This is a genomic window from Agaribacterium haliotis, from assembly GCF_002312815.1.
GTDB lineage: Bacteria > Pseudomonadota > Gammaproteobacteria > Pseudomonadales > Cellvibrionaceae > Agaribacterium > Agaribacterium haliotis.
In genome coordinates this window covers 346,028-403,698 of the sequence record NZ_NKQJ01000001.1, presented here as the reverse complement: position 1 = coordinate 403,698, position 57,671 = coordinate 346,028, and the positions used below count along the sequence as shown (strand labels likewise).

General features: G+C 51.7%; 41 protein-coding genes (2 of these 41 running past the window's edge). 24 read left to right on the top strand and 17 right to left on the bottom strand.

Annotated elements, in window-relative coordinates; translation table 11 throughout:
- Positions 1-1,103, top strand: the 3' portion of a protein-coding gene (locus CFK45_RS01790) for a lipase family protein (RefSeq protein WP_096084675.1). Its footprint begins 61 nt before the window's first position; the window shows 1,103 of its 1,164 coding nt (coding positions 62-1,164); the start codon falls outside the window, past its left edge; the stop codon is at positions 1,101-1,103.
- A 177-nt stretch (positions 1,104-1,280) separates the two neighbouring features.
- Here CFK45_RS01790 and CFK45_RS01785 read toward each other — a convergent pair whose 3' ends face one another.
- From CFK45_RS01785 to metG, 7 genes are all read right to left on the bottom strand, one after another.
- Positions 1,281-1,988, bottom strand: a complete 708-nt coding sequence (locus CFK45_RS01785) for an electron transport complex subunit E (protein ID WP_096084674.1) — start codon at positions 1,986-1,988, stop codon at positions 1,281-1,283.
- 4 nt (positions 1,989-1,992) lie between these two features.
- Positions 1,993-2,634, bottom strand: coding sequence for an electron transport complex subunit RsxG (rsxG, locus tag CFK45_RS01780; protein ID WP_096084673.1), 642 nt, complete (start codon positions 2,632-2,634; stop codon positions 1,993-1,995).
- Positions 2,634-3,716, bottom strand: a complete 1,083-nt coding sequence (gene rsxD / locus CFK45_RS01775) for an electron transport complex subunit RsxD (protein WP_096084672.1) — start codon at positions 3,714-3,716, stop codon at positions 2,634-2,636. Before rsxD ends, rsxG begins: the two co-directional genes overlap by 1 nt.
- Complete coding sequence (rsxC, locus tag CFK45_RS01770; RefSeq protein WP_096084671.1) at positions 3,716-6,268, bottom strand: electron transport complex subunit RsxC; 2,553 nt, start codon at positions 6,266-6,268, stop codon at positions 3,716-3,718. Before rsxC ends, rsxD begins: the two co-directional genes overlap by 1 nt.
- Positions 6,265-6,891 carry an electron transport complex subunit RsxB gene (gene rsxB / locus CFK45_RS01765; RefSeq protein ID WP_096084670.1) on the bottom strand — a complete coding sequence of 209 codons (627 nt, stop codon included), beginning with the start codon at positions 6,889-6,891 and terminating at the stop codon, positions 6,265-6,267. Before rsxB ends, rsxC begins: the two co-directional genes overlap by 4 nt.
- Positions 6,891-7,466, bottom strand: a complete 576-nt coding sequence (rsxA, locus tag CFK45_RS01760) for an electron transport complex subunit RsxA (RefSeq protein ID WP_096084669.1) — start codon at positions 7,464-7,466, stop codon at positions 6,891-6,893. The genes rsxB and rsxA overlap by 1 nt, the downstream gene beginning before the upstream one ends.
- 444 nt (positions 7,467-7,910) lie before the next feature.
- Positions 7,911-9,962 carry a methionine--tRNA ligase gene (metG, locus tag CFK45_RS01755; protein ID WP_096084668.1) on the bottom strand — a complete coding sequence of 684 codons (2,052 nt, stop codon included), beginning with the start codon at positions 9,960-9,962 and terminating at the stop codon, positions 7,911-7,913.
- A 313-nt stretch (positions 9,963-10,275) separates the two neighbouring features.
- On the opposite strand from metG, the gene apbC reads away from it, so the two are divergent.
- The 3 genes from apbC (at position 10,276) to CFK45_RS01740 (ending at position 14,303) form a co-directional block, all read left to right on the top strand.
- On the top strand, positions 10,276-11,340 hold the full coding sequence (gene apbC / locus CFK45_RS01750) for an iron-sulfur cluster carrier protein ApbC (protein WP_096084667.1): 1,065 nt from the start codon (positions 10,276-10,278) through the stop codon (positions 11,338-11,340).
- Between the two features lie 140 nt (positions 11,341-11,480).
- Positions 11,481-12,050 (top strand): dCTP deaminase, encoded by a 570-nt coding sequence (gene dcd, locus CFK45_RS01745; RefSeq protein ID WP_096084666.1) that lies wholly within the window; start codon positions 11,481-11,483, stop codon positions 12,048-12,050.
- 282 nt (positions 12,051-12,332) lie between these two features.
- Entirely contained in the window at positions 12,333-14,303 is a 1,971-nt protein-coding gene (locus CFK45_RS01740) for a hypothetical protein (RefSeq protein ID WP_096084665.1), read from the top strand.
- A gap of 102 nt (positions 14,304-14,405) precedes the next feature.
- On the opposite strand, the gene nspC is transcribed toward CFK45_RS01740, so the two are convergent.
- The 5 genes from nspC to xseA form a co-directional block, all read right to left on the bottom strand.
- Complete coding sequence (gene nspC, locus CFK45_RS01735; RefSeq protein ID WP_096084664.1) at positions 14,406-15,575, bottom strand: carboxynorspermidine decarboxylase; 1,170 nt, start codon at positions 15,573-15,575, stop codon at positions 14,406-14,408.
- Positions 15,576-15,736: 161 nt separating this feature from the next.
- Complete coding sequence (locus tag CFK45_RS01730; protein WP_096084663.1) at positions 15,737-16,933, bottom strand: saccharopine dehydrogenase family protein; 1,197 nt, start codon at positions 16,931-16,933, stop codon at positions 15,737-15,739.
- A 26-nt stretch (positions 16,934-16,959) separates the two neighbouring features.
- Entirely contained in the window at positions 16,960-18,861 is a 1,902-nt protein-coding gene (gene speA, locus CFK45_RS01725) for a biosynthetic arginine decarboxylase (protein ID WP_096084662.1), read from the bottom strand.
- Positions 18,862-19,077: 216 nt separating this feature from the next.
- Positions 19,078-20,817 (bottom strand): monovalent cation:proton antiporter-2 (CPA2) family protein, encoded by a 1,740-nt coding sequence (locus CFK45_RS01720; protein ID WP_096084661.1) that lies wholly within the window; start codon positions 20,815-20,817, stop codon positions 19,078-19,080.
- A gap of 63 nt (positions 20,818-20,880) precedes the next feature.
- Positions 20,881-22,242, bottom strand: a complete 1,362-nt coding sequence (gene xseA, locus CFK45_RS01715) for an exodeoxyribonuclease VII large subunit (RefSeq protein WP_096084660.1) — start codon at positions 22,240-22,242, stop codon at positions 20,881-20,883.
- A gap of 190 nt (positions 22,243-22,432) precedes the next feature.
- Here xseA and guaB point away from each other — a divergent pair, with 190 nt between their 5' ends.
- The 3 genes from guaB (at position 22,433) to CFK45_RS01700 (ending at position 27,150) form a co-directional block, all read left to right on the top strand.
- Complete coding sequence (gene guaB / locus CFK45_RS01710) at positions 22,433-23,908, top strand: IMP dehydrogenase (protein ID WP_096084659.1); 1,476 nt, start codon at positions 22,433-22,435, stop codon at positions 23,906-23,908.
- Between the two features lie 376 nt (positions 23,909-24,284).
- Entirely contained in the window at positions 24,285-25,862 is a 1,578-nt protein-coding gene (gene guaA / locus CFK45_RS01705; RefSeq protein ID WP_096084658.1) for a glutamine-hydrolyzing GMP synthase, read from the top strand.
- A 319-nt stretch (positions 25,863-26,181) separates the two neighbouring features.
- The gene (locus CFK45_RS01700; RefSeq protein WP_096084657.1) at positions 26,182-27,150 is read left to right on the top strand and encodes an NAD(P)-dependent oxidoreductase; all 969 of its coding nucleotides are present in this window, start codon (positions 26,182-26,184) and stop codon (positions 27,148-27,150) included.
- A gap of 40 nt (positions 27,151-27,190) precedes the next feature.
- On the opposite strand, the gene CFK45_RS01695 is transcribed toward CFK45_RS01700, so the two are convergent.
- Entirely contained in the window at positions 27,191-28,684 is a 1,494-nt protein-coding gene (locus CFK45_RS01695) for a methyl-accepting chemotaxis protein (protein ID WP_096084896.1), read from the bottom strand.
- A 270-nt stretch (positions 28,685-28,954) separates the two neighbouring features.
- On the opposite strand from CFK45_RS01695, the gene CFK45_RS01690 reads away from it, so the two are divergent.
- The gene (locus CFK45_RS01690) at positions 28,955-32,380 is read left to right on the top strand and encodes a methyl-accepting chemotaxis protein (RefSeq protein ID WP_096084656.1); all 3,426 of its coding nucleotides are present in this window, start codon (positions 28,955-28,957) and stop codon (positions 32,378-32,380) included.
- Here CFK45_RS01690 and CFK45_RS01685 read toward each other — a convergent pair.
- The gene (locus CFK45_RS01685; RefSeq protein ID WP_096084655.1) at positions 32,377-34,107 is read right to left on the bottom strand and encodes a serine/threonine-protein kinase; all 1,731 of its coding nucleotides are present in this window, start codon (positions 34,105-34,107) and stop codon (positions 32,377-32,379) included. The two genes, CFK45_RS01690 and CFK45_RS01685, sit on opposite strands and share 4 nt — an antisense overlap.
- A 186-nt stretch (positions 34,108-34,293) precedes the next feature.
- Here CFK45_RS01685 and sbcB point away from each other — a divergent pair, with 186 nt between their 5' ends.
- Positions 34,294-35,733 carry an exodeoxyribonuclease I gene (gene sbcB / locus CFK45_RS01680; protein ID WP_096084654.1) on the top strand — a complete coding sequence of 480 codons (1,440 nt, stop codon included), beginning with the start codon at positions 34,294-34,296 and terminating at the stop codon, positions 35,731-35,733.
- Between the two features lie 6 nt (positions 35,734-35,739).
- A complete protein-coding gene (locus CFK45_RS01675; protein WP_096084653.1) occupies positions 35,740-36,471 on the top strand; it encodes a glutathione S-transferase family protein in 732 nt (243 codons plus the stop codon).
- A 48-nt stretch (positions 36,472-36,519) separates the two neighbouring features.
- Here CFK45_RS01675 and CFK45_RS01670 read toward each other — a convergent pair whose 3' ends face one another.
- The gene (locus CFK45_RS01670) at positions 36,520-37,398 is read right to left on the bottom strand and encodes a hypothetical protein (RefSeq protein WP_096084652.1); all 879 of its coding nucleotides are present in this window, start codon (positions 37,396-37,398) and stop codon (positions 36,520-36,522) included.
- 193 nt (positions 37,399-37,591) lie between these two features.
- Between CFK45_RS01670 and CFK45_RS01665 the strand changes: the two genes are divergently transcribed.
- Positions 37,592-38,602, top strand: a complete 1,011-nt coding sequence (locus tag CFK45_RS01665; RefSeq protein ID WP_096084651.1) for an aspartate carbamoyltransferase — start codon at positions 37,592-37,594, stop codon at positions 38,600-38,602.
- Positions 38,603-38,897: 295 nt separating this feature from the next.
- Positions 38,898-39,335 (top strand): EF-hand domain-containing protein, encoded by a 438-nt coding sequence (locus CFK45_RS01660; RefSeq protein ID WP_239923502.1) that lies wholly within the window; start codon positions 38,898-38,900, stop codon positions 39,333-39,335.
- 119 nt (positions 39,336-39,454) lie between these two features.
- Here CFK45_RS01660 and CFK45_RS01655 read toward each other — a convergent pair whose 3' ends face one another.
- The gene (locus CFK45_RS01655; RefSeq protein WP_158224570.1) at positions 39,455-40,741 is read right to left on the bottom strand and encodes a GGDEF domain-containing response regulator; all 1,287 of its coding nucleotides are present in this window, start codon (positions 40,739-40,741) and stop codon (positions 39,455-39,457) included.
- 179 nt (positions 40,742-40,920) lie between these two features.
- Between CFK45_RS01655 and CFK45_RS01650 the strand changes: the two genes are divergently transcribed.
- From CFK45_RS01650 to greB, 6 genes are all read left to right on the top strand, one after another.
- Entirely contained in the window at positions 40,921-42,072 is a 1,152-nt protein-coding gene (locus tag CFK45_RS01650; protein WP_096084648.1) for a 1-acyl-sn-glycerol-3-phosphate acyltransferase, read from the top strand.
- A 2-nt stretch (positions 42,073-42,074) separates the two neighbouring features.
- A complete protein-coding gene (gene dinG, locus CFK45_RS01645) occupies positions 42,075-44,186 on the top strand; it encodes an ATP-dependent DNA helicase DinG (RefSeq protein ID WP_096084647.1) in 2,112 nt (703 codons plus the stop codon).
- A 266-nt stretch (positions 44,187-44,452) separates the two neighbouring features.
- Complete coding sequence (locus tag CFK45_RS01635) at positions 44,453-45,010, top strand: bactofilin family protein (RefSeq protein WP_096084645.1); 558 nt, start codon at positions 44,453-44,455, stop codon at positions 45,008-45,010.
- Positions 45,011-45,061: 51 nt separating this feature from the next.
- On the top strand, positions 45,062-46,393 hold the full coding sequence (locus CFK45_RS01630; protein WP_096084644.1) for a hypothetical protein: 1,332 nt from the start codon (positions 45,062-45,064) through the stop codon (positions 46,391-46,393).
- A 446-nt stretch (positions 46,394-46,839) separates the two neighbouring features.
- Complete coding sequence (locus CFK45_RS01620) at positions 46,840-48,000, top strand: hypothetical protein (protein ID WP_096084642.1); 1,161 nt, start codon at positions 46,840-46,842, stop codon at positions 47,998-48,000.
- Positions 48,001-48,169: 169 nt separating this feature from the next.
- A complete protein-coding gene (greB, locus tag CFK45_RS01615; RefSeq protein WP_096084895.1) occupies positions 48,170-48,643 on the top strand; it encodes a transcription elongation factor GreB in 474 nt (157 codons plus the stop codon).
- Positions 48,644-48,740: 97 nt separating this feature from the next.
- Here greB and CFK45_RS01610 read toward each other — a convergent pair whose 3' ends face one another.
- Positions 48,741-50,759, bottom strand: coding sequence for an alpha/beta hydrolase family protein (locus CFK45_RS01610; RefSeq protein WP_096084641.1), 2,019 nt, complete (start codon positions 50,757-50,759; stop codon positions 48,741-48,743).
- 62 nt (positions 50,760-50,821) lie between these two features.
- On the opposite strand from CFK45_RS01610, the gene tilS reads away from it, so the two are divergent.
- The 6 genes from tilS to truD all read left to right on the top strand — a co-directional run.
- The gene (tilS, locus tag CFK45_RS01605) at positions 50,822-52,183 is read left to right on the top strand and encodes a tRNA lysidine(34) synthetase TilS (protein WP_096084640.1); all 1,362 of its coding nucleotides are present in this window, start codon (positions 50,822-50,824) and stop codon (positions 52,181-52,183) included.
- 374 nt (positions 52,184-52,557) lie between these two features.
- Positions 52,558-54,186, top strand: coding sequence for a CTP synthase (locus tag CFK45_RS01595; RefSeq protein WP_096084894.1), 1,629 nt, complete (start codon positions 52,558-52,560; stop codon positions 54,184-54,186).
- A 20-nt stretch (positions 54,187-54,206) separates the two neighbouring features.
- Positions 54,207-55,058, top strand: a complete 852-nt coding sequence (gene kdsA, locus CFK45_RS01590) for a 3-deoxy-8-phosphooctulonate synthase (protein ID WP_096084893.1) — start codon at positions 54,207-54,209, stop codon at positions 55,056-55,058.
- Positions 55,059-55,090: 32 nt separating this feature from the next.
- Positions 55,091-56,380 (top strand): phosphopyruvate hydratase, encoded by a 1,290-nt coding sequence (eno, locus tag CFK45_RS01585; protein WP_096084638.1) that lies wholly within the window; start codon positions 55,091-55,093, stop codon positions 56,378-56,380.
- A gap of 377 nt (positions 56,381-56,757) precedes the next feature.
- Positions 56,758-57,039 (top strand): cell division protein FtsB, encoded by a 282-nt coding sequence (gene ftsB, locus CFK45_RS01580; protein ID WP_096084637.1) that lies wholly within the window; start codon positions 56,758-56,760, stop codon positions 57,037-57,039.
- Positions 57,039-57,671 carry the 5' portion of a tRNA pseudouridine(13) synthase TruD gene (gene truD / locus CFK45_RS01575; RefSeq protein WP_096084636.1) on the top strand. It continues 330 nt past the right edge of the window, so the window shows 633 of its 963 coding nt (coding positions 1-633); it begins with the start codon at positions 57,039-57,041; its stop codon lies off the right edge, out of view. The genes ftsB and truD overlap by 1 nt, the downstream gene beginning before the upstream one ends.

Here is a 57,671-nt window from a genome sequence, read left to right as displayed (position 1 = left end):
ATGAAACTAGCGAAAAGTCGGTATCCGACTTCCTTCAGCATAGGGTGTTTTCCCAGCAGTCTAGAGCTAAGGTGCTTAAAGCCCGTACCGGCGGCCGAGTTTTACTTCGTGCCCGCGATGCTTTTGGTATTTGCGCTGTTGGCGGTGGTGCCTATCAAGGTGATTTGTTTTTAGTTTTTCGCGGTTCGACGTTTCGCAATATGGGCGCGGATTGGCTGACAAATGGCCGGGTTGGTTTAAGTTTTTCACGAACAGGCCTGCCGATACATCTCGGTTTTAATCAGACCTTTAACAGCATGCTCGATCAGTTGCGCTCTTTTTTGTCCTCGGCGCCGCCGGGTACAACAGTGCACTGCATTGGCCACAGTTTGGGCGGTGCGATTGCAAGTTTGGCTGCCGACTGGTTTTCCAAACAAGGTGGGGGGAGAGCAGTCAAACTCTATAGTTTTGGTGCGCCGCGTGTTGGTACCGAGAGTTTTGCCCGCAGCACGGAGCAAAGTTTAAGGCCGGAAAATATTAATCGTGCATATCACCATACAGACCCGGTGCCAATGGTGCCGCTGTTTCCTTATACCCACGCGCCGCTCAACAGTTTTAGCGCAAATATTCCATCAACCGAGGCATTAATTTCGGGGCAGGCCCATCGCATAGGTTTGTATATTAAGCGTGTGCAAGGCAAAAGCTGGGCTGATTTAAAACACAATGTTGAAGCGCCGTATCAGCTTGAAAGTGCCATTGAAAATTGGTTGAGGTCTCGCTCACCGGTTGATCTGAACAGTCATGTTTTCTGGCGCTGGTGTGAAGCCGCACTGATTTTTGTGGTGCGAAAAATAAGTGTTGCAGCTTTGTATTCTCTGCAGTCGCTAATGATCGGTGCGTTTACGTTTGCGGATAAAATAGCGTATTTATTTTTGCAAGGCGCCAATGTGCTCAGCCGCGCTGCGCAGTGGGTACTGTTATTTGTTGCCAAACTAAGTCGAGCTTTGGGTATGAAAGAGCCCAAATCGGAAGACGAGCTGGACCGCAGCATTATTCGCAGCGTGCTTATCTCTCTTGATAACCGCGCCAATAGTAATGCCCGCCAGGCGATGCGTTTTGTTTGATTGACAAGAGGCCGTCGACGTACCAGTCGGCGTGAAGTAAATGCTGTTTAAATAAAGCCAGCCAATGCTGGCTTTATTTTTAAGCGCTTCTTTTTCAGGGGCTTTTTTTGGGGGATTGTTTTTCAGAGGCTTGGTATTAGCCTCCCAAAGCGCTTTGGCTTAGGTACAAAACACACCCTAAGCCACATTGCCGGTTGTTCGAACTCTCTTGGAGCCCTTAACCAGTACTTTGTTGGCGGCGGCCCGTTTTTCGATATACGTATCAACACCGTTTTTAATGGCGATAAGCAACCCTGTGACTAAAAAAGCACCGGGTGGCAATACTGCAACAAGAAAACCTTTGTAGTTCGCACCAAAGAGCTGCAGTTCCCAAGAGCTTGCGCTTGCGCCAAAAAGTAAGTCCATATTTGCAAACAAGCTGCCTGCGCCTAAAACTTCGCGTATTGCACCAATGGCTAATAATACCAACATAAAACCCAGGCCCATCATCAGGCCGTCAAATGCCGATGGCAAAAGTGAGTTCTTACTTGCATAGGCATCTGCGCGGCCAAGAATTGCACAGTTGGTAACAATTAGCGGAATAAAAATACCCAGTATTTGGTAGAGCTCGTAAGTGAACGCTTGCATAAGCAGCTCGGTACCGGTGGTGAAGCTTGCGATAATCATTACAAAAGCGGGCAAGCGGATCGCGTCGCTTACGGCATTTCGAATCAGGCTAACGGCGATATTGGAACCGATTAACACCGCCATTGTGGCAAGGCCGAGTCCGAGCGCGTTAACCACCGAGCCGGTGACCGCGAGCAGCGGGCAAAGGCCAAGCAGTTGCACCAGGGCCGGATTGTTTTTCCACAAGCCGTTGAGGCTGAGTTCTTTGTATTCACTCATGCTATTACTCCGTCGCCTCGAGGTTTTGGCTGGCTAAGATTTGCTCTTTGTGTTTGGCAAAAAACTCCAAGACGGCTTTGCTTTGTTTAACGACGGCTCGCGGAGTGATGGTAGCGCCGGTAAATTGATCAAAATAACCGCCATCTTTTTTTACTGACCACAGTTCGGCCTTGGGCTTTATTAAGCTTAAATTTTTGAACTTAAGTATCCAGTCGCTTTTTTTTGTTTCGACTTTATCACCGAGCCCGGGGGTTTCTTTGTGAGCGAGTACTCGCACGCCACTTAAGCTGCCATCCATTTTTACGCCAACAAGCAGTTTAATATCGCCACTGTAACCATCTGGAGCAATGGCGGGGATAATCAGTGCAACTGCTCGCCCGGCCTTGCTGGCGATATGAACTTTCTCTGCCTTGTGCAGGTTCAGTTCTTGTTGCTGTTTATGGGTTAAGGTCCAGGTTGTGGCGAGCAAGTCGTTGTCAAATTGATCGGCGCTGAGTATCTCTAACAGGGCTTTCTCCGCAGCACGTTTTTCCTGTTCGGCAATGCGTGTTTCGGTGCTTTTATGTATCCAGGCTAAGGTGCCTGCGGTAACAAAAGCAAACACGGCAAGTATTAGGCTGTTGCGGGCGATAGATTGACCGAGCATTATTTCACCCTCCCGCTTTGCGCTTTTTTATGGCCGTAGGTGCGGGGCAGGGTGTAGTAGTCAATAAACGGTGCGGCAAAATTCATCAGCAGCACGGCAAAAGCAACGGCATCGGGGTAGTTGCCCCAGGCGCGAATCACAAACACCAAAGCCCCGATGCAGGCGCCGTAAATCAGCCTGCCTTTTGTACTGACGGCCGAACTGACCGGGTCGGTTACAATAAAAAAAGCACCAAACATGGTGGCACCACTGAATAAATGAAACAGCGGTGAGCCTTTACTTGCGCTGCTGCCGCCGTCGTAAAACAGTGCCGACAATAACAGCAAGCTCACAAGCATCGCCACCGGTGCATGCCAGGTAAATACACCTTTATAGAGTAGATAAAGGCCACCTAATAAAAATGCGATATTTACCCATTCCCAGCCACCGCCGGCAAACACGGCCGAATTAAAGATCGCCTGGTTTTGATAAAGCTGATCCAGAGTCAAACCCTGGCTTTGTTTGACAACATCGAGAGGTGTGGCTGCTGTCCAGCCATCGGCTAAACTTGGTGCGTGCCCGGTAAATACAAGTTGCAGAGCTTGGCTAAGGTTTGGCAGCGCGGCATCAACACCACTTAAACTGCTAAGTGTGCCGGCGTCTAGGGCCCAGCGAGTCATTTCAACCGGGAAGCTAATTAGCAATACAACGTAGGCAACCATGGCCGGGTTAAATGGGTTGTAACCCAAACCGCCATAGAGCTGTTTGGCCACGACAATGGCAAAAAAGCAGCCGACAACTAATAACCACCACGGCGCGTACGCGGGTAGGGCGATGCCTAGTAAAAACGCCGTCACTAAGGCACTGCAATCTTTAATATAAAAAAGTGCATTGCGCCCACGCAGTTTTAAAAATGCTGCTTCAAAGCTGAGGCAAAACAGGCTGCAAAGCACGATATTAATCAGCGTGCCGGGGCCGAAGTTCCAGCTCAGCGCAACAATGCCCGGCACCGTTGCCAGCAGTACTTGCTGCATAACATTGTTGCTGGTGGCCAGTCGAGCACTGTGAGCGTGAGGCGAGCTCTGTTGTTTCATAAACGACATTAGTTGTTCTCCTGCGCGGCCGCGAGCTGGTTTTCGAGTTTGGCCTCGAGTTTTTCTACCCCGGCGCGAAACGCATCGATGTTGTCATCGTTGTCGGCCTCGGCTTTTGTTAGTCGGGCGCGGGCTTTTTCCAGGCGTTTTTTTAACGATTCAAGCTGGGCTTTGGCTTTTTCATCGTCGCTCATCGCGGCCAGTTCCTGCGCGCGGGCCTGGGCTTTGGCGATGGCTGCGTCGGCCGCGTTAGTTTCCTGGTTAAGGGCCTCTTTTGAATCTTGGCTGGTGGTAGAGCTGTTAAGTTCTGCCAGCTCTTTTTTATTCAGCTCAAGTTTCTCTTCGAGCTTTGTGACACCCAGGCGCAGCGCCTCGAGTGTGGCCGCACCAGAGGCTTCAGCGTCAGCCGCTTTTTGTTTGGCTGTGGCCAGGCGCTTTTCCAGGGTGTTGATGCTTTGCTCAATTTTTTCTTTGCTGCTGCTATTGAGTTTGTTTTTTATTTTATTGGCGCCGTTGTCTGCGGGCGCGTTTGTATCGTTCTGTGCTTGCGCTTTTGCGCTGCTTTCAAATATGTCTAGTTTTTGTTTGGCCTCAAGCGCCTTGGCTTCGGCGTCTTTGACGCGTGCGGCCAATGTGTCGAGGCGGCTTTGCTCCAGGCCTTCGCTGCTTGCATCGTTTAATGCTTTGTTGGCGCGCTCGAGCCTGCTTTCGGCACTGCTTAAGGCTCGCTCAAGTTTTTTTCGGTTTTTGCTCAACTCTTCGGCGCTTGGCATTTCGGCGCTTGGCATTGGTGAGTCAGTAGCGCTGGCCGCTTTGTTGTTATTGCTGGCAGTATTTTCCTGCAGGCGTTTTTGTGCATCCTGAACTTTGTTTTCAGCATCTTTAATGCGCGCGCTTAAACTGTCGAGGCGTGTTTGCTCCAGACCTTCGCTCTGGGCATCAGCTAGCGCTTTTTGCGCGCGCTCTAGCCTGCTTTCGGCACTGCTTAACGCGCGCTCGAGTTTTTTCTGCGTTTTGGCTAAGGCTTCATCATTATGTGCTGCAGCTTCCATCGCAGCGGGCTTTGTTGTTTTTGTAGGTGTAGCTGCAGCTGCTGGCGCCGATGCAGCTTTGGCTTTAGCTTCTTCTGCCGCCTTTTTTCGAGCCAGGCGCTTGGCTTCTTTTTCAGCTTCGGCCTTTTCGAGCCGCGCTTTGCGAAACTCAAAACGCTGGCGGCTGTGTTCGGCTTTTTGTTTTTCCTGTTCGTGGTGGCGAATAGCGCCTTTGCTGGCGCGATAGTATTGCACCAGAGGAATATTGGACGGGCACACAAACGAGCAGGCACCGCACTCAATACAATCAAACAAATTGTGGCTTTGCAGGCGCTCAAAATCTTCGCTGCGGCTATACCAATAAAGCTGTTGGGGCAGCAAGCTGGCGGGGCAAGCTTCAGCACACAAGCCACAGCGTATACAGGCCTGCTGAGGCTCGGGCTCGGGCATTTCTTCGCGGCTCGGCGCCAATACACAGTTGGTGGTCAAAATGATGGGCACTTCTTGATTTTGCATTGCAAAACCCATCATTGGCCCGCCAAAAATTAACTGGGCGCAATCTTGTTGCTGCCACTGGTGCTCGGCAAGTATGTGGCTAACGGGTGTGCCGATGCGCGCCCAGATATTTTGTTGTGTACCAAGGCTCTGGCCTACCACGGTTGTTACGCGTTCGATAAGGCTTTCGCCGTGCTCAACTGCGCGATAAACCGCGCGTGCGGTGCCAACGTTTTGCACCACGATGCCGATGTCGGCGGGAATGCCGGCACTGGGTACTTCCTTGCCGGTAAGAATTTGAATCAGCTGTTTTTCGCCGCCACTTGGGTACTTGGTGGGAAACATCACCACTTCGATATCGCTGCCTTTGGCCGCTTTTTTAACTGCGGCAAAAGCTTCGGCTTTATTGTCTTCAATGCCGATGATTTTTTTGTTGGGCTCGCCAAGCAAGTGCGCAAGTATCTTCATGCCGGCGACAATTTCGTCGGCTTTTTCGCGCATTAGCCTATCGTCGGCGGTGATATAGGGTTCGCATTCGGTGCCGTTTAAAATCAGCGTGTCGATGTGTTGATCGGCGCGCGGCTGCATTTTTACCGCCGTTGGAAAACCTGCGCCGCCCATGCCGGCAATGCCTTGATTGCGCAGAAAATCAATCAGCGCTGGTTTTTCGATGCTTTGCCAATTTTGTAGTGGCGTTAACTCTGCGCTTTGATCTTCACCATCGCATTCGATGACCACACACAGGGCTTTGAGCCCGGAAGCGTGGGGAATAGGGCGCTCTTCGATGGCAGTTACGGTGCCCGAGCTTGACGCGTGCACGGCGGCGCTGACAAAGCCGCTGGCTTTGGCCAGTTGCTGGTGTTTTAACACACGCTCACCCACTTCAACAATGGCTTCGGCAGGCGCACCAATATGTTGGTTCAGCGGGATAAGCAATTGGCTTGGCAGGGCAATAGTTGTTATTGGGCTGTGGTTGCTCTGAGTTTTATTTTCAGCCGGGTGTACGCCGCCGGGGATGTCCCAGATTTTTCTCACGCTGCGGCTCCTTCTTCATCTTTTTCGGCGCTTTTTATTTCACCGGCGACGTCGCTTGCGATCAGCTCGACGTTTTCTGGCAGCTGCCAGCGCCATGCGCTCAAACCTTCAGCCACCGGCACCATGTCGATGCAGTCAACCGGGCAGGGTTCGACACATAAATCACAGCCGGTGCACTCAGAGCCGATGACCGTGTGCATTTGCTTGGCCGCACCCAAAATGGCGTCGACCGGGCAGGCTTGAATACACTTGGTGCAACCGATGCACTCGTCTTCGCGAATAACCGCGACCTTGCGCACTTCACTTTCTTCGCCGTGTTCTTCATCGAGTTCGGGCGCGGGTACGTCGAGTAAATTGGCGATTTCTTGAATGGTGGTGTGGCCGCCGGGTGGGCATTTATTGATGTCGTCACCGTTGGCAATGGCTTCGGCATAGGGGCGGCAGCCGGGGTAACCACACTGGCCGCACTGAGTTTGCGGCAATAGCTCGTCAATTTGTTCAACGATTGGGTCGCCTTCGACTTTATATTTAACTGCGGCAAAACCGAGCACGGCGCCAAAGACTGCGGCGAGCAGGCCAAGTGCAATCAGCGCTTCAATAATTGGAAAATCTTCAATCAACATCAGACTAACCCCGCGAAACCCATAAAGGCCAGGCTCATTAAGCCGGCGGTGATCATGCCAATGGCGGCGCCTTTAAAACTGTCGGGTACATCGGCCGCAGCCAGGCGTTCGCGCATGGCTGAAAATAAAATTAATACTAAAGAGAAACCCAGGGCCGCACCAAAACCGTAGATGGCACTTTCAAAAAAGCCGTGACTTTTGCTGGTGTTTTGCAAAGCGACACCGAGTACCGCGCAGTTGGTGGTAATCAGTGGTAAAAATACGCCGAGCACGCGGTACAGAAGCGGGCTGGTTTTTTCGATAAACATTTTTGCAAACTGCACGACGGCAGCAATGACCAAAATAAAGCTAATGGTTTTTAGGTACTCAAGGCTAAGTGGTTCAAGCACCCAGTTGTACACCATGTAGCTGCATATGGAGGCGAGGGTCAGCACAAAGGTGGTTGCGCTGGCCATGCCGATGGCGGTCTCAAGTTTATTGGACACGCCCATAAATGGGCACAGCCCTAAAAACTGTACGAGTACAAAGTTGTTTACCAGCACGGTGCTAAGTAGTAGTACGGCAAATTCTGTCATTTTCTTCCCAGCATATTGTGACTGGTCTAGTTGGGTTGTTCGTTTCGGTCTGAACTGGGCACGGCCTATTCAGACTCGCCGTAAACCCATCCGTGGGGGCTCAGCCGCGCCATCCATGGCGCAGATGGTCTTCATAGGCCGTGCCCAGTTCAGACCTGAGTCCCTGCTAATTCGCAAGGAGTCGTATTTGTTCTATTGCAGTGGCCAGATAATTGCTGTACTGCGGTAATTAAACTTTGGTAGAGCTTTCTCTGAAACTGATTTCACTACCAAGTTTTAAAAAATTATCGAGTTGGCACTTTGTTAAGGAGGTGCTTGGTTGAAGCTTTTCAGAGCCTCTGCCGCATGGATGCGGCGGCGGAGCCCCCACGGATGGGTTCACGGCGTGTCTGAAAAGCTTCAACCAAGTGCCGACTGGCAAACGAAGCACCACAAGAAAACTATTTACATCACCCTCATTCCCGGTTGGGCACCTTCATTCGGCTCAAGAATATAAATGTCTTTTTTGCCAGGGCCTGCGGCTAATACCATGCCCTCACTCATGCCAAACTTCATTTTGCGCGGCTTGAGGTTGGCGACCATGACGGTGTGTTTGCCAATTAAATCTTCTGGCTGGTAAGCGCTTTTAATGCCGGCAAATACATTGCGGGTCTCGCCACCGAGATCCAGAGTCAGGCGCAGCAGCTTGTTCGCGCCTTCAACGTGTTCGGCGTTGGCAATTAAGGCTACACGCAAGTCGACTTTGGCAAAGTCGTCAAATTCAATTTCGTCGGCAACGGGCTCTTTCTCTAACCAGCCATTATTTGTGACACCAGAGTTAGTGGTTTGGGCGGGATTATTTGCTGCCTGAGCTTCGGCGGCTTCTTTGCCGGCCTCTATCATTGCTTCTACTTTTTTGCCTTCAACTCGGGTCATCAGTGGTTTGAACTTATTGATCTCGTGCTCGCTTAAGAAGCTCAGCTCTTCGTTCCAGTCGAGTTTACTATTTAAAAACTCTTCAGCGGCAACTGCAGTGTGAGGAAGCACTGGCTTCAGGTAAGTCATGATCGCGCGGAAGCAGTTGATGCCGAGCGTGCAGACGTCGAGAACTTTTTGTTCCTGACCTTCTTGTTTGGCCAGAGACCAAGGCGCTTGTTCGGCGATGTACTCGTTGGCGAGATCAGCGAGCGCCATGATTTCGCGCATGGCTTTGTTAAATTCACGCTCTTCGTAGAGTTTGGCGATGACGGCGTTGGCGTCGACAAATTTTTGCCAGAGCTCGGCGTTGTCGATATTGGTGCTCAACTTGCCACCGGCTTTTTGTACAAACTTGGCGGTGCGGCTGGCGATGTTAACGACCTTACCGACGAGGTCTGAGTTTACACGCTGAACAAAGTCTTCGAGGTTTAAGTCAATGTCGTCGACGCTGTTGCCGAGTTTGCTGGCGTAATAATAACGCAGGTACTCAGGCTGCAGGTGCTCGAGGTAGGTGCGGGCATTCACGAAAGTGCCGCGCGACTTCGACATTTTTTTGCCGTCGACGGTCAAAAAGCCGTGTACACAGACTTTAGTAGGCGTGCGGAAACCGGCGTTGCTGAGCATCGCGGGCCAGAACAGGGCGTGGAAGTTGACAATGTCTTTACCGATAAAGTGGTAAAGCTCAGCTTCTGAATCTGGCTTCCAGTAGGTCTCGAAGTCGATGCCTTCGCGCTCGCACATTTGTTTGAAGCTGGCCATGTAACCAATTGGTGCGTCGAGCCAGACGTAGAAAAACTTGTTTTCTTCGCCGGGGATTTCAAAACCAAAATACGGAGCGTCGCGGCTGATGTCCCACTCTTGCAGGCCGCTGTCGAGCCACTCTGCAAGTTTATTGGCAACTTCATCTTGCAGGTGGCCGGCGCGGGTCCACTCTTTGAGGTAGTCTTCAAAGTCCGGCAGTTTAAAGAACAGGTGTTTGCTCTCTTTGGCAACCGGGGTTGCGCCACTGACAACAGAAACTGGGTTGATCAGGTCGAGTGGGCTGTAGGTCGCACCGCAGGCTTCGCAGTTATCGCCGTACTGGTCTTCGGTTTTACACTTCGGGCAGCTGCCTTTGATGTAACGGTCGGCGAGGAACATGCCTTTTTCAGGGTCGTAGGCCTGAGTGATATTGCGCTCGGCGATATGGCCGTTGGCTTTTACGCGCTCGTAAATCAGGCTGGCGAGCTCGCGGTTTTCTTCACTGTGGGTGCTGTGATAATTATCAAAACCGATCAGGAAGTCTTCAAAGTCCGCAAGGTGTTCTTGTTTGATATTGGCAATTTGCTCTTCCGGGCTGATGCCGTTTTTTTCGGCACTCAACATAATTGCGGTGCCGTGGGCGTCGTCGGCGCAGACGTAATAACAGTTGTGGCCGCGCTGTTTCTGGAAACGCACCCAAATATCGGTCTGAATGGTTTCAACCATATGGCCCAGGTGAATGCTGCCGTTGGCGTAGGGCAGGGCGCTGGTAACGAGAATATTGCGTTTATCTGTCATATTGATAGCTGGCGAACCGCTCGGTCAAGTTGAGGCTGCGATCTGTAAGCTACTGATCTGGCAGCGAAAAAAAGGCGCGCAATAGTAGCAGAAACAGGCCTCAAAGGCACCTGTGAATCTGTTTGATCGCCGCTATTTTCGGGCTCTGCACGCAAATAACAAGCGCGTAATTTCCATATGATTAATCTGTTATGCCTGTATCAAATCGCGTATTGATCGGAATTGCAGTTTATTGTTGCCTGCGCCAGAGTTGCTTTGAGCTTGTTGGGCCGGCTGTTATGCTTGCGCGCCTACTGTTTTAACGAGGTGTACTATGGCTCTGCCCAGCGATCTGCGCGCCGTTCTGGCGACGCTCAATTTTCCCGATACAAATTGCGCTCTGGTAGATTTACTGAGCGACGAGCCGAGTTACAGCGACGCGTGTTTAAAGCTGGACTTTGCCGTACCCGTGCGCACACTTGCGGCTAGCTTGGCGACTAGCGTACAAGAGCAGTGTGAACGCCAAGGTATTGAGCTGCAGGCGGTTGAAATAGGCCAGCGCATTGCGCCTGCTTCTGCGGTGGTGCAGAGCCAGCAGTTAAGCGGTGTTAAAAATATTATTGCAGTGGCTTCGGGCAAGGGCGGGGTTGGCAAGAGTACGAGCTCGGTCAATCTGGCTTTGGCTCTGGCTGCCGATGGCGCCACCGTAGGGCTGCTCGACGCCGATATTTACGGCCCGAGCCAGCCTCAGCTGCTGGGTGTTGCCGGGCAGCGCCCAGAAGTCAGCGACGGTAAAAATATCAGCCCGATCTACGCCCACGGCATACAGATGATCAGCATGGGCAACTTAGTGACTGAAAAAACGCCGATGATATGGCGCGGGCCAATGGCCAGTGGCGCACTGGTGCAGCTGCTCGGTCACACGCGCTGGCAGGATGTCGACTACCTTGTTATCGATATGCCGCCCGGTACCGGCGATATCGCTTTGACGCTCGCCCAGAAAGTGCCGGTGACCGGGGCTGTGGTGGTTAGCACACCCCAGGATATCGCCCTGCTGGATGCTAAAAAGGGCGTGGAGATGTTCCGCAAAGTCGATGTACCGGTACTCGGCGTTATCGAAAATATGGCCGTGCATCGCTGCAGCAACTGTGGCCATGAAGAGCATATCTTTGGTGAAGGCGGTGCGGAGCGCCTGGCGCAGGAATACGGTGTCGAAGCCTTGGGTGCACTGCCGCTTTCGCTAAATATCCGCCAGCGCAGTGACAGCGGCGAGCCTGTCGTGGTGAGCGAAGCAGACAGCCCGGAAGCCTTGGCGTATTGTCGTATCGCACGTAAGGCGGCTGCGGCCATCGCAACGCAGGCCGATGATGGTGGGCCTGAGATTATTGTGGCTGGTTAAAAGCGGCATTGATGCAAGGCTGAACAGCCCGTGAGCGAAGCTATATTTGGAAGCCGCGCTTGTTTAATAATCTAGGGCAAGCGCTGACTCTGCCCTTAATATCTTGTACCATCGCGCCTTCGTTAGTATGAGGTAAGACAATGAGTATCAAATCCGACAAGTGGATACGCCGCATGGCTGAAAATGAAGGCATGATTGAGCCGTTTGCGCGCGATCAGGTTCGCTATGCCGAAGATGGCCAGCGCATTGTCAGCTACGGTACTTCCAGCTACGGCTACGATGTTCGCTGCTCTGATGAGTTTAAAATCTTCACCAATGTGCACAGCGCTGTTGTTGACCCCAAAGCGTTTGACGACGACAGTTTTGTTGATATCAAAAGTGATGTCTGTGTTATCCCTCCGAATTCTTTTGCGCTGGCGCGCACGGTTGAGTACTTTCGTATCCCGCGCTCGGTGCTGACTGTGTGCCTGGGCAAGTCTACCTACGCGCGCTGCGGCATTATTGTCAATGTCACCCCGCTCGAACCCGAATGGGAAGGTCACGTTACGCTCGAGTTTAGTAATACCACACCGCTGCCTGCCAAAATTTACGCCAACGAAGGTGTTGCGCAGATGTTGTTTTATGAAAGTGACGAAGTCTGCGAGACCTCTTATAAAGATCGCGGCGGTAAATACCAGGGGCAAACCGGCGTTACCTTGCCAAAAACTTAAAATAAGTGTGTTGCGTTTTTTTTTGCTGGCTAGCTTAGCTAGGTCGCTAAGCTAAGCCGCTTTGAGAGGCTTTAATTCGATAGCTTCTGGTTGCTAGGCCTTGGTTGCATAGGTCCTGACTGGACAGGTCTTAAGCCTCGCCGCGCTTATTCCGGCCCGCTGTGAGCGTGTCGGCGTGGTCGTCTGTTGCTTTCTCCAGCAGCGCAGTGGCGCTCTTCTATACTGAGCTAAGAAGTCTGAGCTCCCAGGCCCGGGAGCTAGTTTGCCTAAAGGACACTTAGCATGCCGACCAAAATTTCGAGTAGTTGTCTCGCCTTTTTTTTCTTATTGTTAAGTGGCTGCGGCGGGGCGCCAACCAAGAGCGAGCCGCTGCTAAGCAGCTCAACGGCACAAATTCAATCGCTGCAAAATATTGATGAACTTATTGCTATGCGCGGGCAGTTAGCCGGGCAGTTGCAGGGCAAGCCGAGCGAGCGCTACGCCGAAGACTACGCCAAGCTGGCACTGATTGATGCGCAGATAGTGAAGTTAAAAAAGTCTGAGCTTAGCAGTGACTTTGCCGCCAAGCGGCTCGATGGCGAAGCGGTGCTGCCGCTTAGTTATCTCGAGGCGGAGCTGACCCGTTTAAAAGCGCAGACACCTATTCCCGCAGACAAGTGGCAGCCGGTTATTTCGTTAGTTGAGGCCGAAGCAATAAAAACCGGCCGCCATATTGAACAGCTCGAAGCCTTGTTGCGCGATGAAAAAGAACCGCAGCAGCAAGTATTACTGGCCTCGCGTCTGCACAAAGTAACCGGCTACGATGAATGGCAGCAAAAAAAGCAGCAGCTGCTCGATAGCTTAATTGCCGACGTACGTTTTGCATCCGAGCAGGGCCGCTTTGACAGCAATACCTTAGCGAAAGTCGAGATTATCAAACGCGTGCGCGGCGATGATGCGGCGCTGTTAGATGAAATGATTGGCGTTGATGCCAAAATTTACGCAAAACAGTTCTTTGACAAACTAGCGGAAGGTGAGGCCGATCAGGCCTACGAGATTTTGCAGGGCATGGCCGCGCAGCCGGACTTCCCTTTAATCAAAGACAAGCTCGCAGCGACCAGCCAGAAAATGGCCGATTATTTCAGTGCCCTGGCCGATGAAAGCATTAAAGATAAAAGCAAGCTCGGTCAGAGCTATCGCTGGTACAGCCAGGCGCGCGGGGTGCGCAGCATGCTTGAGGTAAGCCTGCCTCCGGCGTCGGCTTACGAGCCCTTGTGTGCGCAACTTTGGGAGAAGCAGCTCAGCTTGGCCAAGCAGGGTGAGAGTGAAGCCGTGCTTGCTCACCTGTATGCGATTCAGGAGTTTCAGCCAAGTCGGCCGGGTTTGCGAAAGGCCATTGTGGAGCAAGAAGCTGCCGTGCGAGATACCGCAGTGCTGCGTTTGAGTACCACCGATTTTCAATCGCCGTATAAAGATCAGGACTACGGCGATGTGATTTCCTCATTTATCACGCAGTATTTATTTGAGCACGTGCCCTACGATGTGCGTATTGTCGAGCGCGAGCAGTACGCAGCCATACTCAGAGAGCGCGATATCAGTGGTGAAACGTCCAATTTATCATCGGTGAATTTGCTGGTTAGTGGCTCGGTGTTGGAAAGCAAGGTCGATAGCTCTGAGGCCAATAATAAAAAAATGATGAGGGTTGAGGTGGGCAGCGAGACCATTCCAAACCCGAGTTATATCAGCTGGCTGGAAATGAGCAGTCGCGAGCGCAAAAAAGTCGACAAACCTTCAGAAACCATTGATGTCAGCAAGTACGAAAATATCAGTGTCGGAGTCACCCGCCACCGCAAGGTTGGAATCTTTTCCGTTAGTTACCGCTTAGTTGAAGCGGCCTCTGGCAAGGTGATTTTCCCTGACTCAATTACTATCAATAGCGAATATCAGGACGATAGCAGTGAGGGGGTTGAGATGGGGGAGTTTGTGATTCCATTTAAGCTCGCAGATTTGCCTTCTGATGTGGAAATTTTGGATGCGCTTGCGCGCCAGGTTGCCGGCGATATTGGCGCCAAGCTGGTCGAGCGCTTAAAAGATCAGGATCTTAAATATCTGGCCTTGGCCGACGCCGCCGAGACTCAAAATGACTGCGCTGGCGAAGTGCAAAACCTTGCTAAAGCGCTGATGATCAAACGCTTAAAAGAGCGGGAAAGCACCGTGCTGGTTGAGCGCCTGCGCGATCGGGGTGTGGCTTGTTATAACTATGCATTGCACTAATGGCATTGCACTAAATGGCACTGCACTAGTGGCGCGGCACTACTGCCGTAGCGCTAAGGCCCGGCATAACGGGTGGTGGGCTGAGTGTTAGCGTAACCGGCCCTAAGAGAGCCTGTTCAAAAAATCGCTGTAAGAAAATTCTTTGACGATTTTCAGTTGGTCTGTTTCAGAGTTCCACAGCGCAATTGCCGGGAGCTTGATGCCGTTAAAGGTGCTGGTTTTTACCATGGTGTAGTGGCTTTGGTCGTCAAACATTAAGCGCTGGCCGATTTTAAGCTCTTTATCAAAGCTGTAGTCGCCAAGCACATCGCCAGCTAAGCAGCTGGTGCTACCCAAGCGGTAGTTAAATGGTTTTTCACCGTGTTCACCTGCATCAAATACATCGGCTCGATAGGGCATTTCCAGGGTGTCGGGCATGTGGCAGGTTGCGCTGCAATCGACGATGGCCAGAGGCCTGTTGTTGACAGGTAGATCAAGCACTTCGGTCACCAATACGCCGCTGTGAATCGCCACCGCTTCGCCGGGTTCTAAATAAACCTGTACTCGATATTTTTCACTGAAGTCTTTGATGCGCCGAATAAGCTTGTCGATATCGTAACCCGGTGCGGTGATCCAGTGGCCGCCACCAAAATTAAGCCACTGCATGCGCGGCAATATATCGGCAAAGTTATGCTCTATGCTGTCGAGTGTTCGTTCGAGCGGTTCAAATAGTTGTTCACACAAGCTGTGAAAATGCAGGCCGCTAATGCCGCTTAAATCCTGGCCTTCAAACTGTGCGCGGGGTATGCCCAGGCGCGAGCACGGAGCGCAGGGGTCGTAGAGCGCAACCTCGCCTTCGCTGTGCTCGGGGTTTATGCGCAGACCAAAGCTGGGCTTAAAGCCCTGTTGGGCCTTTTGTTTTAATAGGGGTTGGAAGCGCTGCCACTGGGCAAAGCTGTTAAAAATAAGGTGTTCGCTAATTTCGCACAGTTTGTCCAGGTCTTCGTGTTTATAAGCCGCGCTGTAGGTGTGCACTTCACCGCCGTAGTGTTCGTGGCCAAGCATGGCTTCGTGTAAACCGCTGGCACACACACCGCTTAAATAGTTTTTATAAAGTGGCGCCAGTGACCAGCATGAAAATGCTTTGAGCGCGGCGAGCACTTTGGCACCGCTTTCTTGTTGTACTCGGTTGAGTATTTTTAAATTGTTTTCAATGACCACCTCGTCAATAACAAAACAAGGCGAAGGCACGCGGCTTGTATCAAAGTTGTAAAAGGTGGTTGATTTGATCATATTCTTTCGTTCGCTATACGTACGGTAGTGGGCAAATCAGAGAGCAAGCTAATGAGACGCGCCGTCAATACATCCGTGTAGGCTCAACGGCAGCGTCCATGCTGCCGATGGTCTCCTTAGCTTGCTCTCTGACTTGCTTTTGAGGGCTGTGCCGGCTCGGTTTAAATTAATTCAAAACCTGGGTTTTCAATAACTTTCCACGGTAGGCCGTACTTGTTCATGTCTTCCATAAATGGATCGGGGTCCATTTGCTCGATATTAAATACGCCGGCCTGCTTCCACTTGCCTTCGAGTATCATTTTTGCACCGATCATAGCTGGCACGCCAGTGGTGTAGCTAATGGCCTGGCTTTGAACTTCGTTGTAGCAAGCTTGGTGATCGCAAATATTGTAAATATATGCGCTGTGTTCTTTGCCGTCTTTAATGCCGCGCGCGTGCACGCCGATACAGGTTTTGCCAACGGTACGCGGGCCGAGAGTGCTCGGGTCTGGCAACAGCTGTTTTAAAAACTGAATTGGTACAATTTTTTGGCCTTGAAACTCAACCGGTTCAATACCTGTCATGCCGACGTTGCCGAGCACTTCAAGGTGTTTTAAGTAGTTGTCGCCAAAACTCATCCAAAACTGGGCCTTTTTGATGCTTGGCAGGTGTTTTGTTAAGGATTCAAGCTCCTCGTGATACATGCGGTAAATATTGTAACTGCCGACATCTTCGGGGCAATTGAACTGCTGTTTTACGCTCATTGCCGGTGTTTCAACAAATTTTCCGTCTTCCCAGTGGCGGCATTCGGCGGTTACTTCGCGAATATTGATTTCGGGGTTGAAGTTGGTGGCAAAGGGGTAGCCGTGATCACCGCCGTTAACATCGATAATATCGAGGTAGTGAATCTCGTCAAAATAGTGCTTGTTTAAATAAGCGGTAAATACGTTTGTTGCGCCGGGGTCAAAACCCGAACCTAGCAGAGCCATAAGCCCCGCTTGTTGAAATTTATCCTGATAAGCCCACTGCCACTTGTATTCAAACTTGGCGGTATCGAGCGGTTCATAGTTGGCGGTATCGAGGTAGTGCACGCCCGCTTCGAGGCAGGCGTCCATAATGGTTAAATCTTGATACGGCAGGGCGACGTTAATAACCAGCTCTGGCTTTTCTTTTTCTAATAAGGCGACGAGTTCGGGTACCTTGTCGGCATCGACTTGAGCGGTTTTGATTGCGCGCGGGAGTTGCGCGGCAATTTTTTTGCACTTTTCTTCATTGCGGCTTGCAAGAATAATTTCGGTAAACACGTCTGTCAGCTGGGCACACTTGTGGGTGACAACGCCACCGACGCCGCCGGCGCCAATAATCAGGACTTTGGACATGGATGTTTGCTCCTTACGTTTAGCTGCTAGCTTTCTTCGCGTTCAAAATAGGTATAACCCTCAAGGCTGGTTTTAAATGCCTTGAGCATGGTCTGGCGCTGGCCGACATTAATTTTTCCGGCCTTGACGGCAGATTCGGCATTTACCCGAAATTTTTCATAGAGTTCTTTGGGGGTGTACTCAACATAACTGAGTACATCGCCAATGCTGTCGCCGTGAATTTCTTCAACCATTTCGTAATTGCCATCGCTGTCGAGGCGCACGCTGACGACGTGGGTATCACCAAATAGGTTGTGCAGGTCGCCGAGGGTTTCCTGGTAGGCGCCAACTAGGAAAACGCCGAGATAGTATTCCTGGTTTTCTTTTATATCGTGCAGGGCGAGGGTGCGCTGCTCGCCATCGGCGTTGGCAAAAAGATCAATTTTTCCGTCCGAATCGCAGGTGATATCGGCAATAACAGCTGAGTTCTGTGGCTTTTCGTCGAGCCTGTGAATCGGCATGATCGGGAATACCTGGTCGATGGCCCAGGCGTCGGGCAGGCTTTGAAAAAGGCTGAAATTACCGTAATAAATATCGGCCAAGCTCTCATCGAGGTTCTGTAACTCCTGCGGTACGCGTTTGAATTTAGGCAGTTCTCGCCGCGCACGCTGCAGTATCTCTAGGTAGATATTTTCCGCCAGCGCCAGCTCGCGAACATTGACCCGGCCCTGCTTAAACAACTGGCGAATTTCTTCGCGGTAGTGAATGGCGTCGTTGCAGCTTTCTTGCACATCTGTTTTGTCAAAGTTTTTAAGTGTCAGCCAAATATTATTGGTGATTTCCGATGTGTGTTCGGGCAGGGCTTCGGGCAAACTGTGGGCGCGAAAATGGCTGACTTCAAGCACGTTAAATAGCAGTACTGAGCTGTAGGCAACAGTGGCGCGGCCGCTTTCGGTGATAATGATCGGGTGTTCGATATTGTGGGCATCGAGTGCTTCGCTAATGCCTTCGACTATATCGACGCAGTATTCCTCGAGGCTGTAATTTCGGCTGTGGGTTTCGTTACTGCTGGCGCCGGTGTAATCGACAGCGAGGCCGCCGCCGAGATCGAGATAACCCAGTGGTGCACCTTCGTTTTTTAGGTCCACATAATAGCGGCAGGCTTCCTGTACGCCTGTGCGTATATTGCGAATATTTGGAATCTGCGAGCCGATATGAAAATGCATAAGTTGCAAGCAGTGCAGCATTTTGTGCTGTTTGAGTGTATCGATAACATCAATAAGCTGAGCGGTGCTGAGCCCAAACAGCGAGCGGTCGCCGCTGTCTTCATACCAGTGGCCCTCAACCTTTGAAGAGAGTTTCACGCGCACGCCTATCATCGGCTCGACATCCAGTGCGCGGCTCTGCTCAATAATGGTGGCAATTTCGCTCGGCGTTTCGACCACAAAAAAACATTTAAGGCCGAGTTTGACTGCGTGCAGGCCGAGCTGGACAAATTCGGTGTCTTTGTAGCCGTTGCATACAATGCAGGCCTCGGGGTCTTGCAGCTGGCTCATGGCAATAATGAGCTCGGCTTTTGAGCCTGCCTCTAGGCCGTGGTGAAATTGTTGGCCAAATTTGGTGATCTCTTCAATTACGTGGCACTGCTGGTTCACCTTGATCGGGAACACGCCGCGGTATTGACCGCGATAATTTAGTTTGTCGATAGCATCGGCAAAACTTTGGTTGATTTGGCTAATGCGCCGGTCGAGTATGTTCTCAATGCGCAGCAATACTGGCATCGCGTGGCCGCGCTGCTCTAAGCCTTGAATAATATCTAAAAGCGGTACTTGGGCGCTGGCGCCATTGTTGGCGCTGACGCAGACTTGCCCGCGTTCATCGACGGAAAAATAATCACTGCCCCAGTCGGGCACGCCGTATAGAGATGCTGAATCGGCTGCTGACCACATCTTGCTTTATTCCACAGTCAGGTTGAGAAAATAGGTGTCGCCAAAAGAACACCGGTGCCACGGCAAGCACTTGCGGTGGCGCGCTACTATTGCAGAAAGCGAAGGGCTTGAAAAGAAAAAACTCGCGCGGTTTGAGTGCTATTTTTTTAGGGGGTATTTGTTGGGGGGGCTAAAAAAGGGGGCGGCTTGTGCCCCCTTTTTTAGCGTGAGCAGGCCTTAGCTATTTTTAGCTGAGGCCGCACTTGGCTCCTGGTCTTGCAGCTCTTCGTAGTTGTGGCGGCGTACAAGTTCGAGGCAGGCTTCGGCTTCGTCTTTGCTAAAGTTCCAGGCACACAATACGTGACCTGCAATTTGCAGGCTGCTTTCAAGTAGTTCAGGCACCACTTTTGAAGCGCCGGCTGCAAATAATTCGGCACTGTGCTCGTCGTTGCGCGCGCGTACAATAACCGGCAGGTCGGGCCATTCACTGCGAATAACTTTAAGTGTTTTTAGCACGGCCCGGGCGTTGTCCATAGTGAGTACCACCGCGCGTGCGCGATCGACACCGGCGCGTTTTAACAGCTCTTTATTGCTGGCGTCGCCGTGATAGACCGGTTCATCAAAATAGTGGTGGTGCGCGGCGACGGTTTCCGGGTCGGTATCGAGGGCGACAAACGGAATGCTTTGACTGTTAAGTATGTTGGCAACGGCGTGCCCAACGCGGCCAAAGCCGGCAATAATAATGTGGTCGTGCTCATCTTCGGCGTGGCATTCAAAGCTCTGGCTTTTGCCGCGTTTTTCCAGCTGCTTGCCCAGTTGTTGCGATAGCCAGGCCAGAACTGGTGTTAGCGCCATGCTGATACCTGCAACAACAACTAGGAACTGGCCTACTTCAACATCGACAATGTCGTAGTTGAGTGAGGCCTGGCCGATGACCAAAAATGCAAATTCACCGGCCTCAGCGAGTAGCAAGCTTGTGCGCAGCGATGCGCTGAACTTCATACGAAATATTAGCCCGGCCAATAAACCCATTGCGGCTTTAATCCACAACAGGCCGATTACCGCGCTTAATACCCACCAGCTTTTTTCGACGGCGAGCAAGAAGTCGATATTCATGCCGACACCGGTAAAAAACAGGCCGAGGAATAAGCCTTTAAACGGTTCGATGTCGGTTTCAATCTGGTGTTTAAATTCTGTCTCGGCAAGTAAAACACCGGCGAGGAAGGCGCCAAGTGCCATGCTTAAGCCACTGATGCCGGTGAGTGTTGCTGTGAACAAAACCGCCAATAAAGTCGCGGCCATAAATACTTCGACCGTGCGTGTGCGCGCAGCCAGGCGCAATAAGTAGCGCAGTAAATAGCGCCCGACAACAATGATCGCGGCGATGGCGACAACGGCCTTGAGCAGGGCGCGCACGACAATGCTGCCTATGCTGGCGTCGCTGTGGGCGCCAAAAATGGTGACCAGGATCAGTAGTGGCACAACCATCAAGTCTTGAAACAGCAGTACTGAAAAAACTGAGCGGCCGTGGCTCGATGCTATTTCACCTTTTTCGGTCAGTAGTTGCATAACTACCGCAGTCGAACTCAAGGCCAGGCAGCAGCCCAAAATAATGCTGGCTTCGGCGCTGTTGTCCCAGAACCACGCGCAGAAACTCAATACGGTTGCACAGAGTAAAAAGTGCACGGTGCCGAGGCCAAAAATCTGCTTGGCAAAGGCCGCTAAGCGTTCAAAACTCAGCTCGAGGCCGATGGTAAATAACAGGAAAATAACCCCGAGCTCGGCGACGTGCTGCACCGCTTCGACGTCGTCGACCAGAGCGATAGCATGCGGGCCGGTAATGGCGCCGACGGCGAGAAAACCAATGATGGGGCTGATGCGCAGTTTTTTGCACAGTGGAACAACAATAACTACCGTCAATAAAAACGCGAGCGTTTCAAAGAGGTAGGGAACGGCAACGCTGTGTTCTTCGGCCATGGCCTGTCCTTAAATTGGCGTTAAAGGTATGGAGTGTAAAGGCTGAAATTCAGTCTTTGATATTTATAGTGTGGATAATTTTTCAGTATTTGTTTTTATTGCGCGAGTTTCAACTTGGCCGTCGGCGAGTTGAACACAGAGTGTATCGCCTGCCGATACCTGCTGCACACTGCGCACAATGCTACCGTCGGCTTGGCGACTAATACTGTAGCCGCGTTTAATTGTCGCCAGGGGGCTGACGAGGTCAAGCTCTGACGCGCAGGCTTCAAATTGATATTTGCTTTGCTTGAGTTTAAGCAGCAGCGCTCGTTTGAGTCGCTCGCTTAGCGCGGTGCTATTTAAGCGTTTTTGCGTTAACTCTTGCGCGGGGCTTTGGTTGTTGAGGCGAGTGCGACAGTGTTTTAGCTCACTTCGTTTTTGCTCCGTCAGGCGCCTTATATGTGTTTTTAGGCTCTGCTCGGCGCTGTCGCAGCGCTGGGCCCACTGCTGTAGCTGATCGCCCGGGTGTTTGAGTTGGGCGCGGCGCTCGTGCAGCTGCCGCGTGCGCGCGCTGGCATAGCGCTGCCAGGCGCGGTGCAGGCGCGCACCGAGCTGGTTGAGCTGCTGCTTGTCGTAACTGCGGTCGCGGCTGATCAGCTCTGCCGCGGCAGAGGGCGTGGGCGCTCGCACATCGGCGACAAAGTCACATACGCTAAAATCGATCTCGTGCCCGACGGCGCTAATCACCGGGGTGGGGCAGGCAAAGATGGCCCGGGCTAAGTTTTCATCGTTAAAGGCCCATAAGTCTTCGAGTGAGCCGCCGCCCCGGCCGATAATAATGGCGTCGATTTCAGGCAGTTGCTGAGCCTGTTTGAGTGCCGCTAACAAATCTGATGGCGCTTCAGCACCTTGAACTTGCGCAGGTATTAATACAACTTCCAGGCTTGGGTCACGCCGCTGTAATACATGCAGAATATCGTGAACGGCGGCACCGGTGGCGGAACTAATAATGGCAATGCGCTTTGCCTGCGGCAGTGGTTTTTTCCATTCGCTGGCAAACAAACCTTCGTTGTTGAGTTTGTTTTTAAGCTGCTCAAATTGTTGCTGCAGCAGACCCTCACCGGCAAGGCTCATATGTTCGGCGATAAGTTGATAGTCGCCGCGGGCTTCATACAGGCTGATTTTTCCGCGCACAATAACTTGGTCGCCTGCTTTGGGAGTTTGGCGCAGCAGCATATTGCGACCGCGAAACATCGCGCAGCGAACTTGGGCCTGGCTGTCTTTTAAGGTGAAGTACCAATGGCCGGAAGCCGGGCGGCTGAAATTGCTCAGCTCGCCGCTGACCCATAGTTGACCGAGCTGTTGTTCAAGTAGCTGGCGCGCCTGGCGATTGAGTTCACTTACGCTAAGTGCAGCTTGCGCGTGTGATGAAGCTTGTGTTGGCATGAGGCTCGTTTGCAGTAATAGCGGTGGCGCAGACAGTAGCGTGAAAGGCCGGCATGAGCAATGGCCGGGCGGCCTTTCACTCTTATTCGCATGGCGGTTCTGCGTAGCTAGCTTCTTCTTATATAGAGTACTAGGTTAAGAGCTGTTATAATTTCTCGTTTAACTTTACTAACTAGTGGTACGCGCATCTATGTTGAGAATCGCTCAGGAAGCACTCACCTTTGACGACGTTCTCCTGGTCCCGGGTTATTCCGAAGTGACCGCCAAAGACGTCAGCCTGAAGACCCAGCTCACCCGTGGCATTAGCCTCAATATCCCGCTTATTTCAGCGGCGATGGATACCGTCACTGAAGCGCGCCTGGCGATCGCCCTGGCTCAGGAAGGCGGTATCGGCATTATTCACAAGAGCATGAGTATCGAGCAGCAGGCCGAGCAGGTACGCATGGTGAAGAAATTTGAAGCCGGTGTGGTTCGCGATCCGATCACCATTGATCAGAGCGCCAGCATTCAAGAGCTGCTTGCCCTGACTCGTCAGCACAATATCAGCGGTGTGCCGGTGCTCGATGGCGACGATTTAGTCGGCATTGTGACCGGCCGCGATCTGCGCTTTGAAACAAATTTAAGCGCGCGTGTTGCCAGCATTATGACCCCGAAAGACAAGCTGGTTACCGTTAAAGAAGGTGAATCAGCCGACGACGTGCGCGCTGTGTTGCACAAGCACCGTATTGAAAAAGTTCTGGTTGTTAACGACAACTTCGAACTGACCGGTTTAATTACCGTAAAAGATATTGATAAAGCCGAGCGTTACCCGAATTCTTGTAAAGACCCTGAAGGTCGCTTGCGTGTCGGCGCTTCGGTTGGTACCAGCCCAGATACCGATGATCGTGTCGCCGCGCTGGTTGAAGCTGGTGTTGATGTGCTGGTGGTTGACACCGCACACGGTCACAGTAAAAACGTCATTGATCGTGTTCGTATGATCAAAGAAAAGAACCCTGAAATTCAGGTTGTCGGCGGTAATATTGCTACCGGTGCCGCGGCTTTAGCGTTGGTTGATGCCGGTGCGGATGGCGTTAAGGTCGGTATTGGCCCCGGCTCTATCTGCACGACTCGTATCGTAACCGGTGTGGGCGTGCCCCAGATCTCTGCGATTGCCAACGTTGTTGAAGCGCTGAAAGACACTGACGTGCCGGTCATCGCCGACGGTGGTATCCGCTTCTCTGGCGATATGAGTAAAGCCGTTGTTGCCGGCGCAAGTGCGGTTATGATGGGCTCGATGTTCGCCGGTACGGAAGAGGCACCCGGTGAAGTTGAGCTTTACCAAGGCCGTACGTACAAAGCTTATCGCGGCATGGGTTCACTCGGGGCGATGGCTAAAACCCAGGGCAGTTCGGATCGCTACTTCCAGGATGCAAGCCAGGGTGCTGAGAAGCTGGTTCCGGAAGGTATTGAAGGGCGTATTCCCTACAAAGGCTCGCTGTCTGCGATTGTGCACCAGTTAATGGGGGGCTTGCGCTCTTCTATGGGTTACACCGGTTGTACGACCCTCGATGAAATGCGCACCAAACCAGAGTTTGTTCGTGTCACTTCCGCCGGTATGAGCGAAAGTCACGTTCACGATGTAAGCATTACCAAAGAAGCCCCTAACTATCCAGTTAGTGGCGGTTAATAGAAGTAAATTCCGCTCTGAATTGTTTTAGTGCATCGCGCACTGCAGAGCGGGTTGGGGCAAGGTATGAGAGACCCTCTGCGCCATGGATGGCGCGGCGGAGCCCCCAAGGATGGGTTTACGGCGAGTCTCGCATGCCTTGCCCCAACCCAAATTTGGCACCCAAGCCACGATATTCTTCAATAGGTATTTTCAGGCTAAGTGCCACTAATGGGTGGGGCTGTTCACTTTCGGGAGACGCCGTATATACGTCCGTGTAGGCTCCGCCGCCGCATCCATGCGGCAGAGGCTCCCGCAAGTAAACAGCCCCGCCCAGTCCATCGTATATTTTAAGATTTGAGCTTTTTAAGAATGAGCTCTCATTTGGGATTCTCTTATGAGCCAAGATATTCATAGCCAGAAGATACTAATTCTCGATTTCGGTTCCCAGTACACTCAGTTGATTGCACGTCGTGTGCGTGAAGTGGGTGTGTACTCTGAGATTCGCGCCTTTGATATGAGCGAAGAAGAAATTCGCGAATACAACCCTAAGGGCATTATTCTCGCAGGTAGCCCAGAGTCGACTACCAAAGAGGGCAGCCCGCGTGCGCCTCAAGTTGTTTTTGAGCTCGGTGTGCCGGTTTTTGGTATTTGTTACGGCATGCAGACCATGGCCATGCAGCACGGTGGTTTGGTTGAAGGTTCTGACGTTCACGAATTTGGCCACGCCCAGATTAAGATCGAAAACGAAAGCCCGCTGTTTAAAGATATTCGCGACCACGTAGGTCACGACGGCGAGTCTCTGCTCGATGTATGGATGAGCCACGGCGACAAGGTAACTCAACTGCCTGAAGGTTTTGAACTGCTGGTTAGCACTGAGAGCTGTCCGATTGCCGGCATGTGGAATGCCGAGAAACAGTGGTACGGCCTTCAGTTCCACCCGGAAGTTACCCACACACTGCAGGGCACCCGTATTTTTGAACACTTTGTTCTCGATATCTGCGGCTGTGAAAAGCTGTGGACACCGGCAAATATTATTGAAGATGCGATCGCCCGCGTTAAAGAGAATGTCGGCACTGACAAAGTTTTGCTCGGCCTGAGCGGTGGTGTTGATAGCTCAGTCGTCGCTGCACTTTTACACCGCGCCATCGGTGACCAGCTGACCTGTGTATTTGTCGACAACGGTCTGTTGCGTAAGAACGAAGGTGATCAGGTGATGGACATGTTCGCTAAGAACATGGGCGTTAAGGTTATCCGTTCTGACGCAGAAGAGTTATTCCTTGGTCGTTTGAAAGGCGAAAGTGACCCTGAGAAAAAACGCAAAATCATTGGCAATACCTTTATTGAGGTATTTGATCAGGAAGCGGCCAAGCTTCAAGACGTGAAGTGGTTGGCTCAGGGTACGATCTACCCGGATGTTATTGAAAGTGCTGCCGCCAAAACCGGTAAGGCCCATGTCATTAAGTCCCACCACAATGTCGGTGGTCTGCCTGAAGATATGGCTTTTGAGCTGGTTGAGCCTTTGCGTGAGTTATTTAAAGATGAAGTGCGCAAGATCGGTCTTGAACTCGGCCTGCCTTACGACATGGTTTACCGCCACCCGTTCCCGGGGCCTGGCCTCGGTGTTCGCATACTCGGTGAAGTTAAAAAGGAATACGCTGATATCCTGCGCGAAGCTGACGCGATCTTTATGGAAGAGCTGCACGCGGCTGATTGGTACCACAAAACCAGCCAGGCTTTTGCCGTATTTGTTCCGGTGAAATCTGTTGGTGTGGTCGGTGATGCCCGTCGTTATGAGTGGGTTATTGCTGTTCGTGCAGTTGAAACGGTCGACTTTATGACCGCTCGTTGGGCTCATTTGCCCTACGATTTACTCGAAAGAGTCAGCAGCCGCATTATCAATGAGATCAGTGGTGTATCGCGTGTGACCTATGATATCAGCTCTAAACCACCTGCAACCATTGAGTGGGAATAAGCCTCTCAATGCTCAAACATGGCGCTAGCTTGCGCTGATAACGGGCAGGGTTTGATAAAAAAGCAGCGCTTGAGCGCTGCTTTTTTATTTATCATGCGTGAATTAACACGTATTTACAGAAAACAGCGCCACTCTGGGGGCTTTTAGTACTTGGCACATTCCGTGCTGTACTAGTTTTACTGACAGCTGTTGTATGTTGTAGCGGTCAGTGCCGTTCTATCGCCCCTAGGGACGGGTGATGGTGCGGAGTTACTATCCTCAGTGCTGGCGAAAGCCCTCCCGCAGTTTCGGCTGTGGGAGCTTTTTTTAAGGCTGGCCAATGACCGTAGAGATTGCATTTCTCGATAGGAACACGCTGTCGCAGCAGCTTGTTTTCCCCGAACTTCAGTTTGCCCATCGCTGGCATTTTTATGCTCAAACATCGTTGCAGCAGCGCTTTGAGCGCCTTGCGAATGTACAGGCTCTGCTTACCAATAAAGTTATTATTGACGATGCTTTGTTAAGCCAGTGTACTCAATTGAAATACATCGGTGTTACCGCGACGGGCTACAATAATATCGATCTCGATGCTTGTCGCAGGCGGGGTGTCCTGGTGACGAATGTCGCAGGTTACAGTACGGACGCGGTCGCCGAGCATGTATTTGCGTTTATTCTTGCTTTGCGCAAACAAATTAAAGCCTATCAGCACAGCATTGCCGATGGCGCTTGGGCTCGATCAGAGCAGTTTACCTATTTTCACGAGCCGATCGACACCATCAAAGGTTCTACACTGGGGCTTATTGGAACCGGCGCCATCGCTTGTGCGGTGGCAAAATTGGCCGCAGCCTTTGGTGTTACCGTGCTGTGGTACAGCCCCTCAGGGCGCAAAAAGGTTAACGGCTGTGAATGTGTCAGCCTGGATTATTTACTGCGAAATGCCGACCTTGTGTCTTTGCACTGCCCGTTAACGCAAAAAACATCGGGGCTGATCGACGCACAGGCCTTGGCAAAAATGAAAAGCACGGCTTTGCTTATTAATACCGCTCGCGGGCCCATTGTTGATGGCGCGGCCTTGGCCGAGGCGTTAAAAAACAAAAGCATCGCTGGCGCAGGCATCGATGTGTTAGCGCAGGAGCCACCACCGGACGATGATGCGCTGCTAGCGCTGGCGGGGCAAAACAATGTGTTAATGACACCCCACACGGCTTGGGCAAGCCTGCAGAGCCAACAGCAGCTTTTGAATCTTGCTGTGGCTAAGTTGAATACTTATTTTACCTCTGGCGAGGTCGAAAACCTCGCCGGGGCATAATGTTAACAGGCCTTAATTTACTTGCTAAGTTGCATGCAGCTCAAAGAGAAAACTTGCTGATTTGTTTATTGAGTTCCTGGCTTTCTTGGCTCAGGTGTTCGGCTGAACCGGAGACAAGCCTAGCGTTATCGGCCACTTGTTCCGACAGCGAATAAATGGCGGTGACAATCTTGCTGACATCGGCGACAACCGCACTTTGTTCTTCGGCGGCGGTAGCGATTTGCTGATTCATATCGTTGATCGTGTTGACCGACAGCTGAATTTCTTCGAGTGAGTTTTTCACTTGTGATGAGGTATCAATCGTCTCTTGTACTGAGTCTATGGATGTGTTCATCGACAGGTGAGCTTCGTCGGCAGCTTTTTGTAACTGGCTGATGATCGACTCGATCTCTTCGGTTGATGTCTGGGTTTTTTGTGCAAGAGAGCGAACTTCGTCGGCAACAACTGCAAACCCCCGGCCTTGCTCGCCCGCGCGCGCCGCTTCGATGGCCGCGTTTAATGCAAGCAAGTTAGTTTGTTCGGCAATCGAGCGAATCACTTCCATCACCGAGCCGATGTTTTCGCTGCTGTCTTTGAGAGACTGAATTTTGGACGCCGTCGCTTCGATTTGCCCGGTTAGTTTTTGTATGGTTTCTTGAGAGCTGTTCATAACTCTTGCGCTGGCTTCGGTTGCGTCACTGGCCTCTTTGGTTTTATCGGCGGTTGCACTGGCCGAGCGCGCGACCTCTTCGGCTGTTGACGACATTTCATTAAGCGCTGTGGCGACCTGCTCGGTCTCGTGTAGCTGTTGATCGGTATTGGTGACAGTGCTGGAGCTGGCCGAGCTGATCTCGACAACGTTCTCACCAACTTTGCCTGTGACATGTATGACCTGGCCGATAATACTGCCTATTTGCTGCATCACGTCGTTAAAGTTTGTCGATAGCTCGCCAATTTCGTCGTGGCTTCGTATTTCCAGGCGGTGGCTTAAGTCGCCGCCGCCCTGGGCAATTTCATGCAAAGAGTTACTGACTTTTTGCACGGGGCTGACAACCATCTTTTTAGTTAACCACCACGCCGCGGCGAGGATGCAGATGGTCAGTACAAACACGGTGCTGATGCTGAGTTTGGTCTGTGTGCTCAGTACGTTTTCGAGCTGCTGTTTGCTAAAGGTGATGTCGTAATAACCGATAAGCTTGTCGTTGCGGATAATTTCAATGTCGTTCTGATTCACTTTGGCACTGTAGTCGCGCTCGTCTTGGGCTGTGCTCGACAACGCTTTACCCCGGTGGTCGGTGATATCAATTTCGGTGATTAAGTCTGTATTGACGAGCGACTGGGCAATGGCATCTATTTGTTGCACGTCGTAGGCAAATACAGGCTCGAGCAAGGAGGAGTTAATAAGCTCGAGCTGAGCTTGAGTGTCTCGTTCAAACTTGCTCTGCTCTTTGCTGGCAATAAATTGGTAGCTGGCCAGTAAGACCAAGGCTGAAACAATGACGATGGTGGCGGTAAGTGCACCGATATACTTGGTTGAGAGCGACTGTGTGACCATGTGTTTTTTATTGCTCGCTGTGCAGATGAATTGGACAAGCATCCGCTGCTTAGTTGAACCAGGAAAACTGGCGACTCCTCAGTGAGTTTAGACCCCAGTACAAGGCTTCGCTAACTCGTGCCTGCCACAACTTAGCTTTTCGGTACGGCTATCTAAACCTTTAGTTTTTATCGCCAATTTGCATATCTGTGGGTGTGTGCGTTCGAGGCGCATATTCCCTCAGCTCTTCTATAGTGAATTCAATAGCTCAAAACGGAACAAGGAAGGCACATGAAACTTTGGTTTATGAATCTGTCGCTGGGGAAAAAACAGGTCTTAACGCTGTTGCTAGCCGGATTATTGCCGATGTCAGTAGTGGCTGTCATTGCTTTGCAGGTTGCTAAACGTGAAGTGCAAACCCAGGCGCTCGATCAGCTCGAGGCAGTTCGGGACATCAAGGCACAAGCGGTGCAGAGTTATTTTGAAACCGTGCAGCAGCAGATTCTAACGGTGGCCGCCCAGCGCAGCACCATTGACGCGATGCGCGAGTTCTCACAGTCTTTTGACCGGCTGCTAACCGAGCAGCGTGGCCGGGATTTACAGGGTGAGCGGCGCAGTCTCGAGGCGTATTATCGCAATGAATTTGGCCAAAAATATCAGCGCGAAAACGACGGAGCAAATATTGATACCGACACATTGATCGCCGGGCTCAATGAGCAGGCAAAGCTGTTGCAGTATTTATATATCTCGTCGAGCGATTTTGCTTTGGGCAACAAACATCAATTAAACGCCGCCCCCGGGAAGGCAAGTTATCACCGTGTGCATCAACGCTATCACCCGGGTATTCGGCGCTTTCTTGAAGCGTTTGGCTATTACGATATTTTTCTGGTTGATGTCGATAGTGGGGATATTGTTTATTCTGTTTTTAAAGAGCTCGACTTTGCCAGCTCGCTGCGCGAAGGCCCTTACCGCGATACAAACTTTGCCGAGGCATTTACGGCGGCGGCAAGTATGAATGCCGGTGAGTTTGCGCTTGTCGACTTTGCAAGTTACAGCCCTTCGTACGAAGCGCCCGCGAGTTTCATTGCCAGCCCGATAGTCAGCCGCGGCGAAACGATTGGTGTCTTGGTATTTCAGATGCCGCTGGAGCCGATCAATGCAATTATGTCTCAGCGCTCGGGCATGGGTGAGACCGGTGAAAGTTACCTGGTTGGCCGCGACCATTTAATGCGCTCGGATTCGTACCTGGCACCGCAGACGCACAGTGTTGTCAGCTCCTTTCGCCACCCCGAAAGCGGGCAGGTAAAAACCGAGGCGAGTTTGGCGGCTCTGTCGGGGCAAAGCTCATCGGCCATTATTATTGATTACAACGGCAACCCTGTCCTGTCGGCGTATGCGCCGCTGTCGTTGGCCGGTTTTGACTGGGCGGTACTGGCGGAGATAGATGTTGCCGAGGCGCTGGCGGGCGTCAGCGCTCTGCGCAATACCGTACTGGTTCTGGTGCTCGTGGTGTCTATTAGCATCGCTGCGTTTGCATTTTATATCAGCAGGCTGTTGTCTCGCCCGATATTGCAGCTTGCCGAGCTGATTCAGCGTGTACAGCGCGAAGGTGATTTTTCTCTGAGTGTGAATAACCAGGCGCGCGATGAAGTTGGGCAGACTAGCCGTGCGTTTAACAAGCTGCTGAAAAATTTAAGTTCGGCAATACGCTCGACCAACTTTGTATTAAATGAATTAGGTAAGGGCAATTTTTCAGAGCGCGTTGATGAAGCATTACCTGGCGAGCTAGGTGAACTCGGTCGGGGGGTGAATGCGGCCAACAATGCAGTCAAATTGGCCGATATCGCTCAGCAACAACAGGCAGCGTTGGCGGCAAGCAAAACAGAAGAAGCGGAACAAGCCGCGCTGGCGGCGAAACAGCAGGCGCGCGAAACACTTATTATAAAGCAGGCGCTCGATGTCAGCGCCACTGCGGTGATGATCGCCGACGAGCAGTTTACGATTATTTATTGCAACAGTTCGCTCGATAGCATGATGGGCGAGCGTGAAGCAGAGATTCAACAAAGCTTGCCACAGTTTCACGCAGACCGCTTGATGGGGGCAAGCATAGATCAGTTTCACGCCGAGCCGCAGCACCAGCGCCGTTTGTTATCGTCATTGAGCCAGAGCTACCAAACCGAAATTAAGCTAAATCATTTAACCTTTGCTCTCGCTGCGACGCCGATACGCGGTCACGGTGGCGAGTATTTGGGCGCGGTGATTGAGTGGCAGGACCTGACTGCAAGTTTAGAAAAAGAAGAGCAGGAGAAAGTACTCGCCGAGAAGAATGCGCGTATACGCCAGGCGCTCGACTGTTCGTCAACAAGCACGATGATTGCCGACGAAGATTTTAATATCATTTATACCAATGAGTCGCTGCAAACAATGATGGCGAACGCCGAAAGTGATTTGCGTGAGCACCTCGGTCACTTTGATGCGTCGAACTTGGTTGGTTGTAATATGGATATGTTTCACCGGGACGCAAGTCATCAGCGGGCCTTACTCTCGGGCTTAAAACAGAGTTATAACAATCAAGTCAGTGCCGGGCGGCGCCATTTTTCCCTTACGGCTAATCCGATTGTTAGCGCTGACAACAAGCGCATAGGCACCGTTGTTGAGTGGCTCGATAGAACTGAGGAGGTCGCCGTTGAAGCTGAAATCGATACCCTTATCGATGCAGCTGCAAAAGGTGATTTTAGTCGCAGCTTAAATACGGACAATAAAAATGGTTTTTTTCTTCGTATTAGCAACGGCTTAAATCGTTTGCTGTCGACAACTAATATTGCACTTGAAGATATTATGCGTGTGCTCTCTGCACTTGCGCAGGGCGATTTGTCCAAGAAAATTGAGCGTGGCTACGATGGTGAATTTGCTCAGCTTAAGCTCGATGCCAACAGTACGGTTGAAAAGCTTCGGCAGATTATCAGTGAAATAAGTAGCGGCACAGCAAATATTGCCCGGTCGTCGAGTGAGATTAGCTCCGGTACCAACGACTTAAGTCAGCGCACCGAGGAGCAGGCATCGTCACTTGAGGAAACGGCGTCGAGCATGGAGCAGATTACCCGTATGGTTCAAAACAGTGCCGATAGCGCAGAGTCGGCCAATCAGGCGGCGCAGACTTCCGTGCAGATCGCACGACAGGGCAATGACAGTGTGCAAAAAACCGTTGCCGCCATGCACGGCATCAGCGAGGCCAGCGCGAAGATTGCCAATATTATTGGCGTCATTGATGAAATCGCCTTTCAAACCAACTTGCTGGCTCTCAACGCGGCTGTTGAAGCTGCCCGTGCCGGTGAGCAAGGCCGCGGTTTTGCGGTGGTTGCATCGGAAGTGCGCAATCTTGCGCAGAGATCGGCCTCTGCTGCCAAAGAAATCAAAGAGTTGATTAATAATTCTGTTGAGCGGGTTGAGCAGGGCTCTGCGCTGGTGGAGGGAAGCGGCACAACACTGGCGAACATTGTTAGCGAAATTGAGCGTGTCGGTGCGATGATGACGCAGATACTCGACAGCGCAAATGAGCAGGTCGCCGGAATTCAGCAAGTGGGTGCGGCGATTTCACAGATGGATCAAATTACCCAACAAAACGCTGCGCTGGTTGAGCAGGCTTCATCATCCAGTGAAAATATGGCGGATGAGGCGCACAGGCTCGATAAACTGGTGAGCTTTTTTCGAGCTTAGTGGTACGTTTTAAGCTTTTTGAGCGCCTGTAAAGCTTCGTTGTTATTTGGTTCAAGCTCGAGCACTTTTTCATACTTTTCTTTCGCGTTGTCGCCGGGCGGTTCATCCACCCGGCCTTCATCGAGATCCAGAGCTGCGCTGCGCAGCAGTGCATCAATGCGCAAACTGTGCTCCATTGACGCAAGCTCGCTTTGTCGGTTTTGTTGTTGCCGTTTTTGTTGTGATAGCCGGGCAGAGACTTTGTTGGCTTCAGGCAAGTTTACGCCTGTTTTTTCGGCGAGCTTTAATTGCTGCTCGGCAAGCGCCAGCTGGTTTTGTTGCAGTGCTGCTTCGGCAAGTTTTACATAGAGCTCGGCGATTTGACTCATGGCCGCCTGTGCCTGGGGATTTTTTGGGTCCAGTTTAAGTATGCGTGTGAGTTTGTCGTAAGCGTTATTGCTTACCGGGCTGGTTAAACGCTTTTCTTGAATATCGTCTTGAGCTTCGTTTAATAAACGCTTAATAATTAATCGCTGGCCTGCGTTTATTTGCTGGGCCTTATTTCCCATCGCTTTGCTGTGTGCTTCTTGTAGCTCGGGCAGTGGTTCGTTTTTATCCAGCAAAGCCAAACTTAAACCCAATGCGCTGGCAATAAAAATGCTTGTGTAAATGGCGAAGCGGCGCGCTTTTTTTTGCGGCGTCTGCCGAGCTTGGTGATCCGGTGTGTGCCTGGGCTGGGCTGTCGGCTGTGATTGATTTTTGCTGTTTGTAGCTGCGGTGCTGCTATCACTTGTATCTGAGTTTGCAGCGGCACTGGCGCGCAGGGGGCGCTCATTTGTGAGTGAGCTATCTGCTTCGTCATCGACGCCGGCCACGAGTGTGACAGTTAGGTCGGACTCCGGCTTGTGGAACAGTCGCTCTCGCTCAAGGTTGTTTATTTGAGGCAGCTCACGGGTATCGATGGCATCTAGTTGGCGTACTACATCGGCTGCGCTTTGGCAGCGCTGCTCGACTTTTTTAGCAAGCATGCTCTCTAACATGTTTTGGAACACCGCCAGGTCTTTTGGCAGTGTCGGCACGGGGGCGCTAAAGTGCTGATACGCGGTTGCAACCATGTCCGCACCATCAAATGGAACTTTGTTGCACAGGCACTGAAATAAAAGAATGCCTAAACTGTAGATATCGGCCTGGGCACTCGGCGCTGCGCCGCGTATTTGTTCCGGCGCCATATATTTAGGGGTGCCGACAACCAGCCCTGTTTGCGTCAGGTTGATATCCGAGTTAATTTCTTTGGCGATACCAAAGTCGGTGAGCACGGCGGCGCCGTCTTCGCGAAACATAATGTTATCGGGCTTGATGTCTCTGTGAATGATGCCTTTGCGGTGGGCAAACTCGAGCGCGGATGCGGCCTGACGCATAATAACGACACTGTCTTGGACGCTGAGCCCATGCTTTAAGCGCTGCTTTAAGTCGCCGCCGTGCAGGTACTCCATCGCAATAAAAAAATGCTGTTGGTATTCGCCGACATCGTAGACCTGCACAATGTGGCTGTGATGCAGCTTGGCAACAATAAGACTTTCTTGCACAAAGCGCTGGCAAAACTGTTCGTCTTCACTGAGCTCTGGTTTTAGTATTTTTAGCGCAACGTCGCGGTCGAAGGTGTGCTGGCGGGCCCGAAATACAGAAGCCATGCCGCCGCGGCCGATGCGCTCAAGAATATCGTAGCCGGGCAGCTCAAGTTCACTCATATCAGCGCCTATTTACGGTAGCGTTTCACTTAGCATAGCGGGCAATACCTGGGCGCGCTGTGTGCAATAAGGGGCTAATCACTGAGCCCGGCAAGGGCCGGCTTGACTTTCTGTCGCCAGAGGAGACCATAGCGGATTTCTGCGCGGCCGCGAATTGGCGCGCGGCGATGAATAATGGGGGCATGCATGACAACACTGTATTGGCACGACTACGAAAGCTGGGGGGCCAATCCTTCGGTCGATCGGCCGGCGCAGTTTGCCGGCGTGCGCACAGATGAAGAGCTCAATATTATTTCCGAGCCGCTGGTGCTCTACTGTAAGCCGGCTGAGGATGTTTTACCTCACGCCGAGGCCTGCCTGGTTACCGGTATCAGCCCTCAACTTGCGCAACAAAAAGGGTTACCGGAATACCGTTTTATGCGCGAAATTCATCGCGAGTTGGCGACGCCGGGAACCGTTGGCGTAGGCTACAACAGTTTGCGTTTCGACGATGAAATGACGCGCTATAGCCTTTATCGCAATTTTTATGAGCCCTATGAGCGGGAGTGGCGTTACGGCAATGGGCGCTGGGATATCATCGATATGATGCGCCTGGTCTACGCGCTTAGGCCTGAGGGTATTCACTGGCCAGAGGTGGATGGCAAGCCGAGTTTTCGACTTGAGTTGTTAACCGCAGCCAACGGTATCAGCCACGGAGCCGCTCACGACGCGTACTCCGACGTTGAGGCGAGCATTCAGCTGGCGCGTAAAGTCAGGCAGCTAAAACCTGAGCTGTATAACTATGTTTACGCTCAGCGAACAAAAAAAAGCGCCGCAAAAATGATTGATGTGCGCTCGCGCAAACCACTTTTGCATATCAGTTCAAAATTCCCCGCTAGCCGCGGTTGCGCGGGCCTTATTGTGCCGCTTGCGGCGCATCCGCAAAACAACAATGCCGTCATATGTTTTGAGCTCAGTGTTGACCCGGCAGCCTTGGAAAACTTAAATGCTGAACAAATTCGTCAACGTGTTTTTAGCGCACAGAGCGAATTGCCCGAAGGGCAAGAGCGTTTGCCATTGAAATTAGTGCATTTAAATAAATGCCCGATTTTATTGCCGACGCGCATGCTTGATGAAAAGGCGGCAGCTCGGCTCGGCATCGACAGGCAGCGCTGTGAAAAGCACTGGCAAAAATTGCTGGGTATGGAGCTTGAGTTCAAGTTGCGCGAGGTATTTAGCGAGCAAAATTTTGCCAAGCGAGATGATGCCGAACAGCAGCTCTACGACGGTTTTATTGGCGACGCCGATAAACACACAATGAAACTATTGCGCGAAGCCGGTGCCGATGCGTGGGTTGAGGCCCCGTGGCACTTTGCCGATCAACGTTTAAATGACATATTACCGCGCTATAAAGCGCGCAATTTCCCCGAGCTACTAAGTGAGGCTGAGCGAAATCTGTGGCAGCAGTTTGTCGCTCAGCGGCTGCGCGATGGTGAGCCTGGCATTCAGAGCTGTGCGCAGTTAAAGCAGCGCATTCATGCTCTGCGCGCTGAACGCGAGCTCGATGACCGCGCGGTGTCGGTGCTTGGTGAGCTCGAAGCTTGGGCCGATGGGCTCGCCAACCAGTATTTAACGAATAAAAGGTAGTGCTAAATGATTCGCCTCTATCAGTTCCCTGTTTCTCACTATTGTGAAAAAGTTCGCTGGGCGCTCGCCTACAAGCGCTTGCCGCACAAAATTTGTAACGTGTTGCCCGGTTTACATATAAAAAAGATGAGAAAGCTAAGCGGCCAGAGCTTGGTGCCGGTGATCAAAGATGTAAACAACGCTGTTAGCGACTCTGCACAAATTATTACTTACCTCGATGCCGAGTATCCGCGATTTTTATTGACCCCCGAGCAGTCAGAGCTTGCCGCTAAGGCTTGTGAATGGGAGCGCTGGGCCTCTGAACATATAGGCCCGAGCGTACAGGTGCTGATTTATAAAGCGCTGTTAGACCGGCCCGATATATTGTTGCCAATGTTTGCCGAGGGCGGCCCCTGGTACAGTAAATTCTACCTTAAACGCGCCTACCCGGCGATTACTGCAGCGCTTCGAAAAACTCTGGTGCTCGACGAGAAGGCGCTTGCAAATGCACGCGAAAAGCTGGCCGAGGCGAATGAAACCCTGGCACCTTTGCTTTTTGACAAAGACAACAGCAAGTTAGTTGGTGATAATTTCAGCCGAGCAGATTTAGCCGTTGCCGCACTGTGGGCACCGTTGTTTCAACCGGGAAAATACGGTCTGCACTGGCCGGAAAACCTTCCGCTTGAGCTTAAAGATGAAGTCAAAGCCTATAAAAAAATGCAGCTTTGGGTGAGCCAGATTTATGCGCGGTATCGTTAAGGGTGAGTGTTACAGGCTTTCTTTTTTAGGGCTTGATATCCGTTGTTATTATTTATCGTTGTCTGGTTTAAGCGCCCGGGCTTTTATTTCGTAGCTCGCCTCTGCAAAATCAAGTTGGTAGAGCTTTATATGGCTGAGTTTGTCGCTGCTCAGCGCCGTTATTTGCTCAGCGACTTCGCTTTTAAGTTCTGGCCCCAAATATACGCGGCTTAGTGCACAGTCGTCGAGCGTGAGCTGGGTGTCGCCGTCGGGGTAAAAACTGCGCCACTGGGCTTCGCTGCGAAACACGCGAGCTCGAATACTGAGCTTTTCCAGCAGTTTATTTGCCGGGTTGAGTTTGTTGCCGTATATAAGGGCAGCGAGCTGCTCTTTTAAACTCAATATTTCAGGCCGGCTATCGCGATAGTCCACCGCTCGAACTAAGCGCCAGGCGCTGCCTTGATTGACTTCAAAACACAACACCACACAGCCGCTGTTATCGCCGTGCTCGGCGAGCAACTTAAGATCGTCGTATTTTTCGTACAGCGGTACGATACGCAGTTTTTGCGCTTGCTTGTGCCACTGCTCGAGCTGAGCTTGGCGCTCGTTGACGTACTGATCGAGCATTTTTTCAAACAGCTCGTTTAGTACTGTTTCGGCTTCGTCCGGGGTGGCGAAGCGCTCGCTGTCGCGCCAGCGTTTGATGGCATTGATCAGCGCGGTATCACCCTGCGGCGCATTGGGGCCAAATATTAAGGAAATACTGTGGCGAATAGCGCTGCGGCGCAACTTGTCGACATCCGTCACTGCGTGTTGCTCTGCGCCGAGCTCAAAAAACTGGTTAATCTTGTCACAACTGAGGGTGTTGAGCTTTGCGGAGCTCAGCACGGTCAAGGCCTCGGCAGGAGGGCAGTATAAATAGAGTTTGTCTGGCAGCGCTTGTGTCATTGGCAGCCCATCGCATAGTGGATACTGGCAACGCCGACGTTGCGCACAGCTGCAGCGGCGTTATTAGCTTCAGCTTAGACTCTGAGGGCTTAAGTTTCCTCTTTAATATACTGGCAAAAAGCGTGGGCGCTGAGCCTTAACGGCGCTACAATAGCCGCCGTTTAAATTTAGCCAAAGAGAAGGGGGTGGTCCTGTGGATTTTGCCGGAGCAAGTATTTTGTCGGTCGATCAGTTTGAACGCGGAGACATTGAGCAAATATTTGCAGTGGCGGATCGCATGGAGCCCTACGCCAAGCGTCGCCTAGTTACCCGTGTGCTTGAGGGGGCGATTCTCGGCAATATGTTTTTTGAGCCGAGCACACGCACGCGGGTGAGTTTTGGCTGTGCTTTTAACCTGCTCGGCGGGGAAGTCAGAGAGACCACCGGTTTTAAGAGTTCCGCCATCGCCAAAGGCGAAAGCCTCTACGATACTGCGCGTGTGCTAAGCGGCTACAGCGATGTTATATGTATGCGCCATCCGGAGTCGGGCTCGGTGGGTGAATTTGCCGCGGCGAGCCGAGTTCCGGTTGTCAACGGTGGCGATGGCGCGAATGAGCATCCGAGCCAGGCCCTGCTTGACCTTTACACGATTCAAAAAGAGCTCGGCGCGCGCGGGCGAGAGCTCGACGGCCTGCGCATTGCGATGATTGGCGATCTGAAATTTGGCCGCACCGTGCACAGCTTAATTCGGCTGCTGCGCCTGTATCGAAATATTCATGTTGTTCTCGTATCGCCCGAAGAGCTCAGCATGCCTGAGCGTTATATCGAGGAGATGCGCGCGGCGGGGCACAGTGTCGAGGTCAGCCACGAGTTAACCGACGGTATCGGCCAGGTTGATATTGTCTATTCGACGCGTATTCAAGAAGAGCGCTTTGATTCCCAGGAGGAGGCCGATTTATACCGGGGGCGCTTTCGTTTAAACCAGCAGATTTATACACGCTACTGCCAACCTAACACCGTTATTATGCACCCGTTGCCAAGGGATTCGCGCTCGGCGGCCAACGAGCTCGACAACGATCTGAATCAAAACCCCAATCTGGCGATTTTCCGCCAGGCGGATAACGGTGTGTTGGTACGCATGGCGTTATTTGCATTGATTCTCGATGTTGCCGACCAAGTGGATGCGAGTGCCAGAGAAGTGAACTGGTATCACCGCCGCACTTAATGCAACGTAGTGTGGCGTTCGCTGCTTCAACGCAGCTGTATATACGCTTTGGGCCGGAGTGAATTTCTCAGTTCAGTCTTGTGGTTTTTGTGACGTTAAGCATGCCAATGTATGCCTTATGGGCTTAAGCTTAGTTTGAGACTTGCGCTAGCTCATATCTGTCTATAAACACACTTTAAACTGTGAGTTAGTTGTGGTTTTGTATGTGAACCAAAGGCTATTATTTAAGTCAAACAATAAAGAAGGTTAGACGGGTACTACATTTATGTTTCTACGCTCCTTTCTAGGGTCAGCTGTGTTGATATTGTCAATGCACGTGCTGGCGGAGGGACTCAGTGCTGAGGATCAGCGTCTGTTGGCTCGTTACGATGCCAATGGAGATCGTGTTATCAGCGCCGATGAAGTAGAACTCAAGCGAAAACAAGCGTTTGAGCGCATGGATATCGATGCCGATGGCGAAGTCAGCTTTATTGAATACGAAGAGCTTGATCACAAAAAACGCTTGCCGCTGTTAAAGGCTCGTTTTGATAAGCTCGATCAGGACCAAGACGGCCGCCTGAGTGGTGATGAATACGCCAGTTATCTCGGTAGTTTTGAGCGTATGGATCACAACGGCGATGGCCAGGTTAGCGGTGACGAGATCAGTCAGCCCGAAAACAGTGAAACAGCGCAGCTCAAACCCGAAGCGGATGCCTGTTTTTTATGGCTGTGCGTGCGCGGCTCGCTCGACTAAAGCCCGCCTGGAGCCGGTTGGCTCTATTTATCTTTTTTGCGCTTGATGTTTATTGACCGCATTCATTGCGCCTGCGTGTTGTGCGCGGCATATTCAGCCCTTACTCAGCTGGGGCGTGTTTACTCTGGGCTCAATAAAAAATGATCAATGCGCGAGATCAGTTGGTGCTGACTCATCGGCATTTGGATGCTGCCTTTGGCCCCGAGGGTGCGGGCGATACGTTTTAGCCGATCTTTATTCAGATCAGACAGCAGCACCAGTGGCTTTTGCGATTCTTTGCTCAATTCTAAGAACTGTTTATAAAGGCCTATGCTCTCGTCGAGCTCATTCTCGATGGCCAGTATTACGAGTTCCGGGCGTTTAGCTTTGACTGCCGTATTGAGTTCTTGCGTTTTGTTAAGGGTGTGCACCTCACAGTGGCCGTCGAGCATAATCGCAAACTCATCGGCCATGGATGTTTCGCTCTCTATCATCAGCAATTGGTGGGGACTATTAATCTCGCTGACGTGTGCGCAGTTGCGGCCGTTGCTCTTACTTTCATAGAGGGCCTTGTCGGCGTAATCGATCAGCTTGCTCATGTGCCAGCCGGTGGTATAGCGCAGGCTGGCGCCGCCAACGCTGACCGTTACCCGGCCAACTTTACTTCCGGCGTGGGGAAGGTCGAGCTTTTCGACCGATTCGCGCAAGCGTTCCGCGAGGTGCTCGGCGCCGTCAAAGCCTGTCTCGGGCAGTAAAATAATAAACTCTTCACCGCCAAAGCGCGCAGCGACATCATCGCTGCGGTGCGCGGTATCGGAAACACACTTGGCAACGGCTTTGATGCACTCGTCTCCGGCGAGATGGCCGTAGCGGTCGTTGTAGCGTTTAAAGTGATCAATATCGAGTAGCAGTACACTTAGTTGGCGTTTGTGGCGAGCGGCGTGGCGCCAGAGTTCGTCGGCTTTGTCGTCAAAGAAGCGGCGGTTGTAGAGGCCGGTAAGCGCGTCGCGCTGACTGAGCAGGCGCAGCTGGTCGTTGGCTTCACGCAGTTGATCGCGCATGTTCACCAGCCGCTCCATTGCCTGAATTTTGGCTTTGAGGATCACTGGGCTGACGGGTTTGATCAGGTAGTCATCGCCACCGGCGTCGATACCGGCTTTGAAGTTTTTCTCTTCGCTTAAACCGGTGACAAAAATGACTGGAATCCAGTGGTCTCCGAGTTGCTCGCGTATCAGGCGCGTGGTTTCAAAGCCGTTTAAGCCGGGCATTTCAACATCCATAATAATTAAGTCGACCTGCTCAGTCTCAACCATTTGCACGGCAGTTTCGCCGTTTTCGGCGATCAGGCAGTGGTGATCGGCGGCACGGATGTAGTGCTCCATGGCCGCGCGAATGGTTGGGCTGTCTTCGACTAACAAGATGTTCATATGGTCTGGGTGGACCCCGTGTTGAGTATTTTCTCTATCCTTGAGTGTAGCCGCAGCGCGAAGCATCGTTTTTGCTTGATCTTGCCCGTATAATGGCGCCCCTTTGGCCGGGTGCGGCTGCGCGGCCGTGCATATTAACGACTTTTTACCAACTTTGCTTATTTGAGGACAGCTAACCGATGGCTGATTTTGATGACATTCGCCCCTACAACGATGACGAGGTCGACCAGGTGCTGGATCGACTGCTGCGTGACAGGGAGTTTCTCGATGCCATCGTGCGTTTAAAGTTTGGGGCAAAAGCCATGGCTTTTGCCGCGTTGTTGCGGCCGCTGGTCAAATTTGCCATGCGCCGGGTGCGGGCGCCGATTCACTCCGTTGCCGATTTTCAAGCGGCGATTGAAGGTCATCTGGTTCGCGTGCTCGATGAAACGACCAGCAGCATGAGTGTTTCGGGCCTCGATAAACTCGACAGCAAGCAGAGTTATCTATTTATCTGCAATCACCGGGATATTGCGATGGACCCGGCACTGGTGAATCTTGCGCTCTATCGAGCCGGCTTTGGCACCTTGCGTATTGCCATCGGCGATAACTTGCTGACCAAACCTTTTGCCAGCGATCTTATGCGTTTGAATAAGAGTTTTATTGTCAATCGCTCGGCAAGTAAACCTCGGGAAAAACTCAAAGCGGCAAAAAACTTAAGTGCGTATATTCGCCACAGTGTGCTTGAGGATGGCGAGAATGTCTGGATCGCTCAGCGCGAAGGCCGTGCAAAAGACGGCTTGGACCGCACCAACAGCGCAATTATTTCGATGTTGGCGCTGAGTAAAGATAAAAAACAGAGTCTATCGGAGTTTATCGCCGAAGCCCGTGTGGTACCCGTTTCTATCTCTTATGAATACGATCCCTGCGATGCCGACAAAGCCCGAGAGCTCTACATGAAAAGTGAGCACGGCAGCTATGAAAAGGGCGAGCAGGAGGATGTGCGCAGCATTGCCAGAGGCATTACCGGCTACAAGGGCCATGTGCACGTCGCCTTTGGCGATTTACTATCCGGGCAGTTTGAAGACACCGACGCGGTGACGGCCGAGCTCGATAAACAGATACTTAACAATTATCAGCTGCAGCCGAGCAACGCGATTGCCTACGAGCTGCTGCAAAGCCAGCCGCCGGCGGTGGCTGTCGGTGAAGCCGGGCAGCGTTTTGACCAGTGCGCATTTGAGCACGAAAAAAAGGTATTTAAAGGGCGCCTTGAGAGTGTGCCCGTCGCCCAGCGCGATATTTTTCTGCAGGCTTATGCCAACCCTGTGCGCGATCGCCTCGGTGAAGCTTAATAATGCTGGCCGATGATTTAAAACGCAGTATACAAAAAGCTTACAGCCAGTTTTTGCAGGCGAAAGAGTTAAAACCGCGCTACGGCCAAAAAATGATGATTGCCGAAATTGCGCGCACGCTTGGCAATATCGACCTCGACGACGAAGGGCACAATATTGCCGAAAAAAATATTGCCGTAGTCGAGGCGGGCACGGGAACCGGCAAAACCGTTGCCTATTTGCTGGCTAGTATACCGATGGCGGCGCACTACGATAAAACCCTGGTTTTGTCGACCGCAACCATTGCGCTGCAAGAGCAGGTGCTAAATAAAGATTTACCCGATTTATTGCGCCACAGCGGCCTTAAATTTAGTTTTTGTTTGGCCAAAGGGCGCGGCCGCTACCTGTGTTTAAACAAACTCGAGCGCGTGCTCGGTGATATCGAAGACAGCGCTGCGGCGATGTATGAAGATGAAGTGGTCGCCTTGAGCGCCGCGGACAGGCAGCTCTATCAGCGCATGATGGATAAATCCGCTGAGGGGCTTTGGGACGGTGATCGCGACAGTTGGGAGCAAGAGATCGACGCACTGAGCTGGTCTCGAGTAACGACCGATCACCGCCAGTGTCTCGGCCGAAAGTGCCCCAATATTCGCGATTGCGCGTTTTACAATGCGCGTGCGGCCATGGACGACGCCGATGTGATTGTCGCCAACCACGACTTGGTACTTGCCGATTTAAGCCTCGGCGGCGGTGCGATTTTACCGGCGCCTGAAAACAGCATTTACGTTTTTGATGAAGGCCACCACCTGCCTGAGAAAGCACTCAATCACTTTGCCTGCAATGCGCGTTATCGCGGCAGCATCCGCTGGCTAGGGCAGAGCGAGGGGCAGTGGCCCAAGCAGCTAAAAGCGCTCGACGAGTTGAGCCATTTTGTGCACCTGGCCGAGCCGCTGGAGCAGCGTTTTAAGGCCTGTCGCACCGTGCTTGAAGATGGCCTGCCGCTTATTCGAGCGCTTTGTGAAAGCATCGATCTTGAGCAATATACGCCGAGACTGCGTTTTGAAAAAGGCGAGTTAGACGCCGATGTTGAAAGCCTCGCCAAAGAGGCGAGCCGGCATTTTCTGGCGCTGCATGAACTACTTGAAAAACTGCACAAAGAAATCGATACCCTGATTAACGAAGACAGTCGCCTGGCCCCGGCAAGTGCTATGGAGGCGATGCTAAATTTGCTCGGCATTTGGGTTAGCCGGGCCGAGGCCAATCTCAATCTGTGGCAGAGCTATCGTGAAACGGCCTTTAATGAAAAAGCGCCGTGGGCGCGCTGGATTACCCTGCACACGGAAAGCGAACCCGTTGACTACGAACTGGTATCTAGCCCGGTGCTGGCGTCGGGTTTATTAAATAAAGGTCTGTGGTCGCGCTGTTGTGGCGCTGTGCTTACCTCGGCGACGATGCGGGCTTTAAATAAATTTGATCGTTTTAAAATGCGCGCCGGCCTTTGGGACAACGCAAGTTTTGAGGCGGTGCCGAGCCCCTTCGATTTTAGCCGGGCGCTGTTGCAAGTGCCGGATTGGGCACTCGAGGCCAACCGCAGTTTTGAACACGCACAGAGCTTGATTGATGAGTTGCCCAAGTTGATTGAGCGCGACCAGGGAACACTGGTCTTGTTTTCTTCCAATGCCCAGATGAAGCAAGTCTACGACGCGATGCCCGATGAGCTGCAGCATATTATTCGCTGTCAGGGCCACGAAAGTAAGCAGCGTATTATCGACGGCCACAAGCGCAGTATTGACCGCGGTCGCGGCAGCGTAATTTGGGGGCTGGCTTCCTTTGCCGAAGGAGTCGACCTTCCCGGTGATTACTGCCGCCATGTCATCATTGCCAAGTTGCCGTTCTCGGTTCCAGACGAGCCGCTCGATGCCGCTTATGCCGAGTGGGTAGAAGCTCGCGGTGGCAATGCGTTTATGGAAGTCAGTGTGCCCGATGCCTCGGTGCGCCTGGTTCAGGCATGCGGTCGTTTGCTGCGTACCGAGGGTGACGAGGGCACGATTTCCATCCTCGACAAGCGCTTAATAAGCAAGCGCTACGGTGGCGCCATAGTCAACGCTTTACCGCCGTTTAAGCGCAGTTTTTGATGCCGACTCAATGTTGAAAATCGCGCCAAAAAAATAACTAACTGAGAGCTTGATCACGCTTTGATTTTTCCCTTTTTGCCAGCGCCAAAAGCGCTAATTAAGGTTGGAGTACTGCGCGTTTGGGCTTGTCTATCGGCACGGATTTTAATCACTTGGAAGCGAAAACTTTGATGAAAAAGAAGCCAGGCCTCTTCTCCTTGCTGGCAACCAACTCTCAAAGTAAGCCTGAGCAGTATCAACACTTCAGTCTATCGGAGAGCTCTACCATGATTCGTACCAGCAAGCCAGAAGAGCAGGCCAGTGATTCCGTGCCTGCCCGTCCAGTCGGAGGCGCCGCCCCTAGCACCAGCAGCCCCGCCGTTACTCCAGTGAAAACCGAGCAAGCAGAGGAAAAAATGCCCGCTGCTGTGATCGGTCCGAAAATTCGTTTTAAAGGCGAGCTTGTCGGTGAAGAAGATCTGCTGATTCAAGGAGAAGTCGACGGCACCATCGACTTGAAAGGAAATCACCTGATCATTGGCGAGCAGGGCACTGTTCGCGCAAACGTACTGGCCCAAAACATTGTTATCAAAGGCACTGTTGAAGGCGATATCTACGGTCAAGAGCGTATCTCTATACTCAGCTCTTCCAATGTTCAGGGTAATCTGGTTGCCGACCGCGTAACCCTGGAAGATGGCGCTAAGTTCAAAGGTTCCATTGATATGGATATTGCTGATCGCAAAAGCGACTTTGAAAACTTTAATGCCGATTCCAGTATTTCTAAAAGCGCCGGAGCGATTAAAAAGCCCCAGGGCAAGCCCGCAAAAGGCGATGCTCAATCGTAGTTCTGGAAAGCCCCGCAAGTTGGCGGGGCTTATTTCGTTTGAGCCCCACCTATGCCGACAAGTTACGCCCACCGCTCCCCAGGTTTAACCGCGATCTACAACGCCGTTAAGGCCTCGAAGAAAAATCGCATACTCGATCTTGGCCCGTGTATCGCTCGCCATTTAAGTTTTTATTCGCAGCTAGGTGCCAGTTTTCATTTTGATGATTTTGGCGAGCAGTTAACACAGGGTTTGCAGCAAGGTGAGCTCGACGAACAGGCGCTGCGAGATGCTTTTGTCCAGGTAAAAAACCAAAAGCAAGCATTTGATATTGTTCTGTGCTGGGATTTATTTAATTTCCTTCCGCTTGATTTAACGGTTGCGTTATTGGAATCGCTCAAAGATAAAATCAAAAAAAATACCCTGTTCCATATTGTTTCTTATGTCGGTTCGAGTGTGCCGGTTGCGCCGTGCACTTATGTTATTGACGATCAGTACAGCTTGACGATTCAGTTAAATAGCGCGCGCGATAAACCCCGGCACCGCTTGACCACCAGCCAAATACTCAAAGCGCTGCCCGACTTTTTTATGCTTAGATCGTTTGTCAACAGCGAGGGCATGGCCGGCGGTTTTTCCGAGCAAATCTTAAGTTTTGAGCCCGATAGAAAGGTGCGTACGGCCGAATTCGCCAGCGCTGAAATTGGCGATGCGAAAACCATGCTGGTGCGCAAATTACAATCGCCTGCGCTCTCAGGCTTGCGCAGTGCTTCTACTGGTACGGCTCGCCTGCTTGATTTGGGGCGCAAGACCGCCATCAATGTCGATGCCTGGAAACAGAACTACGCCAGTGTTCGCGCGGAAGATCTGCGTGTTGTTATGCGCCGCGCCAGCGCAATGAGTAAAAGTGAGCGAAGCGAGTTTTTGCGCGATGGTCATTTTCTTCGCTTTGAGCAAGGTTTAACTTTTGATGTGATTGTTGCCTGGGATTTGCTTAATTACCTCGACGACGATTTGCTGTTTGAACTCGGTCGGCGCCTGGTTGCGCTGAGCCGCAACGGCACCCGCCTGATGCTGATGGCCAATAGCAGTGTTGAACTACCCGTGCAGCCGCTGCCCTTTATATTGGCGGGCTCTGCGGTGGGTTTGAGCGCGGATGTTGGCGAGAAAGATGTCAGGCCTTACGCTGCGTTAAGCTCAGTTAAAATCCAGCAGGCTCTGCCCGGCTTTTTTGTTGAGCGCAGTTATTCAAGTCGCCCAGGCATGTTAAAAGGTGTGATTGAATACGTGTTGGTTTTTAAAGATGAAGCTCAATTGGCAAAAGAGCGGCAAGACGCATTTTTAAAGCTTCAGGAGCAAAAAAGAAAAGCCGCCGAGCAACTCGGCGCTGACAATCGCAGCGCCTAAACAGGCCCGGGCTGTAACTTTTCTAAATTCCTCTCAGATTGCACAAGTGTTTGTAGTCTAACTATTCGAGGTACCACCGATGGCGTTGTTGCCGTTGCTGTTGATGGAGGCAGGGCTGCCACTCTTAGCCGTGTTTGTAGAGGCTATTCGGTTTTGTTTACTGGCTTTGTTTTGCCGGGTTGTTGATCGGAGCTGGGGCTTTTTTGAGCGTGTATTTGTATTGTTTTTTGTCTTGTGGTTGGCGAAGCTCCAAGTAAATAGTTCACACAATTGAAATAAAAACCAAACAAAACGCTGGTTTTGATCAAATAATAACTAGTTCCAAACGGTCATTTGTTTGAATGTGTGATGTGTGTCACAGCGTATGCGTCGCGTGGTTTTTTTGTGTGAGCCACTTTTCTAGACTTTCGACTTCGCACTTCCAGGTTTATAGGAGCAGTAAAACCATGTTCAAAAAATTTAAAATCATGGCATCGGTCGTCGTCACAGGAACGTTAGTGATGGTCCAGCCTGTGTTAGAGAATGCTTATGCCGGCACAAGCTATCAGTCTAAGCAGGTACTTAACGATGTGTCCCGCTCTTTGAAATCCAGTGTTCGCGGTTTAGACGCCCGAACCGTACAAGGCATTATGCTGACGCACTACAAAACCATGCGTCTTGTCGATGAGAATTACCAGTGGGTTGCTCCTGAGCTTGAAGATATTGCCGCTGAACTTTTACCTGCTAGCACTACCGCGAACGACGCGATTGCTCTGGTGAATAAAATGGAAGCGGTGGTAAAAAGAAACCCCTATATGATGGCGTTTTTCCACGAGGCCGCTTACAAAAACTTTGAGACCCTGGAAGCTAAAGTCGAAAGCGAAGGCGCTCAAATTTTACCTGCCGTAGTTGCCTACGCAATGGTTCAAGAGAACCTGACCAAAGCGATGTACAACGACCCAAACCTGATTGAAGTGCTGAAGAACATCTGGGTCCCCACTCGCCAAAAACTGGGTATTGAAGCAAACTTGAGCACCTTTCACCGCCTGAAGCTGATGTCTGTTGAAAAGCCGATGACTGACTACATCGAGTTCCACAGCACTGGTGAGGTTCCGGCCGACTATGGCAAGCTTGATCTGCCGTTAAATATCTTTGAAGCAACTGCCGAAGACTTGGCGGCTGACCGTCGCGACAACGCAAAATCTGGCGCTATCCTGGCTTTTAACCTGCCAGGTGTATTGCCTTCGCGTTTCGCAGAAGATGGCAAGGGCATCAAGATGACGATGCCTGCACCTAAGGCTTGGGCCGACTTGTACACCATCTGGAACATGGCCTTTGTTTCTCACTTTGAGTACTTCCCATTTGTTATGGTGAAGCTGATGATTCCGCAAGTGAACAACTATGCAAACGAGCCAGAGCTGTACATGTACAACCGCTCTTTGGCTTTGTATTCTCACCTGCACTTTTCATTTTTCAGTCAGTTTGACCAGCTGGTTGCCGGTCAGCCAGGTATGAAGTGGTACGACGAAGATTTAACCGAGCTCTTTGGTCAGGTCTCGAAGCTGAGCGCTTATGATTACAAGTGGGAAGTGTATTACAGCAACGGTTACAGCTACGACGACGAATAGTCGCCACTGCAGTTACACGCTCTGATTTTTCGAAAAAGCCCGGGTTAGTCGATAACCCGGGCTTTTTTGTGGGCGCTCTTTAGTTTGCGGCGGCGGTGACTTTAGCTTTGTAGCTGCAATGTTTAGTAAAATGCTTTATAAGGCATTTTTAGTTTTGTGTTACACGAATATGAGAGCAGCACTGATTACCGAGCAGGGTTACCAGGACTTAAAGCAGGAGTTAAACGAGCTCTGGCGGGTGGAGCGGCCCGAGGTGACAAAAAAGGTTGCATGGGCTGCGAGCTTGGGGGATCGCAGTGAGAATGCCGACTATATCTACAATAAAAAAAGGCTGCGTGAAATCGATCGTCGTGTGCGTTATCTGCGCAAGTCGCTAGAGAACCTGAAGGTTGTTCACTACCACCCCGAGCAAGAGGGCAGGGTGTTTTTTGGCGCGTGGGTTGAAGTAGAAAATGACGCCGGTGAGTGCCTTAAGTTTCGTATTGTTGGTTACAACGAAATATTTAATCGCAAAGACTATATCTCCATCGATTCACCGATGGCCAAGGCGCTTCTTAAAAAACAGGTAGATGACGAGGCCGTTGTGCAAACTGAAGCCGGTACGGTCAGCTGGTATATCAATGCGATACGTTATGAAAAATAAAGCGCTGTGATTAGCGCTTTATTTTTCTTGCTTACCGGTATTTGTTGCCTGTTTTGCTTGTGCCTTCTCAAGCGTCAGTTTTATAGCGGTGGGCTTTTTAAGCCTGTTTCTCCAGTTTTAATACCCGCTGATAAAAATCCAACTCTGTTTCAAGCATCTTGATAACGGTTTTTGCTTGCCGGAAGCCGTGACCTTCGCCTTCAAATTCGACGTGCGTCACCGCAAGCCCTTTATTGCGCACGGCCGCTGCCATTTTTTTAGCTTGGTTCGGCGGTACGACTTTGTCGTCGAGCCCCTGAAATAACAGTAAAGGGCAGGAAAATCTGTCGACATCATTAATGGGCGAGCGCTGTTTATAAATTTCTCGGCATTCAGGGTAGGGGCCGATTAGTTGGTCGAGGTAGTGTTGCTCGAATTTGTGAGTGTCTGTTGCGAGGCTCTCAAGGTCGCCGATGCCGTAAAGGCTGGTCCCTGTGCTAAATAACTCGGTAAAACACAGCGCGGCGAGTACTGTATACCCCCCGGCGCTGCTGCCTTTGATAATTAGCGCTTCGGGGTTTGCCAGGCCCTGTTCAACTAAGCTTGTGCAAACGGTTTTCACATCTTCAACGTCGCAGATACCCCAGTTTTTATAAAGGCTTCGGCGGTAGTGGCGCCCGTAGCCAGTTGAGCCGCGATAGTTGATATCGACAACTGCAAAGCCGCGGTTGGTCCAAAATTGTATTTTGTAATTGAGGCTGCAGTCGCTTTGGCCAGTGGGGCCGCCGTGGCAGAGTACAATAAGCGGCGGTGCCCCCCGGTCACAGCTGTAGTTGCTGTTGTGGGGCGCGTAATAAAAGCCGTGGCAGCGCTTGTCGGCCTCGCCAAATTGCATGGCCTGTGCGGAGCTGATTTCTTTTCTATCGACCTTGCCCGGTTGGCCGTGAAGGTGAATTTGATTGTCTTCGTAAGAGCAAACCCTAGCCGCATAAGTGCTGCCACTTTGAATAAAGCAGCTCTGCTCGCCGGCAAAACTTATCGCTTCGATACTTGCGCAGGGGTCTCCGATAGTTTCGAGCGTTTTATCTGCCAGCGCCAGTTTGGCCAGTTGCCAGCGCCCGTGCTGGTTAAACGCAAATAAAATAGAATCTTTATTTATCCGATAGTGCTGCATGCCGAGCACCCAAAGTGGGGTTGCGCACTCGGCTTGTTGTTTGTAAAAAACCGTGGCTTTTTCTGGCTGGGCCAGGTCCTGTTGTTTGAGCTGCCACAGGTTCCACCAGTTATTTTGATCGCTGATAAAAAACAGGCTGTTGTCGGCAGCCCACAGCGGCTGAACAATACTTGCTTGGCTGGCCACTGCATCTGTGTTCTGTGCTTTGACTTTTTCAGGGTCGAGTGTGCTTATTTTTGTTAGTGAGTATTTGTTGATTTGCGCGATATGTAGGCGGGTGTTGTCCCAGGGCATATCGGGATGCATCCAGCTGATCCAGCACAATAAACTGCCGTCGTGGTTCAAGCGCGGGTAAGCGTAAAAGTCAGCGCCGGTTTCCAGGGTGTGTATTTGACCGTCGAGACTGATGCAAACAAGAAAGTTACTGACGCCTTTGTCACTGTGCTGCTCGGCGACGGCAATTAAGCTTTGTGTTTCAGTGCTTTGAACGTCTAGGTTTTCTTGGTTTCGATGTGCTTGTTCTCGGGGATTTTGATATGGGGCGCTTTGCCGCCTAAACACCAAATCGGCAAAGCGCAGGTTGTCCTGTTGGAATAACAAAACCGGCTCGCCCGAGCCCTCTAAAGCCAGGCGGTAAATGCCCTGGTCCTCGGCATTTACAAAAAATAGCTCGGTGTCACTGAAGCACAGGCTCTGGCCGCCGTATTCGTGAACGCGGGAGCGCACGCTGTAGGGCGCAGCTAGAATGCTCTCGTAGTTCTCTCCCCGGCCGCGCATAATAGTTACCCGGCCACTTTCTTCGGCGAGGCTTTGCAGCCAATATAGTTGTTGGCCGTGACATTGAGCTTCGCCAAGCCGGGGAGCGGCTGATGCAACCATTTCCGGGCTGATGCTGGACGGCCAGCAGCCCCAGCTTTTGTTTTGTTTGTTGCTGTCATCTGAGTGGGGCGCGGCTGTGTTCATGGGTGTTTTGTCGTATGGATTTTATTAAGGTGTAAGGGCGCAAAGGCGCTCATAGTATTCACATGCAGTTTGGCTCTGACAGTTTACAGAAATTCTCTGCCTGCACCGAGGCTGGCGGTCGACTTTATGTCGGCTACAGCGGCGGCCTGGATTCAAGCGTATTACTTGAGCTGCTCGCGCGCAGTGAGTTTGCCGCCCGTGTTGTCGCCGTACATATCAATCACGGCCTGTCGGCTCACGCCGATTTATGGCAGCGCCACTGCGAGCGCCGCTGCGCTGAGTTGGGTATAGTCTTTCAAAACTACCGTTTGGCCATTTCCGGTACGCACAATCTTGAATCCCGCGCTCGGCGCGAGCGCTACAGCTGCTTTAAAAAGTCGTTGAGCCCTGGCGATTTGCTATTGCTCGCTCACCACGCCGACGATCAAAGTGAAACCCTGCTGCAGCGTTTGGCGCGCGGGGCTGGCCTGCGGGGCATGGTCGCCGCGCCGCGCCAGCGCCAGCTGCGAGTTAGCGGCGGCGTTGCAAACTTGTATCGACCGCTGTTAAACACAAGCCGAGCTGCGCTTGAAGCCTGGGCGCAAACTGCCGGGCTTAGCTGGGTTGAAGATGACAGCAATACCTGCGTTGATTTTGATCGCAACTTTTTGCGGCTTCAGGTGTTGCCGTTAATTAAGCAGCGCTGGCCTCACTTTGCCAGTGCCTGCGCGCGCAGCGCCGAAAACTTGGCCGGGGATTTGGCGCTGCTGCAGGCTTATCTAAAAGCGGATCTTGAGCGCTGTGATCTGCGCAACGAGCGCCTGGGCCAGAGCCTGGACCTCGGTGTTTTTTTGCAGTTTGAGCCGGCAAAGCAGGCAGCGCTGCTGCGCTTGTGGTTGGCTGAGTGCGGCCAGCCAGCGCCAAATCAGCGCCGCCTGGCACAGTTTTACACCGTGCTTGCAGCCGCAGCCGATGCCCAGCCAAGGTTGCTGCTGGGGGAGTATGAGCTGCGGCGTTTTAATGGGCGGCTGTACCTGCTGCCTAAACTCGACGCGGTGACGAGCGATTATTCTGTGACGTGGACAGCGCAAAAACCTTTGAGTTTGGCCGATGGCTCGCGCTTATTTTTGCTCGGCGCCGACTCGCATCTGGCAAAGCCGCGCCTCGAGGTTGTCTATCGGCGCCCCGGCTTGCGCTGCAAGCCTGTGAACCGCCAGCACAGTCAAAGCTTAAAAAAACTTTTGCAGGAATATCAGCTAGAACCCTGGCTTCGAGATCGCGTGCCCCTGGTGTTTTTTGAGCAGCAATTGATTGCCGTTGCCGACTTGTGGTTGTGTGAAAATACAGTGATGAACGAGTCGGTGTCATTTTGCTGGTCCTATGGTGAGGTCGATAGTGACGTCGGCTCAGATAGCGATACCGATGCTGGCACTGAGCTCGACTAAGTTTAAGTTGCCCTTAGTTAATGCTTAGTTGGCGGCGAGTTTGGCTCTTTTGCTGTTTAAAAGCGTTTGCTGAACGCTTTTTACAAGCCGGGCTGCAATAATTACTGTCTATCATTAAGGCTTGTGCAGCGAGGGCTGCTTTGCGCGCTTACTTGCGTTGAGCTTGAGGGCTAATTCTGGTAGTCTGGCGCCCCGTCCTTGGGGGGCATAAACAGCTTGATCGCTGCTGACTCTTTGTTCCCCGGTCAGGTTTTTCAGCGCGCTTAAAGTGGCTGTCGGCTGTCTTTCTGTAGCAACGACTGTGAAACCTTGTTCTCCAGTTTTTAATATGCGCAATGCTTGCCGCGTTGCGCCTTCGTCATTTAGGGCAATACATGACTCGATTTATCTTTGTTACCGGCGGGGTAGTCTCGTCGTTAGGAAAAGGTATTGCATCGGCTTCGCTGGCAGCAGTGCTCGAAGCCCGTGGCCTTAAGGTCACCATCTTAAAACTCGACCCCTATATTAATGTTGACCCGGGTACAATGAGCCCGTTTCAGCACGGGGAAGTATTTGTTACCGAGGACGGTGCTGAGACCGACCTCGACTTGGGCCACTACGAGCGTTTTATTCGCTCTAAAATGACCCGCCTAAATAACTTTACTACCGGCCGTATCTACGAAACCGTGCTCAAAAAAGAGCGTCGCGGTGACTACCTCGGCGGCACGGTACAAGTGATTCCCCACATCACTGATGAAATTAAGCGGCGTGTGCTCGCCGGTGGCGATGGCTACGATGTGGCGATGGTTGAGATCGGTGGCACCGTTGGTGATATCGAGAGCCAACCGTTCTTAGAGGCGGTGCGCCAGCTCAAAGTTGAGCTCGGTTCCGAGCGCGCAGCGCTGATGCACCTGACTTTGGTGCCTTATATCGCTACCGCCGGTGAGACCAAAACCAAGCCAACCCAGCACAGTGTTAAAGAGCTGCGCTCGATCGGCATACAGCCCGATGTGTTGCTGTGTCGCTCTGAAAAAGAAGTCGATGAAGACAGCCGCCGCAAGATTGCGCTGTTCACCAACGTTGAAGAAAAAGCCGTCGTGCCGCTGCCCGATGCTAAGAGCATCTACAGCATTCCTGCGCTTCTTCAGGGTTTTAATCTCGATCAGATTATTCTCGACAAGTTCCGCATTGAAGCGCCAGTTGCCGATCTTCACGAGTGGGAAACCGTACTCGACAACGAGCAGAACGCCGATGGCGAAGTCACCATTGCCATGGTTGGCAAATATATGGAGCTGCTCGACGCCTATAAAAGTTTGAACGAAGCGCTCAAACACGCCGGTCTGCACACCCGCACCAAGGTCAATATTCGCCACATTAACGCTGAAGATATCGAAGCTGAAAATGGCCTCGACCTGCTTAAAGATGTCGACGGTATTCTTGTACCGGGTGGTTTTGGTGAGCGCGGTCTCGAAGGTAAATTGATGACCGTGCGCTACGCGCGTGAAAACAAGGTGCCTTACCTCGGTATTTGTCTGGGCATGCAGAGTGTGGTGATTGAATTTGCGCGCAACGTGCTTGGTCTCGACGATGCGAACAGCACTGAATTTAATCCAAAGTCGGCCAACCCTGTTATCGGCTTGATCACTGAGTGGATCAACAAAGAAGGGGATACGGAAACGCGCGATGAAAACGCCGATCTCGGTGGCACCATGCGCCTCGGTGCACAGTTGGCTCACTTAGAGGCCGGTTCGAAAGCGGCCGATATTTATGGAAAAACTGAGGTGTTTGAGCGCCATCGCCATCGCTACGAAGTCAACAACAACTACCTCGATGCGCTGCGCAAAGGTGGTTTGAGCATTAGCGGCTGGTCTGCGGATCACTCCTTGGTTGAAGTGGTAGAAATTGAAGACCACCCGTGGTTTGTCGCCTGTCAGTTCCACCCGGAATTTACCTCGACGCCGCGCGACGGTCACCCGCTGTTTACCAGCTATATCGCCGCTGTTAAAGAAAACAAGAAGGCTTAATACCTATGCAAAACAAGCCGATGCAAAACAAGATTATTAATGTTGCCGGTGTAGAAGTCGCCAACGACAAGCCTTTCACGCTGTTTGGCGGCATGAACGTGCTCGAGAGCGAAGAGCTTGCGCTTCGTATTTGTGAGCACTACGTAAAAGTGACCGATCAACTTGGCATCCCTTACGTATTTAAAGCCAGCTTCGATAAAGCCAACCGCTCGTCGGTGAACAGTTTTCGCGGCCCCGGTATGGAAGAGGGTATAAAGATTTTCGAAGCGTTGAAGCGTGAATTCAACGTTCCGATCATCACCGACGTGCACGAACAGCATCAATGTCAGCCTGTTGCCGAAGTTGTTGATGTAATTCAACTCCCCGCTTTTTTAGCAAGGCAAACTGACCTCGTTAAAGCCATGGCTGCCACCGGCGCCGTGATTAATGTGAAAAAACCCCAGTTTTTAAGCCCTGGGCAAATGAAGAACATCGTCGATAAGTTTGCAGAGTGTGGCAATGAACAGCTGATTCTCTGCGAGCGCGGTTCGTGCATGGGTTATGACAACTTGGTTGTCGACATGCTCGGCTTTCGCACCATGAAAGAGTGCAGTGGTGGTGCGCCGGTGATCTTTGACGTGACCCACGCCCTGCAGTGTCGCGACCCACTTTCGGAAGCTTCTGGCGGCCGCCGCCACCAGACAGCTGAACTTGCCCGTGCCGGTATCGCCGTGGGTATCGCAGGATTATTCCTAGAAGCGCATCCAGAGCCAGATCAGGCCAAATGCGACGGACCAAGCGCCTTGCCTCTTGAAAAATTGCAAGGCTTTTTATCATCCATCAAAGCTCTGGATGACTTGATTAAAAGTCAGCCAGAACTGGATATTCAATAATTGCTACTAAGTAAGGTATAGAGAGTAAGTCTATGACTACAATTGCAGACGTTATCGGTTTTGAGGTAATGGATAGCCGCGGTAACCCTACCGTTATGGCCGAAGTTGTGTTGGAATCCGGCGTTGTTGGTAGCGCCTGTGCTCCTTCAGGTGCTTCTACAGGTTCACGTGAAGCTCTGGAGCTGCGTGACGGTGACAAGAGCCGCTACCTGGGTAAAGGTGTACTGAAGGCAGTTGCCAACGTAAACGATTCAATCAAACCTCTGTTGGTTGGTAAAGACGCAGCCGATCAGTACGGCATCGACAAAATCATGATCGACGCCGACGGCACTGAGAACAAAGCCAACTTCGGCGCAAACGCCATTCTGGCTGTTTCTTTGGCTGCTGCCAAAGCCGTTGCTGCTGAGAAGAAAATTCCTCTCTATGCACATATCGCTGACGTAAACGGCACTCCTGGCCGTTTCAGCATGCCAGTGCCAATGATGAACATCGTCAATGGTGGTGAGCACGCCGATAACAACGTCGACATTCAAGAGTTCATGATTCAGCCTGTTAGCGCGCCTAACTTCGCTGAAGCTCTGCGCATGGGTGCTGAAGTATTCCACGCCCTGAAGAAAGTACTCAGCGGCCGCGGCCTGAACACCGCTGTTGGTGACGAAGGTGGTTTTGCTCCTAACCTCGAGTCTAACGAAGACGCTCTGAAAGCCATCGCTGAAGCGGTTGCTAACGCTGGTTACGAGCTGGGCAAAGACATCACTCTGGCTCTCGACTGTGCAGCGTCTGAATTCTACAAAGACGGCGTTTACGATCTGTCTGGCGAAGGCAAGAAATTCACGCCTTCAGAATTCACTGACTACCTGGCCGAGCTTGTTGCCAAATACCCAATTCTTTCTGTTGAAGACGGTATGGACGAGAGCGACTGGGAAGGTTGGGCTGAGCTGACTCAAAAAGTTGGTGACAAAACCCAGCTGGTTGGTGACGACCTGTTCGTAACCAACACTAAGATCTTGAAGCGTGGTATCGATGAGAACATCGGTAACTCTATCCTGATCAAGTTCAACCAGATCGGTTCTTTGTCTGAGACGCTTGACGCGATCAAGATGGCTCAGGAAGCTGGCTTCACTGCGGTTATCTCTCACCGTTCAGGTGAAACCGAAGACACCACCATCGCCGACCTGGCTGTTGCTACCGCTGCTGGCCAAATCAAGACGGGTTCTTTGTCTCGTTCTGACCGTATCGCCAAGTACAACCGCCTGCTTCGCATCGAAGCTGAGCTCGGTGACAAAGTTGAATACCGCGGCCGTGCGGAATTCAAAAACTAAGTTAGCAGCTATTGCTTAACATAGTTTCTTAAGGCCGGCTTTATGTCGGCCTTTTTTGTGCTCGCTCGATTTTTACCAGAACGAGTGGTTTATCTATTTTGAGTCTTGAGCAAGCTTGCCGTTGTTGAATAGAGGGAAGGTTGAAGGGCAATTTGCCGCCGGGAGCGGCAAGATACAAAACTCCTGGAGAGTTTTGATCCGCAGTAGCGCCCGTAGGGGGGGGGAGGGCAGGAAGCCCGAGCGATCACCGCACAGGATGTCTCGAGCGTGCCCTGATGCCTTCCCTCTAGTCGACTACGGCATGAAAGCACCGCCGTCAGAGAAGAAAAGCTATAGAAACCTGCAACTTGTGGGGGCTTTTGTGTTAAAACGTGCGCATGAAAATTTTGAGCTTGGTCTTGTTGATTTTGCTGTTGCTGACTCAGTATCGCCTGTGGGTCGGTGAGGGCAGCATTGCGCACGTCTCCGAGCTCAAGCGCAATATCGCCAAGCAAGAGGCTGAAAACCAGCGTTTAAAAGCTCAGAATCAGAACTTGGCGCTAGAGGTGGAAGCGCTTCGCAGTGGCCTCGACGCGGTTGAGGCTCGAGCTCGGGAAGAGCTTGGTCTGATCAAAAAGGGCGAGACCTTTTTCTTATTTATCGATCCTGAAGAACAGTAATGGCTGATTTAGATTTTAATTTTGCCTGGGGTGGGCCCAGGCAAACAGCGGGCTTTCGCCTGAGCCCGGAAGATTTTGTCGTCGACGAGCAGATGTCCGTTGATTTTAGCGGTGAGGGTGAGCACTTTTGGCTGCATATTCAAAAGCGCGGTGAAAACACGGAATGGGTAGCTAAAAAATTGGCAAGTTATTTTGGCCTGAAAAAAATGGATGTGGGTTACGGTGGGAAAAAGGATCGCCACGCGGTGACCTCGCAGTGGTTTAGCCTGTACCTGCCCGGTAAAAGCCACCACATTGATTGGCAGGATTTTATCGAACAGAGCCAGCTAGATGCGACGTTACTCGCAAGCGCAAGCCACAGCAAAAAACTGCGTATGGGCGAGCACAGTGCCAACCGCTTTCAAATTCGGCTGCAGGGCATTGAGCCGACAACCGAGCTTGAGCAAACCCTGCTGCAGATTAAAGAAAAAGGTGTGCCCAATTATTTTGGTGAGCAGCGCTTTGGCCGCGACGGTGGCAACCTTGAGCGCGCTGCGCAGTGGGTAAAAGATGTGCGCTCAGTGCGCAACCGCAATACGCGCAGCATTTTAATGTCATCAGCGCGCTCTTATTTGTTTAACAAGGTGCTCAGT

Excerpts from the sequence above, each read along its gene's own strand:
- CFK45_RS01785 (WP_096084674.1), bottom strand. The coding sequence starts at position 1,988 with ATGAGTGAATACAAAGAACTCAGCCTCAACGGCTTGTGGAAAAACAAT.
- rsxG (WP_096084673.1), bottom strand. The coding sequence starts at position 2,634 with ATGCTCGGTCAATCTATCGCCCGCAACAGCCTAATACTTGCCGTGTTT.
- rsxD (WP_096084672.1), bottom strand. The coding sequence starts at position 3,716 with ATGTCGTTTATGAAACAACAGAGCTCGCCTCACGCTCACAGTGCTCGA.
- rsxB (WP_096084670.1), bottom strand. The coding sequence starts at position 6,891 with ATGTTGATTGAAGATTTTCCAATTATTGAAGCGCTGATTGCACTTGGC.
- rsxA (WP_096084669.1), bottom strand. The coding sequence starts at position 7,466 with ATGACAGAATTTGCCGTACTACTACTTAGCACCGTGCTGGTAAACAAC.
- metG (WP_096084668.1), bottom strand. The coding sequence starts at position 9,962 with ATGACAGATAAACGCAATATTCTCGTTACCAGCGCCCTGCCCTACGCC.
- apbC (WP_096084667.1), top strand. The coding sequence starts at position 10,276 with ATGGCTCTGCCCAGCGATCTGCGCGCCGTTCTGGCGACGCTCAATTTT.
- dcd (WP_096084666.1), top strand. The coding sequence starts at position 11,481 with ATGAGTATCAAATCCGACAAGTGGATACGCCGCATGGCTGAAAATGAA.
- CFK45_RS01740 (WP_096084665.1), top strand. The coding sequence starts at position 12,333 with ATGCCGACCAAAATTTCGAGTAGTTGTCTCGCCTTTTTTTTCTTATTG.
- nspC (WP_096084664.1), bottom strand. The coding sequence starts at position 15,575 with ATGATCAAATCAACCACCTTTTACAACTTTGATACAAGCCGCGTGCCT.
- CFK45_RS01730 (WP_096084663.1), bottom strand. The coding sequence starts at position 16,933 with ATGTCCAAAGTCCTGATTATTGGCGCCGGCGGCGTCGGTGGCGTTGTC.
- speA (WP_096084662.1), bottom strand. The coding sequence starts at position 18,861 with ATGTGGTCAGCAGCCGATTCAGCATCTCTATACGGCGTGCCCGACTGG.
- CFK45_RS01720 (WP_096084661.1), bottom strand. The coding sequence starts at position 20,817 with ATGGCCGAAGAACACAGCGTTGCCGTTCCCTACCTCTTTGAAACGCTC.
- xseA (WP_096084660.1), bottom strand. The coding sequence starts at position 22,242 with ATGCCAACACAAGCTTCATCACACGCGCAAGCTGCACTTAGCGTAAGT.
- guaB (WP_096084659.1), top strand. The coding sequence starts at position 22,433 with ATGTTGAGAATCGCTCAGGAAGCACTCACCTTTGACGACGTTCTCCTG.
- guaA (WP_096084658.1), top strand. The coding sequence starts at position 24,285 with ATGAGCCAAGATATTCATAGCCAGAAGATACTAATTCTCGATTTCGGT.
- CFK45_RS01700 (WP_096084657.1), top strand. The coding sequence starts at position 26,182 with ATGACCGTAGAGATTGCATTTCTCGATAGGAACACGCTGTCGCAGCAG.
- CFK45_RS01695 (WP_096084896.1), bottom strand. The coding sequence starts at position 28,684 with ATGGTCACACAGTCGCTCTCAACCAAGTATATCGGTGCACTTACCGCC.
- CFK45_RS01690 (WP_096084656.1), top strand. The coding sequence starts at position 28,955 with ATGAAACTTTGGTTTATGAATCTGTCGCTGGGGAAAAAACAGGTCTTA.
- CFK45_RS01685 (WP_096084655.1), bottom strand. The coding sequence starts at position 34,107 with ATGAGTGAACTTGAGCTGCCCGGCTACGATATTCTTGAGCGCATCGGC.
- sbcB (WP_096084654.1), top strand. The coding sequence starts at position 34,294 with ATGACAACACTGTATTGGCACGACTACGAAAGCTGGGGGGCCAATCCT.
- CFK45_RS01675 (WP_096084653.1), top strand. The coding sequence starts at position 35,740 with ATGATTCGCCTCTATCAGTTCCCTGTTTCTCACTATTGTGAAAAAGTT.
- CFK45_RS01670 (WP_096084652.1), bottom strand. The coding sequence starts at position 37,398 with ATGACACAAGCGCTGCCAGACAAACTCTATTTATACTGCCCTCCTGCC.
- CFK45_RS01655 (WP_158224570.1), bottom strand. The coding sequence starts at position 40,741 with ATGAACATCTTGTTAGTCGAAGACAGCCCAACCATTCGCGCGGCCATG.
- CFK45_RS01650 (WP_096084648.1), top strand. The coding sequence starts at position 40,921 with ATGGCTGATTTTGATGACATTCGCCCCTACAACGATGACGAGGTCGAC.
- dinG (WP_096084647.1), top strand. The coding sequence starts at position 42,075 with ATGCTGGCCGATGATTTAAAACGCAGTATACAAAAAGCTTACAGCCAG.
- CFK45_RS01635 (WP_096084645.1), top strand. The coding sequence starts at position 44,453 with ATGATTCGTACCAGCAAGCCAGAAGAGCAGGCCAGTGATTCCGTGCCT.
- CFK45_RS01630 (WP_096084644.1), top strand. The coding sequence starts at position 45,062 with ATGCCGACAAGTTACGCCCACCGCTCCCCAGGTTTAACCGCGATCTAC.
- CFK45_RS01620 (WP_096084642.1), top strand. The coding sequence starts at position 46,840 with ATGTTCAAAAAATTTAAAATCATGGCATCGGTCGTCGTCACAGGAACG.
- greB (WP_096084895.1), top strand. The coding sequence starts at position 48,170 with ATGAGAGCAGCACTGATTACCGAGCAGGGTTACCAGGACTTAAAGCAG.
- CFK45_RS01610 (WP_096084641.1), bottom strand. The coding sequence starts at position 50,759 with ATGAACACAGCCGCGCCCCACTCAGATGACAGCAACAAACAAAACAAA.
- tilS (WP_096084640.1), top strand. The coding sequence starts at position 50,822 with ATGCAGTTTGGCTCTGACAGTTTACAGAAATTCTCTGCCTGCACCGAG.
- CFK45_RS01595 (WP_096084894.1), top strand. The coding sequence starts at position 52,558 with ATGACTCGATTTATCTTTGTTACCGGCGGGGTAGTCTCGTCGTTAGGA.
- kdsA (WP_096084893.1), top strand. The coding sequence starts at position 54,207 with ATGCAAAACAAGATTATTAATGTTGCCGGTGTAGAAGTCGCCAACGAC.
- eno (WP_096084638.1), top strand. The coding sequence starts at position 55,091 with ATGACTACAATTGCAGACGTTATCGGTTTTGAGGTAATGGATAGCCGC.
- ftsB (WP_096084637.1), top strand. The coding sequence starts at position 56,758 with ATGAAAATTTTGAGCTTGGTCTTGTTGATTTTGCTGTTGCTGACTCAG.